Origin of the sequence: Streptomyces sp. UG1, assembly GCF_049974585.1 — a bacterium.
Classification (GTDB): Bacteria; Actinomycetota; Actinomycetes; order Streptomycetales; family Streptomycetaceae; genus Streptomyces.
Window position 1 is genome coordinate 225,965 of sequence record NZ_JBNGGG010000003.1, and the last position, 57,025, is coordinate 282,989.

Annotated in this window: 50 protein-coding genes, 1 other RNA gene and 1 pseudogene (2 of these 52 cut by a window edge); 8 read left to right on the top strand and 44 right to left on the bottom strand. The window is 70.8% G+C overall.

Annotated features, from left to right (window positions below; genetic code table 11):
• On the bottom strand, positions 1-931 hold the 5' portion of the coding sequence (locus ACP4J3_RS04955) for an MFS transporter (RefSeq protein ID WP_426530757.1). Its footprint begins 524 nt before the window's first position; the window shows 931 of its 1,455 coding nt (coding positions 1-931); it begins with the start codon at positions 929-931; its stop codon lies beyond the left edge, outside the window.
• A 218-nt stretch (positions 932-1,149) separates the two neighbouring features.
• Between ACP4J3_RS04955 and ACP4J3_RS04960 the strand changes: the two genes are divergently transcribed.
• Entirely contained in the window at positions 1,150-2,415 is a 1,266-nt protein-coding gene (locus ACP4J3_RS04960; RefSeq protein WP_426530759.1) for a hypothetical protein, read from the top strand.
• A 13-nt stretch (positions 2,416-2,428) separates the two neighbouring features.
• Here ACP4J3_RS04960 and ACP4J3_RS04965 read toward each other — a convergent pair whose 3' ends face one another.
• From ACP4J3_RS04965 to ACP4J3_RS05020, 12 genes and pseudogenes are all read right to left on the bottom strand, one after another.
• On the bottom strand, positions 2,429-2,992 hold the full coding sequence (locus tag ACP4J3_RS04965; RefSeq protein WP_426530761.1) for a GNAT family N-acetyltransferase: 564 nt from the start codon (positions 2,990-2,992) through the stop codon (positions 2,429-2,431).
• Positions 2,989-4,185: an SUKH-4 family immunity protein gene (locus ACP4J3_RS04970; RefSeq protein WP_426530763.1), complete on the bottom strand. Its 1,197-nt coding sequence runs from the start codon at positions 4,183-4,185 to the stop codon at positions 2,989-2,991. Before ACP4J3_RS04970 ends, ACP4J3_RS04965 begins: the two co-directional genes overlap by 4 nt.
• Positions 4,186-4,357: 172 nt before the next feature.
• Positions 4,358-4,723: pseudogene (locus ACP4J3_RS04975) on the bottom strand (phosphotransferase); the annotation flags it as partial.
• 103 nt (positions 4,724-4,826) lie between these two features.
• A complete protein-coding gene (locus ACP4J3_RS04980) occupies positions 4,827-7,136 on the bottom strand; it encodes a xanthine dehydrogenase family protein molybdopterin-binding subunit (protein WP_426530765.1) in 2,310 nt (769 codons plus the stop codon).
• Positions 7,133-9,055, bottom strand: coding sequence for a 2Fe-2S iron-sulfur cluster-binding protein (locus tag ACP4J3_RS04985; protein ID WP_426530767.1), 1,923 nt, complete (start codon positions 9,053-9,055; stop codon positions 7,133-7,135). The genes ACP4J3_RS04980 and ACP4J3_RS04985 overlap by 4 nt, the downstream gene beginning before the upstream one ends.
• A complete protein-coding gene (locus tag ACP4J3_RS04990; RefSeq protein WP_426530769.1) occupies positions 9,052-9,945 on the bottom strand; it encodes an FAD binding domain-containing protein in 894 nt (297 codons plus the stop codon). Before ACP4J3_RS04990 ends, ACP4J3_RS04985 begins: the two co-directional genes overlap by 4 nt.
• Positions 9,946-10,182: 237 nt before the next feature.
• Positions 10,183-11,808 carry a beta-N-acetylhexosaminidase gene (locus ACP4J3_RS04995; RefSeq protein WP_426530771.1) on the bottom strand — a complete coding sequence of 542 codons (1,626 nt, stop codon included), beginning with the start codon at positions 11,806-11,808 and terminating at the stop codon, positions 10,183-10,185.
• Between the two features lie 15 nt (positions 11,809-11,823).
• The gene (locus ACP4J3_RS05000; protein WP_426530773.1) at positions 11,824-12,666 is read right to left on the bottom strand and encodes a carbohydrate ABC transporter permease; all 843 of its coding nucleotides are present in this window, start codon (positions 12,664-12,666) and stop codon (positions 11,824-11,826) included.
• The gene (locus ACP4J3_RS05005; protein ID WP_426530925.1) at positions 12,663-13,607 is read right to left on the bottom strand and encodes a carbohydrate ABC transporter permease; all 945 of its coding nucleotides are present in this window, start codon (positions 13,605-13,607) and stop codon (positions 12,663-12,665) included. The genes ACP4J3_RS05000 and ACP4J3_RS05005 overlap by 4 nt, the downstream gene beginning before the upstream one ends.
• Positions 13,608-13,648: 41 nt before the next feature.
• Positions 13,649-14,941 carry an extracellular solute-binding protein gene (locus tag ACP4J3_RS05010; protein ID WP_426530775.1) on the bottom strand — a complete coding sequence of 431 codons (1,293 nt, stop codon included), beginning with the start codon at positions 14,939-14,941 and terminating at the stop codon, positions 13,649-13,651.
• Between the two features lie 206 nt (positions 14,942-15,147).
• Positions 15,148-15,435 carry a DUF3039 domain-containing protein gene (locus ACP4J3_RS05015; RefSeq protein ID WP_031478284.1) on the bottom strand — a complete coding sequence of 96 codons (288 nt, stop codon included), beginning with the start codon at positions 15,433-15,435 and terminating at the stop codon, positions 15,148-15,150.
• Positions 15,436-15,465: 30 nt separating this feature from the next.
• Positions 15,466-16,038, bottom strand: coding sequence for a YqgE/AlgH family protein (locus ACP4J3_RS05020; RefSeq protein WP_426530777.1), 573 nt, complete (start codon positions 16,036-16,038; stop codon positions 15,466-15,468).
• 253 nt (positions 16,039-16,291) lie between these two features.
• On the opposite strand from ACP4J3_RS05020, the gene murA reads away from it, so the two are divergent.
• Positions 16,292-17,632 carry a UDP-N-acetylglucosamine 1-carboxyvinyltransferase gene (gene murA, locus ACP4J3_RS05025; protein WP_426530779.1) on the top strand — a complete coding sequence of 447 codons (1,341 nt, stop codon included), beginning with the start codon at positions 16,292-16,294 and terminating at the stop codon, positions 17,630-17,632.
• 267 nt (positions 17,633-17,899) lie between these two features.
• On the opposite strand, the gene ACP4J3_RS05030 is transcribed toward murA, so the two are convergent.
• The 13 genes from ACP4J3_RS05030 to ACP4J3_RS05090 all read right to left on the bottom strand — a co-directional run bounded on the left by ACP4J3_RS05030 (position 17,900) and on the right by ACP4J3_RS05090 (position 34,983).
• A complete protein-coding gene (locus tag ACP4J3_RS05030; RefSeq protein ID WP_426530781.1) occupies positions 17,900-18,181 on the bottom strand; it encodes an HU family DNA-binding protein in 282 nt (93 codons plus the stop codon).
• A 367-nt stretch (positions 18,182-18,548) separates the two neighbouring features.
• Positions 18,549-19,973 (bottom strand): NAD-dependent malic enzyme, encoded by a 1,425-nt coding sequence (locus tag ACP4J3_RS05035; RefSeq protein WP_426530783.1) that lies wholly within the window; start codon positions 19,971-19,973, stop codon positions 18,549-18,551.
• 326 nt (positions 19,974-20,299) lie between these two features.
• Positions 20,300-22,723: a HelD family protein gene (locus ACP4J3_RS05040; RefSeq protein ID WP_426530785.1), complete on the bottom strand. Its 2,424-nt coding sequence runs from the start codon at positions 22,721-22,723 to the stop codon at positions 20,300-20,302.
• 71 nt (positions 22,724-22,794) lie between these two features.
• Positions 22,795-23,577, bottom strand: a complete 783-nt coding sequence (locus ACP4J3_RS05045; RefSeq protein ID WP_426530787.1) for an anti-sigma factor family protein — start codon at positions 23,575-23,577, stop codon at positions 22,795-22,797.
• A 59-nt stretch (positions 23,578-23,636) separates the two neighbouring features.
• Complete coding sequence (locus ACP4J3_RS05050; protein WP_010039908.1) at positions 23,637-24,158, bottom strand: sigma-70 family RNA polymerase sigma factor; 522 nt, start codon at positions 24,156-24,158, stop codon at positions 23,637-23,639.
• Between the two features lie 319 nt (positions 24,159-24,477).
• The gene (locus ACP4J3_RS05055) at positions 24,478-25,134 is read right to left on the bottom strand and encodes a CGNR zinc finger domain-containing protein (RefSeq protein ID WP_426530789.1); all 657 of its coding nucleotides are present in this window, start codon (positions 25,132-25,134) and stop codon (positions 24,478-24,480) included.
• A 147-nt stretch (positions 25,135-25,281) separates the two neighbouring features.
• The gene (locus tag ACP4J3_RS05060) at positions 25,282-26,433 is read right to left on the bottom strand and encodes a uroporphyrinogen-III synthase (protein ID WP_426530791.1); all 1,152 of its coding nucleotides are present in this window, start codon (positions 26,431-26,433) and stop codon (positions 25,282-25,284) included.
• 167 nt (positions 26,434-26,600) lie between these two features.
• Positions 26,601-27,989 (bottom strand): nitrate/nitrite transporter, encoded by a 1,389-nt coding sequence (locus ACP4J3_RS05065; protein ID WP_426530793.1) that lies wholly within the window; start codon positions 27,987-27,989, stop codon positions 26,601-26,603.
• Positions 27,990-28,182: 193 nt separating this feature from the next.
• Positions 28,183-29,193, bottom strand: a complete 1,011-nt coding sequence (locus ACP4J3_RS05070) for a hypothetical protein (RefSeq protein WP_426530795.1) — start codon at positions 29,191-29,193, stop codon at positions 28,183-28,185.
• A gap of 106 nt (positions 29,194-29,299) precedes the next feature.
• Positions 29,300-30,496, bottom strand: a complete 1,197-nt coding sequence (locus tag ACP4J3_RS05075) for an acyltransferase family protein (protein ID WP_426530797.1) — start codon at positions 30,494-30,496, stop codon at positions 29,300-29,302.
• Positions 30,493-32,691: a bifunctional polysaccharide deacetylase/glycosyltransferase family 2 protein gene (locus ACP4J3_RS05080; protein ID WP_426530799.1), complete on the bottom strand. Its 2,199-nt coding sequence runs from the start codon at positions 32,689-32,691 to the stop codon at positions 30,493-30,495. The genes ACP4J3_RS05075 and ACP4J3_RS05080 overlap by 4 nt, the downstream gene beginning before the upstream one ends.
• On the bottom strand, positions 32,691-33,788 hold the full coding sequence (locus ACP4J3_RS05085; protein WP_426530801.1) for a hypothetical protein: 1,098 nt from the start codon (positions 33,786-33,788) through the stop codon (positions 32,691-32,693). Before ACP4J3_RS05085 ends, ACP4J3_RS05080 begins: the two co-directional genes overlap by 1 nt.
• Positions 33,789-34,014: 226 nt before the next feature.
• Positions 34,015-34,983, bottom strand: coding sequence for a LysR family transcriptional regulator (locus ACP4J3_RS05090; protein WP_426530803.1), 969 nt, complete (start codon positions 34,981-34,983; stop codon positions 34,015-34,017).
• 119 nt (positions 34,984-35,102) lie between these two features.
• Between ACP4J3_RS05090 and ACP4J3_RS05095 the strand changes: the two genes are divergently transcribed.
• The gene (locus ACP4J3_RS05095) at positions 35,103-36,392 is read left to right on the top strand and encodes an MFS transporter (protein ID WP_426530805.1); all 1,290 of its coding nucleotides are present in this window, start codon (positions 35,103-35,105) and stop codon (positions 36,390-36,392) included.
• 340 nt (positions 36,393-36,732) lie between these two features.
• Here the strand turns inward: ACP4J3_RS05095 and ACP4J3_RS05100 are convergent, their stop codons facing one another.
• Positions 36,733-37,041 carry a hypothetical protein gene (locus ACP4J3_RS05100; RefSeq protein WP_426530807.1) on the bottom strand — a complete coding sequence of 103 codons (309 nt, stop codon included), beginning with the start codon at positions 37,039-37,041 and terminating at the stop codon, positions 36,733-36,735.
• Positions 37,042-37,146: 105 nt separating this feature from the next.
• On the opposite strand from ACP4J3_RS05100, the gene yicI reads away from it, so the two are divergent.
• Positions 37,147-39,399 carry an alpha-xylosidase gene (yicI, locus tag ACP4J3_RS05105; protein ID WP_426530809.1) on the top strand — a complete coding sequence of 751 codons (2,253 nt, stop codon included), beginning with the start codon at positions 37,147-37,149 and terminating at the stop codon, positions 39,397-39,399.
• Positions 39,399-40,409 carry a LacI family DNA-binding transcriptional regulator gene (locus ACP4J3_RS05110; protein WP_426530811.1) on the top strand — a complete coding sequence of 337 codons (1,011 nt, stop codon included), beginning with the start codon at positions 39,399-39,401 and terminating at the stop codon, positions 40,407-40,409. The genes yicI and ACP4J3_RS05110 overlap by 1 nt, the downstream gene beginning before the upstream one ends.
• A 572-nt stretch (positions 40,410-40,981) precedes the next feature.
• Here the strand turns inward: ACP4J3_RS05110 and dacB are convergent.
• The 10 genes from dacB to ftsE all read right to left on the bottom strand — a co-directional run bounded on the left by dacB (position 40,982) and on the right by ftsE (position 49,422).
• The gene (gene dacB, locus ACP4J3_RS05115; protein ID WP_426530813.1) at positions 40,982-42,583 is read right to left on the bottom strand and encodes a D-alanyl-D-alanine carboxypeptidase/D-alanyl-D-alanine endopeptidase; all 1,602 of its coding nucleotides are present in this window, start codon (positions 42,581-42,583) and stop codon (positions 40,982-40,984) included.
• A gap of 49 nt (positions 42,584-42,632) precedes the next feature.
• Entirely contained in the window at positions 42,633-42,845 is a 213-nt protein-coding gene (locus tag ACP4J3_RS05120; RefSeq protein ID WP_426530815.1) for a hypothetical protein, read from the bottom strand.
• Positions 42,842-43,615 (bottom strand): extracellular catalytic domain type 1 short-chain-length polyhydroxyalkanoate depolymerase, encoded by a 774-nt coding sequence (locus ACP4J3_RS05125; protein WP_426530817.1) that lies wholly within the window; start codon positions 43,613-43,615, stop codon positions 42,842-42,844. Before ACP4J3_RS05125 ends, ACP4J3_RS05120 begins: the two co-directional genes overlap by 4 nt.
• Before the next feature lie 94 nt (positions 43,616-43,709).
• On the bottom strand, positions 43,710-44,276 hold the full coding sequence (locus ACP4J3_RS05130; protein WP_426530819.1) for a hypothetical protein: 567 nt from the start codon (positions 44,274-44,276) through the stop codon (positions 43,710-43,712).
• Complete coding sequence (locus ACP4J3_RS05135; RefSeq protein WP_426530821.1) at positions 44,273-45,286, bottom strand: DUF4232 domain-containing protein; 1,014 nt, start codon at positions 45,284-45,286, stop codon at positions 44,273-44,275. Before ACP4J3_RS05135 ends, ACP4J3_RS05130 begins: the two co-directional genes overlap by 4 nt.
• Positions 45,287-45,440: 154 nt before the next feature.
• Positions 45,441-45,809, bottom strand: a transfer-messenger RNA (tmRNA) gene (ssrA, locus tag ACP4J3_RS05140).
• Between the two features lie 98 nt (positions 45,810-45,907).
• Positions 45,908-46,447 (bottom strand): SsrA-binding protein SmpB, encoded by a 540-nt coding sequence (gene smpB / locus ACP4J3_RS05145; RefSeq protein WP_426530927.1) that lies wholly within the window; start codon positions 46,445-46,447, stop codon positions 45,908-45,910.
• An 80-nt stretch (positions 46,448-46,527) separates the two neighbouring features.
• Entirely contained in the window at positions 46,528-47,694 is a 1,167-nt protein-coding gene (locus tag ACP4J3_RS05150; protein WP_426530823.1) for a S41 family peptidase, read from the bottom strand.
• A gap of 68 nt (positions 47,695-47,762) precedes the next feature.
• On the bottom strand, positions 47,763-48,695 hold the full coding sequence (gene ftsX / locus ACP4J3_RS05155) for a permease-like cell division protein FtsX (RefSeq protein WP_426530825.1): 933 nt from the start codon (positions 48,693-48,695) through the stop codon (positions 47,763-47,765).
• Positions 48,696-48,732: 37 nt separating this feature from the next.
• Positions 48,733-49,422, bottom strand: a complete 690-nt coding sequence (gene ftsE / locus ACP4J3_RS05160) for a cell division ATP-binding protein FtsE (RefSeq protein WP_426530827.1) — start codon at positions 49,420-49,422, stop codon at positions 48,733-48,735.
• A gap of 236 nt (positions 49,423-49,658) precedes the next feature.
• Between ftsE and ACP4J3_RS05165 the strand changes: the two genes are divergently transcribed.
• Positions 49,659-49,850: a hypothetical protein gene (locus ACP4J3_RS05165; RefSeq protein ID WP_426530829.1), complete on the top strand. Its 192-nt coding sequence runs from the start codon at positions 49,659-49,661 to the stop codon at positions 49,848-49,850.
• Between the two features lie 146 nt (positions 49,851-49,996).
• Here the strand turns inward: ACP4J3_RS05165 and ACP4J3_RS05170 are convergent, their stop codons facing one another.
• The 4 genes from ACP4J3_RS05170 to ACP4J3_RS05185 all read right to left on the bottom strand — a co-directional run bounded on the left by ACP4J3_RS05170 (position 49,997) and on the right by ACP4J3_RS05185 (position 53,104).
• The gene (locus tag ACP4J3_RS05170) at positions 49,997-50,641 is read right to left on the bottom strand and encodes a hypothetical protein (RefSeq protein ID WP_426530831.1); all 645 of its coding nucleotides are present in this window, start codon (positions 50,639-50,641) and stop codon (positions 49,997-49,999) included.
• 290 nt (positions 50,642-50,931) lie between these two features.
• A complete protein-coding gene (gene prfB, locus ACP4J3_RS05175) occupies positions 50,932-52,038 on the bottom strand; it encodes a peptide chain release factor 2 (protein ID WP_426530833.1) in 1,107 nt (368 codons plus the stop codon).
• Positions 52,039-52,077: 39 nt separating this feature from the next.
• Positions 52,078-52,200 carry a DUF397 domain-containing protein gene (locus ACP4J3_RS05180; RefSeq protein ID WP_426530929.1) on the bottom strand — a complete coding sequence of 41 codons (123 nt, stop codon included), beginning with the start codon at positions 52,198-52,200 and terminating at the stop codon, positions 52,078-52,080.
• Positions 52,142-53,104, bottom strand: a complete 963-nt coding sequence (locus ACP4J3_RS05185; RefSeq protein ID WP_426530835.1) for a helix-turn-helix domain-containing protein — start codon at positions 53,102-53,104, stop codon at positions 52,142-52,144. Before ACP4J3_RS05185 ends, ACP4J3_RS05180 begins: the two co-directional genes overlap by 59 nt.
• Positions 53,105-53,214: 110 nt before the next feature.
• On the opposite strand from ACP4J3_RS05185, the gene ACP4J3_RS05190 reads away from it, so the two are divergent.
• The gene (locus ACP4J3_RS05190) at positions 53,215-53,436 is read left to right on the top strand and encodes a hypothetical protein (protein ID WP_426530837.1); all 222 of its coding nucleotides are present in this window, start codon (positions 53,215-53,217) and stop codon (positions 53,434-53,436) included.
• Position 53,437: 1 nt separating this feature from the next.
• Positions 53,438-53,884, top strand: coding sequence for a hypothetical protein (locus tag ACP4J3_RS05195; protein ID WP_426530839.1), 447 nt, complete (start codon positions 53,438-53,440; stop codon positions 53,882-53,884).
• Positions 53,885-54,310: 426 nt separating this feature from the next.
• Here ACP4J3_RS05195 and ACP4J3_RS05200 read toward each other — a convergent pair whose 3' ends face one another.
• The 3 genes from ACP4J3_RS05200 to ACP4J3_RS05210 form a co-directional block, all read right to left on the bottom strand.
• Positions 54,311-55,060: a hypothetical protein gene (locus ACP4J3_RS05200; RefSeq protein WP_426530841.1), complete on the bottom strand. Its 750-nt coding sequence runs from the start codon at positions 55,058-55,060 to the stop codon at positions 54,311-54,313.
• A 432-nt stretch (positions 55,061-55,492) separates the two neighbouring features.
• The gene (locus ACP4J3_RS05205) at positions 55,493-56,737 is read right to left on the bottom strand and encodes a serine/threonine-protein kinase (protein WP_426530843.1); all 1,245 of its coding nucleotides are present in this window, start codon (positions 56,735-56,737) and stop codon (positions 55,493-55,495) included.
• A gap of 116 nt (positions 56,738-56,853) precedes the next feature.
• Positions 56,854-57,025, bottom strand: the 3' portion of a protein-coding gene (locus ACP4J3_RS05210) for a serine/threonine-protein kinase (RefSeq protein WP_426530845.1). 1,529 nt of this gene lie beyond the right edge of the window; the window shows 172 of its 1,701 coding nt (coding positions 1,530-1,701); its start codon lies beyond the right edge, outside the window — the gene reads right to left on this strand; the stop codon is at positions 56,854-56,856.

The window sequence follows — 57,025 nt, forward strand, 5'->3', positions numbered from 1 at the left end:
TGACCAGCATCAGCGGCACGAAGGACTCGGCCGCGATGAACGACCCCGCGGCGATACCGCGCAGCAGCACCACGGACGGCAGCCCGCGCGCCGCCCGGTACGTCCCGCGCGGGAGCAGCCCGAGCACGGCCGGTACGAGCAGCGCGGCGCCGACGACGCCGGGGACGAGGGAGAACCACCGCAGGTCCTGGGCGGCGTACTGAAGGAGCCCCGCGCCGAGGGAGATACCGAGGGCGAGCCGGATACGCCGCCGGTCGAAGGACGCGCTCCGGGCCGAGTCGTCCACCGGCCCACCCGACAGGCGCCGTATCTGCGGCAGCGCGAGCGCGAGCGGGAAGACGACCAGCACCGGAATCCCGACGAACACCCAGCGCCAGCCCAGGTGTTCGGTCACCGCCCCGGAGGCCAGCGGCCCCACGATCGACGGCACGACCCAGCTCGCCGAGAACGCCGCCATGATCGCCGGACGCAACGGCTCCGGATAGGCCCGCCCCACGACGACGTACAGCGCGACGATCACCAGCCCGCCGCCGAGCCCCTGCACGGCCCGCCCAAGAATGAACACCCACATGGCCCCCGCGGTCCCGGCCAGCAACAGCCCGGCCCCGAAGGCCGCGATCCCCGCCGTCAGCGCGCCGAGCGGCCCCCGCCGGTCCGACCACTGCCCCGAGAGCACCATCCCGAACAGGCTGGTGGTGAAGTACCCCGAGAACGCGAACGCGTACAGCGACACCCCCTCCAGCTCCCGCGCCGCAACAGGCATTGCCGTCCCTACGGCGGTCGCCTCGAAGGCGATGAGCAGCACGACGGAGACGATCCCGATGCTGAGCGCCCGATACGACCGCCCCAGCACGCCCTCCTCGGCCGCGGGGACGGAGGGCACACCGGATGTCTTCGCGACATCGGCGTCGCGCGGCTCGAGGGCAGTCATGGTCGCCAGCGTAAGGGCCACAACAGGCTTTGGCCCCTGTCGGGAGACGGCTGTGCGATGGGACCTTGGCCCTACGACGGTCTCTCCTTCTCCTCCCCTCCTCCCCCTCTTCTCCTCAAACAGCGGCGCAACCCCGAACATCCCCCAGGTGTCCAGGACATGACTGGACGGCAACGCTCCGGTCGCCGTGCTTCCTGTTTCGACGAGGAGACCTATCCGTGCGTCAGCGCATCCGCCCCTCGCACCTCCGTAAGCCGGCAGCCTTCCCGGCCGCCTTAGCGATCATCGCGGCCGTTCCCGCGGTCGCCGCATCCCCTGCGTATGCCGAGGAGGGCGAGCACTCCCTGGTGATCTCGAGCCTGCCGAGTGCGTCTCCCGAGCCCGGCGAGGTGTACGACGAGAACGTCGTCGTCACCAACGAGGGCACCGCGGCCGCGGACGGCGTCACCTTCCGGGTCCGGCTGACCCGGGGGCTCGACTTCCCCGAGACCGTCGAGGGCTGCACCTACTCGACCGTCGGGGACCAGGTCAGGCAGGCCCTCTGCGAACTCGACACCGTCGTCGAACCCGGCGCCTCCGTCAAGACGCCGGTCCGGTTCAAGGCGCTGCCCCACGCACTGATGGAGGCCGTCGAGTACGGCACCGGCCCCACCGGCGAGGCTCCGGGCGAGGGGTTCGGCGACAGCTACCGGCGTCTGGCCCTGACCGCCGACAGCTCGGCCGACCTCGTCGCCGTCGGTGCGGACACCGAAGCGCTCGCGGGCGAGAGGCGGTCCGTGACGGTGCGGCTCCGCAACGACGGCCCCGGCTGGATCCAGAACCAGGAGAGCGACGACCAGCCGGCGCTCATGGTGCGGATCCCGCCGGGCACGGTCGCCGCCGAAGTGCCGAAGGAGTGCGCGCCGTTCGGCATCGACGGCCCGTCCGAGCCCGGGGGTACGCCGGGCAAGTCCACATACGTCTGCTGGCCCGCCGACCACACCATCGACGTCGGTGAGTCGCTGTCCTTCACCTTCGTGCTGGACATCGACGACGACGCGAAGACCACCACGGGTGAGGTGAAGGCGACCTCCGTGTACGACATCCGCCCCGCCTTCGACAAGAACCCCGCCAACGACAAGGCCCAGCTCCGCATCACCATCCCCACCGACGACGAAGCCGACCCCACCCCCTCCGGCGACGGGAACGACCCCGTGGGGCAGTCCGCGGGCGGGACGGCTGCGACCGGCGGCACGGGCGGCACGGGCGGCACCGGGGACGCGGGCAGCTCGGGCTCGGGTGGCACGGGTGGCAGGGGTGATACAGGTGGCACGGGTGGTACTGGCAGCACCGGTTCCACCACCGGCTCCGTCACCGGCAACCTCGCCGGCACCGGCTCCGACGGCGCCCCGCTGGCCGCCGGTGCCGCAGCCGCCACGGCGGCCCTCGGTGGTGGCCTGGTCCTGGCCGTACGTCGGCGCCGCGCCACCGCCAAGTCCTCCTGACGGCCCCTGTCCCTCAGGGGTACGGCGTCGTCCTCGCGACGTGCGCCTGAAGGAGGCGCGGCGAGTTCTCGAACCCGCGGCGAGCATAGGCGGGTATCGCGCGAGGTGAGGAATGGACGGTGACCCGCTCCAGCCCGAGTTCCCTCGCCCTGGCCAGGGTCTCGGTGATCAGCCGTCCGCCCAGCCCCGCGTCACGCGCCTCGGGGACGACGTACACGCACTGGAGGTCACCTGAGGCCCGGTGCAGCGCGTGCGGTGTCGGCACGCGGTGGACGACCGCCAGCCACGCCATGCCGAGGATCCTTACGCCGCTGTCGGCGAGGACCATGCAGCGGTGCGAGGCGGCGTTGTGCTCGGCCCAGGTGACGAAGTGGCGTATGAAGTCCTCCCGGTCGACGGCCGGCGGTGCGGCGCCGTCGTTCTCCAGGATCCACCGCCAGCGCAGTGCCGCGACGGCGGCCAGCTCCCCCGGTTCGGCCGGACGGACGGTGACGTCGTCGTCCGTACCGGTGTCGTCGATCTCCCGCTCCACACCCACCAGTTGGTTCACCGCCCCCACGCCCACCGGTTGCTTCACCGCGCCCCGCCCACCGACTCCAGAACCCCGCACGCCTCGTCCTGGAACACCTCCGTCCAGTAGTGCCGGCCGTCCGCGCCCGCCAGGATTCCCGTCGGGTCGACCGTCGACAGGACCTGGAGCATCGTCATGGCCAGCTGGTCGTAGGCGTCGGCCGTCAGCGCGTGGCCCGACTCCTCGTCGATCGTCTGCTCCCGGTGCAGCAGCCAGAGCGTGAAGGCGAGGGTCGAGATGTCGGTGTTCAGCGGGAACAGCCGCGCCTCGGACTCGCTCCAGTTCAGGACCGCGCCCGTCGCCCCGTCGACGACCAGGCTGTGGTCCTCGACGAGATGGCCCAGGCGGATCAAGTGATCGGCGCGGGCGGGGAGTTCGGCCGAGGGGTCGGCGTCGGCGTAGTACTCGGCCAGCGTCGGCAGCGACATCTCGCTGTCGAGGCAGAACAGGAAGCCGTCCTCCGGCAGACCCACCTCGCGCAGGAAGCGGCGGGTCGGCTCGTGCCTGAGTGTGCCGGGGAAGTCGACGTCCTCGAAGCGCACCATCCTGCGCCGGCCGAACTCCTCGTCCAGGAGGCGCGGCGGCAGATCCAGGGCCAGTCCCGACACCCCGGCCCGGCCCGCGACGAGCGCCAGCGGCCGGATCAGCGCCGCCATTCGCCAGAACGGCGCCGGCCGGCCCGCCGTGCCCTCCTCGAACACCGCCAGCAGATGCCGCGACGCCTCCGCGACCGCCTTGGGGCCGTAACGGCCGACGTACGAGGCGAACTGGCCGCGCAGGCCCGCCAGTTCGTCCGTGGCCTCGGCGAAGCGGACCAGTGTGTGCAGGGACGGCGCCAGGGGGCGGCGGTCCATCAGGTCGGGGCGGTCGTGCAGGAAGTGCGTCGTCGAGATCTCGCCCGTGGCACCGTCCAGCAGGACCGACTCCGTCGCCAGGCCGCCGGGACCCAGCAGTCCGCCTATCACGAGCTGGTCCCGCAGCTCCGCCGCCAGGCGGTCGTCCGGATCGCCCGTCGAGTCCGCCACCGTCCGCAGCCCCTCCCGGCACAGCCCGGCGAAGCTCAGCACACCGCTGTCGCCGGGCAGTCCGGGCCCCGTCAGCCAGCGGCGCGTCGACGTGTGCGTGACGTACGGACCCAGGTCCGACTCGGTCAGGACGATCGCCGTGTCACCGGCGTGGGTCGTGGTCATCGTGCTCATGGCTCCCCCGCATGCGCTTTCTCACCGCCCCCGGGCACGACACGGCCGATCGACCCGCCGAACCCGGCTGCCGTCCCCACTGCCCAGAACACTACGCGCCACCACTGACAACGCCCCGGACCAGCACGTCCACGGCAGCACGGCACTGACAGCGCTTCACATCACCAGACGCTCAGCCCACCCTCGCGCGTTCCCTCCCCGCGAGAATCGCCCGCACGGTCTCCGCGACGGACTGCTCCGAGGAGTCCACCCACAGCCCGATCCGCGGCGTCCGCTCCCGCAGCGCCCCGTCCAACTCCCCGACCGTCCAGGCCCCGTAGCCCGTCCTGGCCCGCCCTGCCTCCCGCGCCGCCACGGCCGCGGCGCTCGGCGCCAGGACGACCACATGCAGCGGGCGGGTACGCACCAGCCGTACGTACTCCGCCAGGTCCGCACCCAGCACCACGTCCTGCACGACCGCGGTGAACCCGGCGTCGGCGTAGGCGTCGGCCGTCGCCGCGGACAGCCGGTACCGCAGGCGGAGTTGGGCCTCGCCCTCTCCCCCGTCCCTGCCCTCGTACTTCACGCGCCAGCGGCCATGACACCGGTGATCAGGACCACGCCGTCCACGCCCGGCCCTCAGAACAGCCGGGACGTGCCGCTCACTGGTTGGTCACCACGGCCGCCTGCGGGCGGATCGGCAGGCGGTTGACCGGGCGACCCGTCGCGGCACGCACCGCCGAGGCGACGGCCGCGGGTGAGGTCACCACCGGCACCGCGCTGACCGCCTTGGCGCCGAAGGGCGCGACCACGTCCCGCTCCTCGACCAGCTTCACGATCCGGATGTCCGGGGCGTCCAGGGCCGTCGGCAGGGAGTAGCCCGTCAGGTCCGGGTGGCGGATCACGCCGCGGGCCGAGCGCAGGTTCTCCGTGAGCGCTATGCCCACGCCCTGCGTCACGCCCGCCTCGATGCGCGCGTTGAGCTGCGCCGGGTTCAGCACCCGGCCGACGTCCTGGGCGAGGGCCAGCTCGACCACGCGCACCGAGCCCAGTTCGATGTCGATGTCGACCACCGCGCGGATCGCGCAGAAGGACATGCCCACGAAGGCGTCGCCCTGACCGGCCTCGTTCAGCGGCTCGGTCGGGTGCGGGCGGCACTGGGCCGTCGCCCACAGTTCCTTGCCGTCCATCGCCTCGGTGACGGTGGTCGACAGGACGCCGTCGTACGACGTGATCTTGCCGTCCGTGATCTGCAGGAGCTCCGTGGACATGCCGAACTTGTGCGCCAGGGGCTGCAGCAGTTGCGTGCGGACCATCTTGGCCGCCCGCTCCACCGCGCCGCCCGACACCCAGGTGTGGCGGCCGCGGCAGCCCGCGCCGGCCGGGGGCTGGTCGGTGTCGACGGGCGCCACGTGCACCTCGTCGATGCCCAGCGTCTCCTGGACGATCTGCCGGGCCAGCGTGGTGAAGCCCTGGCCGGTCTCGACGGCCGCGCACAGCACGGTCGCGACACCGTCGTGGACCTTCACGGTGGCCGTGGAGACCTCGTCCGCGCCCTCGGCGCCGAGCATGTGCACCATGCCGAGGCCATAGCCCACGCCCCGGCGCACCGCGCCCGGTTCGCCCGCGCCCTCGGGGCCGCCGGGCAGCAGCCACTCGTCCTCGGGCGTGTCCTTGGGCAGCGGCGGAAGCGGGTAGTCCCGTACGGCCTGCAGCAGCTCCGCCACCGGGGCCGGGCACGTCACCGTCTGGCCCGTCGGGAGTACGTCGCCGGTGGCCATCGCGTTGCGCAGGCGCAGCTCCGCCGGGTCCACGCCGAGCTTCTTGGAGAGCTTGTCCATCTGCGCCTCGTAGGCGGCGCACACCTGCATGGCGCCCTCGCCGCGGACATGGCCGGAGGGCGGGTTGTTGGTGCGTACGGCCCAGCCCTCGATGAAGGCGTTCGGGACGACGTACGGGCCGCAGGCGAAGCCGACCGCGGCGGCCAGGGCGTCGGAGGAGGTGTCGGCGTACGCGCCCGCGTCCAGCAGGATCTGCGCCTCGACCTTGACCAGCTTGCCCTGGGCGTCCGCGTGGTGGCGGTAGCGCAGGAGGGTGGGGTGCCGGTGGGTGTGGCCGAGGAAGGACTCCTCGCGCGTGGCCGTCAGCTTCACCGGGCAGCCGGTCTTGAGCGCCAGCAGGCCGAGCGGGAGCTGGAAGCCCTGGTCCTCGCGGTCGGCGGTGGCGCCGGGGACGCCGGTGACGACGACCTTGACGCGATCGGGTTCCAGGCCGTAGCAGGCGGCGGCCCGGTCGCGGTCGGTGTGCGGGTCGGTCGAGGCCAGGTAGAGCTCCACGCCGCCGTCGGGGCGCGGCACGGCGAGGCCCGCCTCGGCGCCGATGGGGGCGGGGTCCTGGCGGCCGATGCGGTACAGGCCCTCCACGACGATGTCGCCGGCCGCGTCCGGATCGCCGTGCCGGAGGGGGATGTGGCGGATCAGGTTGCCGTCGGGGTGCAGCGGCTCGGCCTCGAAGGCCTGCTCGGGGTCGGTGACCGGGTCGAGTACTTCGTACTCGACGATGACGGCCGCGGCGGCCAGGCGCGCGGTGTCCGGGTGGTCGGCGGCGACGGCGGCGATGGGCTCGCCGTGGTGGCGTACGACCTCGGAGGCGAAGACCGGGCGGTCGGCCTTGCCACGGCCGAACAGCGGGCTGCCGGGGACGTCCTCGTGCGTGACGACAGCACGGACTCCGGGCATCTCGCGCGCGTGGGAGGTGTCGATGGACTTGATGCGCGCGTGCGGGTGCGGCGAGCGCAGGACGGCCGCCCACAGCAGGCCCTCGGCCCACAGGTCGGCCGCGTACGGGAAGGTGCCCTCGGTCTTGGCGCGGGCGTCGGCGGCCGGCAGGGCGGCGCCGAGGCCGTGCGGGATCGGCTCGGGGGCAGGTGCTGCCTCCGCGGCTGTGGTCGCGGTGGCGGCTTCGTTGCTCACGCCTGGCCTCCGTCCTGTCCGTACGCCTGGTCATGCGGGCGCGGCGAGCCGTGTGCCTCGAACAGCGACGGGTTGACGCCGCCGGCCCCGGGGCCCGCCTGGTGAGGAATACGCGGCTCGGCCTCGTCCTGTTCGCCGTCGTCGGCCGTAGCGTGCGTGTCGCGTTCGGCGACGACCTCCTTGACGGCCTGGACGACGCCCCGGTAGCCGGAGCAGCGGCACAGGTTGCCGCACAGCGCCTGGCGGGTCTCCAGCTCGGTCGGCGCCGGGTTGCCCTCCAGCAGGTCGTGCACGGTCATCGCCATGCCCGGCACGCAGAAGCCGCACTGCACGGCGCCGCAGCGCGCGAGCGCCCGCTGCACGTCGGAGGGCTGTCCGTCCTCGGCCAGGCCCTCGACGGTGCGCACCTCGCTGCCGGCGGCGGTCACGGCCGGCACCAGGCAGGACGCCACGAGCCGTCCGTCGACCTGCACGTTGCAGGCCCCGCACTCGCCCTGTGAGCAGCCGTCCTTGGCGCCCGCGAGGCCGAGGCGCTCGCGCAGCACGTAGAGCAGCGACTCGCCGATCCAGGCGTCCGGGACGGGCCGGTCGACACCGTTGACGCGCAGGACGTAGGAGGCGAGGGGGTGTTCCTCACCCGGGAGCGACGGCGCGCCGTCGGAGGCGGCGGCCGGTACGGGCTCCTCGGCGGCGTCGGGGCCCTCGGGGGCCTCGGTGGCGGAGTCGTCGCCCTCGGCCGGGGCTGAGGGCGCGGCGGGAGCGTCCACCGGGCCCTGTGCGGCCTCTGTGGCGCCCTGGGCGTCCGTGGCTGGCTCACCGGCTCCCTGGGCGACCTGGGCGTGATTGGCGGGCTCACCGGGTCCCTGGGCGACCTGGGCTGCCTCACCGGCTCCTGGGGTGGCCTGTGAGGCCTCCGAAGCGCCCTCGGGGGAGCCCTCGGCGGCGAACGCCTCCGGCTCCTCTGCCGCGCCGGGCGCCGTGGCGGCCCGGTTCCCGTCCGCACGGGAGCCGGCCGACGCGGCCACGGCTCCGCCGGGCTGGTCAGCAGGGCCTACGTCGTGCTGGTCGCCGGGGCCTGCGCCGGGCCGCTCACCAGGGCCACCGCCGGGCCGCTCACCAGGGCCACCGCCGTGCCGGTCACCCGGGCTCACGCCGTGCTGGTCGCCGGCATGCGTCCCAGGCTGCCCAGGCTGCCCAGGCTGCCCCGGCTGCCCCGGCTGCCCCGGCTGTCCGGGAACGTGCCCGGTGTCGGTGGGCCGCCCCGGCGTCGCGGGCGCGGTTCCCAGGGCCTCGCCGGTCGCCGCCGCGGCCTCCGCCTGCCGGCCCCAGGGCTCTCCGGCGGCCTGCGTCGCCCACGGTGCGGGTGCGCCGCCCGGCAGCGTGGCCGGAGGGGTGCCGCCGCCCCACTGCTCGACGAGCGACGACGTGGTGAACTCGCCCGACTCATCCGGAAGGTCACCGTCGGCGACGGGGATGGACCACTGCCCGGTGACGTCCTGCCCGGACCCGGTGACATCCTGCCCGGACGCGGCGGGATCCTGGCCGGCCGCGGTCTCCGAGAAGTTCCACTGCTGGGTGGTCCCGGGGTTGTACGCGAACTGGCCGCTGCCGGTGTCCTGCGCGGCGGCGTTCGGGTCCGGCCACTGGGCGCCCTCGGCGGGCGCGCCCGGGGCCGGCCAGCCGCCGGGTGCCGCCGGGTCGGTGCCGGTGTCCGAGCCCGGTGCGACCGTTATCTGCGGCGGGACGTATCCGTGCCCGGGCGCGGCGAGCGGGCTGTCGGAGGAGGCCAGGAGGGCGTCGACGCCCCCTTCGGGGAGCTTGACGAAGGCGGTCGCGCCGTCGTCGTAGTCGCCCTGGGGCAGCGGGTCCCAGCGGCCCGCACCCCGGGGTGTGCCCTCTTCATGCTGGTCGTCGGTCATGACAGCGCCCTCCCCAGTGCTCGTCGGGCCAGCGCGGCGACGGTGCGCCGCAGGTGCAGTACGGCGGGCGGATGCTGCGCCACGGAGCCGTCCTCGGCCGGGGCCGGGTCGGGGATGCAGGCGGCGGCGACGTACTCGCCGAAGGCGTTCAGCGCCTCGGGGACGATCGCGCGGCCGTTGTCCCAGTCGATCAGCTGGGCGACCCAGTGCTCGGCCTCCAGGGGCCGCAGCGGCATGGGCGCTATGGCGCCGACGGCGCACCTGACTCCGCGCCGGGCGGGGTCCAGCACGACCGCGACGGACGCCATCGCGCGCCCCGGGCCGGTGCGGCCGGTGGCCTTGAGGAAGACCTGCGGGGCGTGCAGCAGCGGCACGCGCACATAGCCGATGAGTTCGCCGGCGCGCAGCATCTCCATGCCCGCCAGCAGGTGCGACACCGGGATCTCGCGGCGGGCCCCGCCCGGGCCCGCGACGATCAGGGTCGCTTCGAGGGCGGCGAGGACCGGCAGCGCGTCACCGGTCGGGGACGCCGAGGCGATGTTGCCGCCGAGGGTGCCCGCGTTGCGGATCTGCGGCGGGCCCGCGGCGCGTGCGGCGGCGGCGAGCGCCGGGATCAGGGCCGCGAAGTCGGGGCGACCCATGCGCGCGTGCGTGAGGCCGGCGCCGAGCAGCGCGTGGCCGTCCTGGTACTGCCAGCCGCGGATCTCGCTGATCTTGCCGAGGCCGACCAGGGCGGCGGGCCTGAGCTGCCCGGAGTTGACGGCGGCCATGAGGTCGGTGCCGCCCGCGACGGGCACTGCGGCGGGCATGGCGGCCAGTGCCGCCACCGCCTCGTCCAGCGTCGTGGGCAGCGTGACGGCCTGCGCCGCCTGCGGTGCGTGCGTGGTCAAACCGGCTGCCCCTTCCCGCTGCCCCACCTGGTCCCACCTGTGTTGCCGTACGGTACGTGCTGACAGGGCGGACGTGGCAACTCTGGCACATCTTCGCCGGGCACGAGGACAGGGGTCCGCTAGGAGGCTTTCGCCCCCCTGATCAGGGAGATAGTCCGTTTTCGTACGGCATCACCGGTGCGCACCGATTGACACTCTTCGGTGACACCTTGCCGGTTTTTTCCATTACCTGTTCCATTATCTGTTCGGGGGCGGTCCGTCGATCGGTCGGCCGAGCACCCCGGGCCGCCGCTGCCACGGCCGCGGTCCCGTGGGTGGCCGGTACGCGACCCCCAGGGCGTCAAGCCGCGCGTAGTGGGCGGCCATTCGGCGCTCGAAGCCGGCGAAGTCCCGTTCGCCCGGAGCGGGCAGGCCGCTCCAGGCCACCTCGGCGAAGGCGGCCAGGCGCGGGAACGTCTGGTAGTCCACGCGCGCGTGGTCCTCCATCACCTCGGTCCACACGTTGGCCTGCGTGCCGAGCACATGCCGGGCCTCGTCCGGCGTCAACTCCGGGGGAACGGGCTCGAACCGATAGACGTCCTCCAGGGTGCGGACGTAGCCGATGGGGACCGGCTCGTCCGCGCCCTCGTCCTGACGGTGGTCCAGATACACCTGCTGCTCGGGGCACATGACGACGTCGTGACCCGCGCGGGCGGCCGCGATGCCGCCGGCGTATCCGCGCCAGGACGACACCGCCGCGCCCTTGGCGAGGCCGCCCTCCAGAATCTCGTCCCAGCCGATGAGCCGGCGCCCGCGCGCGCGGAGCCAGTCGTCGAAGTGGCCGATGAACCAGGCCTGGAGTTCGTCCTCGTCGTTCAGCCCGAGTTCCCGGATGCGTTCCTGTGCGGTGGCCGACTGCCGCCACTGGTCCTTGAGGCATTCGTCACCGCCGACGTGAATGAACTCCGAGGGGAACAGTTCCAGGACTTCCTCGAAGACCCCCTCGTAGAAGCGCAGGGTGTTGTCAGTGGGGGCGAGTACGTTCGGACTGACGCCCCAGGTGTCCCAGACGGAGAGGGTGGTGCCCCCTGCAATGGATGCAGCGATGACGTCGGTGTTGCCGAGTTCCGGGTACGCGGCGATGGCGGCCTGCGAGTGTCCCGGTACGTCGATTTCGGGGACGACGGTGATATGCCGCTCGGCGGCGTACGCGACGATCTCGCGGATGTCGTCCTGGGTGTAGTGACCACCGTGTGGCTTCTCCTCCCACAGCGGGGAGGCGCGATGGCCGATTTTCGTACGCGCCCGCCAGGAGCCGACCTCCGTCAACCGGGGGTACTTCCTGATCTCGATGCGCCAGCCCTGGTCGTCCGTCAGATGGAAGTGGAAGACGTTGAGTTTGTGGGCGGCCATCAGGTCCAGGTAGCGCAGAACGCCCTCTTTGGGCATGAAGTGCCGGGCGACGTCGAGCATGAGGCCGCGCCAGCGGAATCGGGGGGAGTCCCGGATCTCCGTCAGGGGCAGCCGCCACGTACGGCCGGGAAGGGGAGCCCGCCGGAAGGCGTCGGGGCCGAGCAGCTGGCGCAGCGTCTGGGCGCCCCAGAAGACACCGGCGGGCGAGCCGCCCTGGATGTGGACGCCGTGGGGGGCGATGACAAGGCGGTAGGCCTCGGCGTCGAGTCCGGGCCGGACGGACAGATGGAGGACGTCGTACTCGCCCCCCTTCCTGGGCGGCAGCGCGAGCCCGGTCGCCGCGCCGAGCGTCGCGCGCAGCCATCGCGCGGTGCCCTCGGTGCCCGGCCCGGTCTCGATCCCGAAGCCGTCGCCGAGTTCGTAGCAGCCCGTCGCCCGCTCCATCCGGCGAGGTGCCGGAATGAGATCCATGAATGATCAGACCCTTCAGTCCTTGACCGCGCCGCCGAGCCCGGACACCAGGCGCCGCTGTACGAGTACGAAGAACACCAGCACCGGAATCGTCATCACCGTGGACGCCGCCATCACCCCGCCCCAGTCCGGCTCGTCCGGCTTGTAGAACACCAGCAGGGCCATCGGCAGGGTGGACTGCGAAGTGTCGCTGATGATGAAGGACTTGGCGAACAGGAAGTCGTTCCAGGCGGAGATGAAGGAAAACACGCTGGTGGCCACGAGCCCCGGGAAGACCAGCGGGAAAAGGATCTGCCACAGGAATCGCGAGCGGCTCGCGCCGTCGATGTACGCGGCCTCCTCCAGAGCCTGCGGAACGGCCTTCACAAACCCCCGCAGCATCCAGATCGCGAAGGGCAGCGAGAAGGCGATGTGCGGCAGGATCAGTGAGCCCAGCGTGTTCAGTTGGCCGAAGTCCCGCATGAGGAAGAACAGGGGGATCGTCAGGGCCTCCACCGGCACCATCTGGGCCACCAGAAACATGATCATCAAGGTGGTCCGGAAGCGGAACCGGAATCGGGTCACCGCGGTCGCCGCGAGAAAGGCGATCAGCGCCGAGACGATCACCACGGTGCACGCGACGACAAGGCTGTTGAGGAAGTAACGGCCGAATTCGTTCTGCTCGAAGACCCGCCGGAAGGAATCCAGCGAAGGGTCCAGCGTCCACGGCCGCGGCTCGCTCGACTCGATCTCCCCGGCCGGTTTGAAGGCGCCGAGCACCATCCAGTACAGCGGAAACGCCACCACCACGGCGATCAGCAGCGCGGACGCCTCCGCGAGCAGCCGCCAGGGACGTCGTACGAAGGTCTCCGGCCTCACAGTTGCTCCCCCTGTCTGCGCAGCAGCCGCAGATACCCGAGCGTCACCGCCAGCAGGATCAGCAGCATCACCACGCCGATCGCCGAACCCAGGCTGTACTGGGAGGACGCGAACGCCTTCTGGTAGGCGTACACGTTCAGCACCAGGTTCTGGCCCGCGATGCCGCCGCCGCCCGTCATGACGTAGATCTGGGTGAAGACCTTGAAGTCCCAGATGACCGACTGGATGGTGACGACCACCAGGATCGGCCGCAGCATCGGCGCCAGCACCGACCGCCAGATCCGCCACTGCGAGGCGCCGTCCAGCGCGGCGGCCTCCAGCACCTCGGCCGGGACGGCGCGGATTCCGGCGTACACCGTCACCATCACGAACGGGAAGGAGCACCACACCACTTCGAGCAGGACGAGGAAGAAGGCGCTGAACCGTCCGTACGTCCACGAGTGGTCCCCGAGCCCCAGCACCCGGTTCACCGGGCCGAAGTCCGGGTCGAACAGGAACAGCCACACCGTCGAGCCGGTGATGGCGGGGGTCGCCCACGCCCCCAGCGCGGCCAGCATCAACGCCAGCCGTGGCACGGCACGCACGCGCGTGAGCAGCACGGCGAGCGCACAGCCGACGGCGAGGGTGGACACGACGCAGGCCGCCGCGAAGACGACCGTGGCGAGCAGCACCTGCCAGAACTGCGGGTCCCCGAAGAGCTCCGCGTAGTTCCCGAGGCCCTGGAAGGTCGTCGGTTCACCGCCGCTGACCTGGGCCTGGGTGTACTGGAAGAAGGAGATCAGGCCGAGCTGGTAGATCGGGTAGACGAGCAGCCCGCCGAGGACGACGAGGGCGGGGGCGAGGTAGAGCCAAGGAGCACTCCAACCCCCCAAGGGGCGCGGGGCTGTGTTGAATGTGCGGCTACCGCCGCGTGGGCGCGACAAGCCACGGACAGCCCGCAGCCGCCAACGATCCGCACCCCCCGAGCTACTGGGCACCGGCGTCACCCGGCGGAGCCGAACGCGTCGTTCATCTTCTTCGCCGCGTCCGCCGAGGCCGCCGCCACGTCCTTCTTACCGCTGATGACCTCCTGGAACATCGTCGGCAGCACGAGGGAGGAGTCGATCTCGGACCACGCGGGCGACGCGGGCACGAACTTCGTCCCCGCGGCCAGGGTCCGCACGAAGGGCTTCACGAACGGCTCTTCCTTCGCCGCCTTCTCCCGTACGTCCCCGAACGTCGGCAGGAACCCCATCGCCTCGAACATCGAGGCCTGGGTCTGCTTCGAGGCGAGCCGCTCCATCAGCTCCACGGCCAGCGTCCGATGCGATGTGCTCTTCAGCACCCCGATGTTGTTGCCGCCCGCGAAGGCGGGCGCGATGGATCCGGCCTTCGTCCCCGGCAAGGGCACCACCGCGTACTTGCCCTTGACCTTCCCGGCCTCCACCGCCGCGTGGCTGAAGTCGCCGCCGATCGCCATGCCCGCCTTGCCGGCCGCGAACGCGGTGATCGTGTCGTTGCCGCCCATGCCCGCGCACTTGGCGGCGGGGCAGTTGTCGTCGGAGAAGAGGGAGGTGTACTCCTTGATGCCCTTCCGGGCGGCGGCGCTGTCGATCGCCGAGGTGTACGAGCCGCCCTTGCCGGTGGCGATCTCGCCGCCGCCCGCCCACACGAACGGCATCGCGCCGTAGGTGTACGCCCCGCCCACCACGAGCCCGTACAGCTCGGGCTCGGCGGCGCGGATCTCGCGGGCCGTCGTCGCCAACTCGGCCATGGTCTTCGGCACTTCGAGGCCGAGGTCCTCGAAGACGTCCGTCCGGTAGTACAGGGCGCGCACGCCGACGTAGAAGGGCGCGCCGTAGACCTTGCCGTCCACGGTGACGGACTGCCTGGCGGTCGGGTCGGTGTCCTTCGCCTCGCTCCAGGAGCCGAACTCCTCGGTGACGTCGAGGAGTCCGCCGTCCTTCACATAGCCGGCGGTGTCGGTGTTGCCGTACTCCATGACGTCGGGGGCGGACCGCGGGTCGTTGAAGGCGGCCTTCACGCGCTGGGCGCGGGTCTCGACCGGGATGTACTCGACGTCGACCTTCGTGCCCTCGTGCTCCTTCTCGAAGGCGGCGACCACCGAGTCGACGACCTTCTCCTTCGGCTTGTTGCCGACCTCTTGGAAGAGCCAGACCCGCAGGGTGCCGGTCTTGTCGTCCTTGTCGGAGGAGGTGTTGCCGGAGGTCTGGGGGGCGCAGGCCGTGACGGCCAGGGCCGCGAGCAGAACGGCGAGACGTGGGGACAGCTTCATGGAGTGACCCTCCGAGTACGTTGCAACATATGCAATGAATGTTTCGCACTGCACAACGGAGGCTAGGGACTCCATGAACATGCCGACAAGACCCCGGCAAGAGGTCTCAACCACTTCGTGACACAGCGCTCATGCCACGACAGAGGCCCCCGGGCGCGCTGGAACGCGCCCCGGGGGCCTCGAAAGACCTCAGGCCGAAGGCAGGACTACTTCTTGTCGCCGCCCTTGCCCTTGTCGTCGCCGCCGGCGCCCATGGACTCGTAGATCTCCTTGCACATGGGGCACACGGGGTACTTCTTCGGATCGCGGCCGGGCACCCAGACCTTGCCGCAGAGCGCCACGACGGGGGTGCCGTCGAGGGCGCTCGCCATGATCTTGTCCTTCTGGACGTAGTGGGCGAAGCGCTCGTGGTCGCCGTCGCCGTGGGACACCTGTGGCGTCGGCTCTACGAGGGTCCCCGTACCAGTCCCGCGCTCGGGCTCGAGAGTGCTCATAAACGCCAAGGGTACTGAAGGTCACACGGATCAGTTGAGCGAAGGGTCGTCCGGATACGTCGCCACCATCGCCAGCTCGCTGCGCTGGCGGCGCAGCACCGAGCGCCACAGCCGCTCCGGCGACGGCGACGAGACGTCCCCGGGCTCCGACTCGACGACGTACCAGGCGCCCTCCACCAGCTCGTCCTCGAGCTGGCCGGGGCCCCAGCCGGCGTACCCGGCGAAGATTCTCAGGGAACCGACGGCCGAGGCGAGCAGCTCCGGCGGGGCCTCCAGGTCCACAAGGCCGATCGCGCCGTGCACCCGGCGCCAGCCCAGCGGGGCGCTCTCGCCGGCCGCGTCGCCGGGGATGACGGCGACGCCGAGTGCCGAGTCCAGGGACACCGGGCCGCCCTGGAAGACGACGCCGGGCTCACCGGCGAGGTCCGCCCAGCCCTCCAGGATGTCGCCCACGTCCACGGGGGTCGGACGGTTGAGGACGACACCGAGGGAGCCCTCCTCGTCGTGGTCGAGAAGGAGCACCACCGCGCGGTCGAAGTTCGGATCCGCCAGGGCGGGCGTTGCCACGAGCAACCGCCCTGTGAGCGAGGACACCTCGGTCATGCCAGACATGATCCCGCATCTTCCCTTCGTGTGGGGAGCCAATGCCGGTTCGGGAGGGAACGCAGCTCAGGGCGGACGGAAGCGCCGCCCGGCGCACAGCCGCGCCGGTGACCGCTCGTGCCCGACGCAGAACCGTTCGTGTTGTGACAGAGCTATGACGTTCCTCAGCCGCACTTGGGCTTACTGAAGGGGGGTCGGCGGCCATTACCCTTTCCCTTCTGGCCCCTGCCCAACTCATCGGAACGCGAGATACATGACCGTCAACGACGATGTCCTGCTTGTCCACGGCGGAACCCCGCTGGAGGGCGAGATCCGTGTCCGCGGTGCGAAGAACCTCGTACCGAAGGCCATGGTGGCTGCCCTGCTGGGCAGCGCGCCGAGTCGACTGCGCAACGTACCGGACATCCGTGACGTGCGAGTCGTGCGCGGCCTGCTGCAGTTGCACGGGGTCACGGTCCGTCCCGGTGAGGAACCGGGCGAGTTGGTGATGGACCCCTCCCACGTGGAGAGCGCGAACGTCGCTGACATCGATGCCCACGCGGGTTCCAGCCGCATCCCGATCCTCTTCTGCGGCCCGCTTCTCCACCGCCTAGGCCACGCCTTCATCCCCGGCCTCGGCGGCTGCGACATCGGCGGCCGGCCCATCGACTTCCACTTCGAGGTGCTGCGGCAGTTCGGCGCGCGGATCGAGAAGCGGGCGGACGGGCAGTACCTGGAGGCTCCGCACAGGCTGCGCGGCACCAAGATCCGGCTGCCGTATCCGTCGGTGGGCGCGACCGAGCAGGTGCTGCTGACGGCGGTGCTGGCGGAGGGGGTCACCGAGCTCTCGAACGCGGCCGTGGAGCCGGAGATCGAGGACCTCATCTGCGTGCTGCAGAAGATGGGCGCCATCATCGCGATGGACACCGACCGCACCATCCGCATCACCGGTGTCGACAAGCTCGGCGGCTACACCCACCGCGCGCTTCCGGACCGCCTGGAGGCGGCGTCCTGGGCGTCCGCGGCGCTGGCGACCGAGGGCAACATCTACGTCCGTGGCGCCCAGCAGCGCTCGATGATGACGTTCCTCAACACCTACCGGAAGGTGGGCGGCGCCTTCGAGATCGACGACGAGGGCATCCGCTTCTGGCACCCCGGCGGCCAGTTGAAGTCCATCGCCCTCGAGACGGACGTGCACCCGGGCTTCCAGACCGACTGGCAGCAGCCGCTGGTGGTGGCCCTGACGCAGGCGACGGGCCTGTCGATCATCCACGAGACGGTCTACGAGTCCCGCCTCGGCTTCACCTCCGCCCTGAACCAGATGGGCGCCCACATCCAGCTCTACCGCGAGTGCCTCGGCGGCTCCCACTGCCGCTTCGGCCAGCGCAACTTCCTGCACTCCGCGGTCGTGTCGGGCCCCACCAAGCTCCAGGGCGCCGACCTCGTCATCCCCGACCTGCGCGGCGGCTTCTCGTACCTCATCGCAGCCCTGGCCGCCCAGGGCACGTCCCGCGTCCACGGCATCGACCTCATCAACCGCGGCTACGAGAACTTCATGGAGAAGCTGATGGAACTCGGCGCGAAGGTGGAGTTGCCGGGCAAGGCACTCGGCTGACACCAGGCTCTCGGCGCCCGGCCAGGAGCGACGCCCTCCGGCTGGAGGTCCGGGGGTCGGCCCCCGGGTAGACACAGCATGGAGAAGCTGATGCAACTCGGTGCGAAGGTGGAGTTGCCGGGCAAGGCGCTGGGGTAAATCCAGCCCGGCCGGCGTTTGAGGCCGTTTGTAAGCGCAACCACGATGGGGCGGCACCCGAAAGTCCGGGTGCCGCCCCATCGGCGTTCTACGAGCCGTACGCCGTCCCGTGGCATACAGACGGCAAGGTCACTTGCCCTTGGCCGCTTCCTTGAGCTTGGAGCCCGCGGAGACCTTCACGCTGTAGCCGGCCGGGATGTTGATGGGTTCGCCGGTCTGCGGGTTGCGCGCGGTGCGAGCGGCACGGTGGGTGCGCTCGAAGGTCAGGAAGCCGGGGATGGTGACCTTCTCGTCGCCCTTGGCGACAACCTCGCCGACGGTCTCGGCGAAGGCGGCCAGAACGGCGTCGGCGTCCTTGCGGGTCACCTCGGCGCGGTCGGCCAGCGCGGCCACCAGCTCACTGCGGTTCATGTTGTTACTCCCGTGTTCATTTGCCTTGAGGCGTGCCACGCGGCGGGGCCGCATGTCGGGCACAGCGATGTCGATGCTGCCAGGGTCCTCGGTGGGTCCCCGGACCCGGGTCCTTGGTCGGACCCTCGCGCCCAGGGACGCATCCTGCCCCTACCTGCGGCGGGAAAGCCAATCCGGCGCCCGGAGGAGTCGTGAGAACACCCTTGGGAGTCACACGAAGAGAGGGCCTGAGCTTGGCCGTCACGATAAACGGCCTCCCAAGGCCCCAGGTTCCGCGACGCGCCGTCACAAGGGCTTGCCGTGGCGATCCTCACAGCCCACACACACTTTCCGGGGCTGTGAGGCGCCAGGCACCCAGGCCAGGTGACTACTCGGCCGACGTCACCGCGGACCCCGCCTTCGCGGCCTCCCGCACCGCCCCGGCCACCGCACCGGCGACCTTGTCGTTGAAGACGCTCGGGATGATGTAGTTCGGGTTCAGCTCGTCCTCGGTCACCACATCCGCCAGCGCCTTCGCGGCCGCGAGCATCATGTCGGTGTTGACCGTGCGGGACTGCGCGTCCAGCAGACCGCGGAAGACGCCCGGGAAGACCAGCACGTTGTTGATCTGGTTCGGGAAGTCGGAGCGGCCGGTGGCCACAACTGCGGCCGTCTGACGGGCGATTGCCGGGTCGACCTCGGGGTCCGGGTTCGCGAGCGCGAACACGATCGCGTCGTCGGCCATGGCGGCCACGTCGTCGCCGTCCAGCACGTTCGGCGCCGAGACGCCGATGAAGACGTCCGCGCCGCGCACGGCCTCCTTCAGCGTGCCGGTCAGGCCCTCGGGGTTGGTGTTGTCGGCGATCCAGCGCAGCGGCGAGTCGGCCGGAGCGTCCCGCAGGTCCTCGCGGCCGGCGTGCACGACGCCGTGGATGTCGGCGACGACGGCGTTCTTCACGCCCGCCGCGAGCAGCAGCTTGAGGATGGCCGTACCGGCCGCGCCGGCGCCGGACATGACGACGCGGATGTTCTCGATCGCCTTGCCCGCGACGCGAAGTGCGTTGGTGAGGGCGGCGAGCACGACGATCGCCGTGCCGTGCTGGTCGTCGTGGAAGACGGGGATGTCGAGGGCCTCGCGCAGCCGTGCCTCGATCTCGAAGCAGCGGGGGGCGGAGATGTCCTCGAGGTTGATGCCGGCGAACCCGGGGGCGATCGCCTTGACGATCTCGACGATCGCGTCGGTGTCCTGGGTGTCGAGGCAGATCGGCCAGGCGTCGATGCCGGCGAACCGCTTGAAGAGGGCCGCCTTGCCCTCCATGACGGGCAGGGCCGCCTTGGGCCCGATGTTGCCGAGGCCGAGCACGGCCGACCCGTCCGTCACAACCGCAACCGAATTGCGCTTGATCGTCAGACGCCGCGCGTCCTCGGGGTTCTCGGCGATCGCCATGCAGACGCGGGCCACGCCCGGCGTGTAGACCATGGACAGGTCGTCACGGTTGCGAATGGGGTGTTTCGACGCCATCTCGATCTTGCCGCCGAGGTGCATCAGGAACGTACGGTCGGAGACCTTGCCGAGCGTGACGCCCTCGATCAGGCGAAGCTGCTCGACGATCTCGTCGGCGTGCGCGGTGGAGGTGGCGGCGATGGTGACGTCGATCCGGAGCTTCTCGTGCCCGGAGGCGGTGACGTCGAGGCCGGTGACCGAGCCTCCGTGGGACTCCACGGCCGTGGTGAGCTGGGAGACCGCGGTTCCGCTCGCGGGCACCTCCAGCCGGACCGTCATCGAGTAGGAGACGCTGGGCGCCGTTGCCATGGCCGACTTCCTCTGCTTTCACCGTATGTCGCTGGTTCGCCGTCCGATCGTCGCACCTACCGCTGAGTAGGAGTTAGCCGGGCATGGATTGCGAACGTATTGTTCGCCACGCCTGGGCATGAAAAGAGACCCACGTCACGTGCTGACGTGGGTCTCTCCTACGTTCATGACACCGACCCGCCATGCTCGCCTCGCGGCAAGTGGTCGCTCGTAGCGACGAAGGTTGGGCCCGGGGGCTTGGATCGAGCCGGTGCCACACTCAGGCTAACAAACAGATCCCGTAAGGCCATTCCCGTACCGCGGGTTCATCCGGATCAATCTCTGCATCAATCTCTGAGCAGGTCCGGCACCCCGGTGGCGTCCGGCTCGTCGCGCTCCCCCGACACCACCGTCAGCTCCCGGGTGGCCCGGGTCAGCGCGACGTAGAGCACGCGCAGGCCGGCCGGGGACTCGTCCGCGATCTCCGCCGGGGAGACGACGACCGTGGCGTCGTACTCCAGGCCCTTGGCCTCCAGGCTGCCGAGCGCCACCACCCGGTCGCCGAGCCCGGCGAGCCACTTGGCCGCCTCCTCGCGCCGCTGCATGGCGACGACCACTCCGACCGTGCCGTCGACGCGGTCGAGCAGCCGGGCGGCCTCCTCGCGGACGGTGTGCGCGAGCGAGTCCCGTACGACGGTGAAGCGGGGCTCGACTCCGGTGGAGCGGACGGCCGACGGGGACTGCGAGCCCGGCATGGCGAGGGCCAGCACCTTCGACGCCAGCTCGGCGATCTCGGCCGGGTTGCGGTAGTTCACGGTCAGCTGGAAGCGGCGGCCACGAGAGGGGCGGCCCGAAGGGCCTTCCTTGGAAGGGTGGTGGTGGGAGACGGGCGGGCGGGTGCCGAGGGCCTCGTCGCGCGCCTCGGCCGCCTCGTCGACGTCGGACCACGACGACTGGGCGGGGTCGCCGACGATCGTCCACGTCGCGTGCCGCCCCCTGCGCCCGACCATCCGCCACTGCATCGGCGTGAGGTCCTGGGCCTCGTCGACGATCACGTGCGCGTACTCGGTGCGCTCGGCGGCCAGCCGCTCGGCCCGCTCGCGCTGCGACTCCTCGCGCACCGGCATCAGCTCCTCCAGGCCGGTGAGCTGGTCGAGCGGGTCCAGGTCGCGCTTCTTCTTCGGGCGGGCCGGCACGCCGAGGACGGCCTGCAGCTCGTCCAGCATGGCGATGTCGTGCACGGAGAAGCCGTCCCGCCTGAGGGAACGGGCCACCTTGCGGATCTCGCCGGGGTTGAGGATCCGGCGGGCCCAGCGGCCGAGCCGGCGCTCGTCGGCCATCGCCGCGAGCACCGCCTTCGGGGTGAGCTCCGGCCACCAGGCGTCGAGGAAGGCGATGAAGCTGTCCTCCGAGGTCACGTCCTCGTCGAAGGAGGAGCGCAGCTCGGCGGCGAGTTCGGGGTCGGTGTGCCGGGAGGCACCGCCCGACTGCGCCCACAGCGCGTCCAGCAGCAGCTTGCGGGCGCGCGGGCGCAGCAGGTTCACGGGTGCGGTGCCGGCGAGGGCGGTGCGGCGGATACGTTCCAGTTCGTCGGCCTGCAGCTCCAGCCGGCGCCCGAAGGCGACCACGCGCAGCCGGGTGGTGATCTGCGCGGGCGCGTCGTCGTCACCGAAGGCGAGCTGCCCCGTCCGGTTCGCCGTGCCGGCACCGGAGGCGGCGGCCCCGCCCGGCCCCAGCTCCAGCGCGCCCCGCGCCGCCTTCCGCAGCACCTTGAGCATGCGGTACGAGCCCTTGGCGCGGGCGGTGGACGGCGAGTCGTACAGCGTGGCCTCGGCACCGTCGACCAGGGAGCCGATGGCCCGGATGGCGACCTGCCCCTCCTCGCCCAGCGACGGCAGCACGCCCTCGGTGTACGCCACGAGGAGCGGGGTCGGCGAGACGATCAGGATGCCGCCGGAGTAGCGGCGCCGGTCCTGGTAGAGCAGGTAGGCGGCGCGGTGCAGCGCCACGGCCGTCTTGCCCGTCCCGGGCCCGCCCTCGACGTAGGTCACCGAGGCGGCGGGGGCGCGGATGACCAGGTCCTGCTCGGCCTGGATGGACGCGACGATGTCCCGCATGGTGTGGGTGCGGGCCTGGCCGAGCGCGGCCATCAGGGCGCCGTCGCCGATGACGGGCAGCTCGTGCCCGCCGAGGAAGGCCTTCAGCTCGGGGCGCATCAGGTCGTCCTCGACGCCGAGCACCCTGCGGCCCTTGGAGCGGATGACCCGGCGCCGTACGACCCGCCCCGGGTCGACCGGGGTGGAGCGGTAGAAGGGCGCCGCGGCCGGGGCCCGCCAGTCGATGACCAGCGGGGCGTAGTCCTGGTCGAGCACGCCGATGCGCCCGATGTGCAGGGTCTCGGCGATGTCGGCGGTGTTGTCCTCGCGGACCGCGCCCTCGGCGGGCTCGACCGCGGTGTAGGCGCCGTCCGGACCCTTCTTGCCGTCCTTGCCGAGCAGCAGGTCGATCCGGCCGAAGAGGAAGTCCTCGAACTCGTTGTTGAGCCGGTTGAGGTGGATGCCCGCCCGGAAGACCTGCGCGTCCCGCTCGGCGAGCGCGCCGGGTGTGCCGACCTGGCCGCGCTTGGCCGCGTCGTTCATCAGGAACTCGGCCTCGTGGATCTTCTCCTCGAGGCGCCGGTACACCCGGTCCAGGTGTTCCTGTTCGACGCTGATCTCGCGGTCTCTCAGAGAGTCTTCGAGCGCGGTTTCCTGTTGAGCCTGAGCGGCCACCGGGCCCCCTTCTGACGTGCTGGGCAGCCGTCAACCGTACGCGAAGGGGACCCGGAAAAGCTACGGCACGACTACACGTCGACCTCGACGAGCTTGTTCCCGTCGAAGTCCATGACCTCGATGTGATCGACGTCGCCCGGGGCCATGGACACCCCGCCGCTGACGTAGAGCGGGTTCCTGGCCTGCTCGGTCTTGGCGTCCGGGATGCCGTAGCCCCACTTCGGGACGGACCAGGAGGCCGCCGTCTCGCGCTGGCCGTCCTTGCCGACGAAGATCAGGGAGCACTTGAGCGGTCCCTTGACGCCCTTGAGCTCAAGGGCCGTCTCGGTGCCCCAGCCCTTCTCCGACATGGCGACGGTCGCGCTGGCGCCGGTCTTGGAGTCGCTCCCCGAGACCTTGGTCTCGATACCGGTGAACAGTTCCTTGGCGGGGTTGGCCGCGAAGGTCTGACTGGTGCCGTTGCCGCCGCCGCCCGAGTCGCCGCCGTTCGTCGCCACGGCCACGAACGGTCCGCCGACGATCAGCGCGGCCGCCGCGGCCACCATGTAGAAGCTGCGCCGGCGCTTCTGTGCGCGACGCTCGGCGACCTCGTCGACGAGGTTGTTCACGATGCGCGGGCTGGGCTTGGCCGACAGGGACTCGCCGATCGCGGGTGAACCGGAACCGGGCAGGTCCGCGAGCGCGGCCAGCATCGGTTCCATCCCGGCGAGTTCGTCGAGCTGCTGGGCGCACCATTCGCAGGTCGCGAGGTGTGCCTCGAAGGCGGTCGCCTCGGCGTCGTCGAGGATGCCGAGGGCGTAGGCACCGACGGTTTCGTGCTCGCTCGGGCCCGGATGTCCCTGCATGGGGCTCATGGATCCAGACATACCCGAACCGCCCATCCCGAATCCCTGGTTTCCCCCGTAAACACTCATCACGCCGTCACCCCCCGCTCCTCCAGAGCCAGCTTCATCGACCGCAGGGCGTAGAACACCCTGGAGCGCACGGTGCCACTGGGTATGCCCAGCGTCTCGGCCGCCTCATTGACGGTACGCCCCTTGAAGTACGTCTCGACGAGGACCTCCCGGTGGGCGGGGGTCAGGTCGTCGAGCGCGTCCGAAAGCGTCATCAACCACAGCGCCTTGTCGATCTCGTCCTCCGCGGGGATGACCTCCAGCGGCGACGGATCGACCTCCTGCGGCCGGGCCTGCCGACTGCGGTGGCCGTCGATGACGATGCGCCGGGCGACCGTCACCAGCCAGGGGCGTACCGAACCGGTCGCTCGATTGAGCTGTCCGGCGTTCTTCCAGGCACGGATGAGCGTCTCCTGCACAACGTCCTCTGCTCGTTGCCGGTCACCGGCGACCAGACGGAGGACATACGCGAGGAGGGGTCCGGCGTGCTCTCTGTACAGCGCACGCATCAGCTCCTCATCTGGTTCCGAGGGCTGGGACATGCGATGTCGGGCCCTCGATGCACGTTCATTGGCCACGACGGAATCCTTGCGCACGCCCACCTCCGATGTCCGGGGGTTCCCCCAGTCGGTCGCTCGACTACCCGTACGCAAGCGGTGGGTTGAGTGTTCAAAGCAAGACGACAGATTTCTTGGGGGTGACGTGACGAGCGGGACATGGCGGCACATTCCCACCGTGCGATCTTTACATTTCCACCACATTGGCAAGATCGACTCGGTGCTTCCCTACGGGTGCGTAGGTAAACGGCATGTAATCGAAATCACTTCGACGGCCGTTCCACAGAAGCCGCATAACGGACTGTCAGGCGCGTGCGAGCGCCGCGCGGCGACGGTGCCGGGCCACCCTTTCGCGGTTCCCGCAGACCTCGCTGGAGCACCAGCGCCTCCTGCGCCCCCGGGACGTGTCGAGGTAGACGATCGGGCAGTTGTCCCCCTCGCACTCCCTCAGCCCGGCCCGCGCGACCGGGTCGGTGAGCAGTTCCAGGGCGTCCCGCGCGACGGCGCCGAGCAGGGCGGCGCACTCGGGCGGATGGTCCAACCGGCGTACGAGCGCGCCGTCTTCACCCCGCACGGCGCAGGGGGCCGGGGGCGCGGCGCGGGCGAGGTCGTTCACCTGGGCGAGCGCGAGGTCGTACGACGGCCGGGGCTCGGGGGCCAGGGCCTGTGTCGGAAGTGGCGTCGTCCGCCCGGCAGGCGCCACTTCCGACACAGGCCCTAGGCTGCCGCGCACCAACTGATCGACCCGCGCCCGCAGTTCGCGGAACCGGACGAGCCACTCGGCGCCGGCGTGGGTGAGCGGGGTTCCGGGTGGGACGAGTCCGGATCGCGTGATCCAGGTGCACAGCACCTCCACCGAGTCCAACCGTTCGTCCGGGTGCGTGGTCGCGAGGAGATCCAGACAGATCCGCCCGGCGCCGAACCGCAGCTCGTACGCGTCCGTGGCCGTACCCAGTGCCATGTGCCTGTCACCGCCTAGGGGTCGCCCCGGTTAACAGGGGCCGGTGAGGTGCCGTGAGGAGTGCTGGGAAACCGTTTCCCTCTCACAGTGCCTTCCCGGTGACGGGACCGGAACCCCTTGTACCGGCGGTCGACCCCCGGCTACGGCTCAGACATCCGCGTACTTCGTGTCCGCCGCGGGGTCCAGCGCCAGCCGGTACCCCCGCTTGACCACCGTCTGGATCAGCTTCGGCGTCCCAAGAGCCGTACGCAGCCGGGCCATCGCCGTCTCCACCGCGTGCTCGTCCCGCCCGGCCCCCGGCAGGGCCCGCAGCAGGTCGGCACGGGGCACGACCCAGCCCGGCCGGCGCGACAGGGCCCGCAGCAGGGACATCCCCGCGGGCGGCACCGGGCGCAGGGCGCCGTCCACCAGGACCGCGTGCCCCCGGATCTCCACCCGGTGGCCGGCGATCGGCAACGCGCGGGCCCGGCCGGGAAGTTCCTGGCACAGCAGCTGGACCAGCGGGCCGAGGCGGAAGCGTTCGGGCTGGACCGTGTCGACACCGCGCGCCTGGAGCGGCAGCGCGGTGACCGGCCCGACACAGGCCGGAAGGACGTCGTGGGCGAAGGCGGCGAGCAGCTCCGGGAGCAGCCCGCGCTCCTCGGCCCGGGACAGCAGGGACGCGGCGGCCGGTGCGCTGGTGAAGGTCACGGCGTCCACTCCACGGCAGACCGCGGCGTCCAGCAGCCGGTCCACCGGCCCGACGTCCTCCGGCGGCAGCCACCGGTAGACCGGCACCCCCAGCACCTCCGCTCCCCCGGCCCTGAGCGACTCCACGAACCCGGGCAGCGGCTCACCGTGCAGTTGTACGGCGATACGGCGGCCGTCGACGCCCTCCTCCAGCAGCTTGTCCAGCACCTCGGCCATGGACTCGCTGGACGGCGACCAGTCCTCGGTCAGCCCGGCGGCCCGCACCGCGCCCTTGACCTTGGGCCCGCGCGCGAGCAGCTCGGCCTTGTGCAGCCTGGCCAGCAGATCCTCGCCGAGCCCCCATCCGTCGGCGGCCTCGATCCAGCCCCTGAAGCCGATGGCGGTCGTGGCGACCACGACGTCCGGCGTCCGCTGGATGATGTCCTTGGTGGCGGCGAGCAGCTCGCTGTCGTCGGCGAGCTGCACGATCCGCAGGGCAGGGGCGTGCAGGACGGCGGCGCCGCGGCGCTGGAGCAGCGCCCCGAGCTCGTCGGCCCGGCGCGCGGCGGTCACGCCCACGGTGAACCCCGCCAGGGGCCCGTGTTCGGGTTGCTGCAGTTCGTCGTACATAACTCTCGTCCCGCACTCGAGTTGTGGTGCTTGCGTCAGGTGCTTCGCACCCAGGGCGACCGGGAAGCGGCTCCTGATCTCACCCTTGGTGGTTACACCTGCATGCCGATCGAGCCTGTCAACGGTGCGTGACAGGCTCGGTTCGGCTTGATGTCGACGGTGTTACGTCACACCTCGGCGTAGCTGAGCTGCGGCTTCGCCTCGGTCGTCGATGTGGCGTGGGTCTGCGAGGCGGCCGGGCGGCGAAGGTATACGGCCCAGGTGACCCCGAAGCAGACGGCGTAGTAGACGAGGAAGGCGACGAAGGCACCGGTGCCGGAGCCGACGCTGAGGAACGACTGGCGCAGCGACAGGTTGATGCCGAGGCCGCCGAGGGCGCCGACCGCGCCGATCAGGGACATGGAGGCGCCGGACAGCCGCCGGGCGTACACGGCCGCGTCCTCACCGGTCATGCCCTTCGCGGCGGCCTTGGCCCGGAAGATCCCGGGGATCATCTTGTACGTGGAGCCGTTGCCGATGCCGGTGAGGACGAACAGGGCGATGAACCCGGCGATGAACAGCGGCAGCGATTCCTGCACCGACGCGGTGACGACGACCGCGGTGGCGACGGCCATGAGCCCGAAGTTCCACAGCGTGACCTTGGCGCCGCCGATCCGGTCGGCGAGCTGCCCGCCGACGGGCCGGATCAGCGAGCCCAGCAGCGGGCCGATGAAGGTGAGCGAGGCGGCCTGCAGCGGCGTACGGCCGAACTGGTTCGTCAGCACGAGCCCGAAGGCGAAGCTGTAGCCGATGAACGAGCCGAAGGTGCCGATGTAGAGGAAGGACATGATCCAGGTGTGGCCCTCCTTCAGGGCCTCCTTGGCCGCGCCGGTGTCGTTGCGCACCGGACCGAGGTTGTCCATGTATCGCATGCTCAGCACGGTCGCCAGGACGATCAGCGGGATGTAGATCGACAGCAGCACGCGCGGGCTGGCGGCGCCGACGATGCCGATCACGGCGAGACCGAGCAGTTGGACCACGGCGACGCCGATGTTGCCGCCGCCCGCGTTCATGCCGAGCGCCCAGCCCTTGAGGCGCAGCGGGTAGAAGTTGTTGATGTTGGTCATGGAGGAGGCGAAGTTCGCCCCGCCGACGCCGGTGAGGATCGCGACCAGCATGAACGTGCTGTACGAGGTGCCCGGCTCCATCACGATCAGAAGCGCCGTGGTCGGCACCAGCAGCAGGCCCGCGCTGAAGATGGTCCAGTTCCGGCCGCCGAAGCGGGCGACGGCGAAGCCGTAGGGCACCCGCAGGATGGCGCCGACCAGCGAGGCCACGGCGACCAGGAAGAACTTGCCGGCGGGGTCGACCCCGTACTCGGGCCCCATGAACAGGGCCAGCACGGAGAACATGCTCCACACGGAGAACCCGATGTGCTCGGAGATCACCGAGTAGGTCAGGTTCCGCCGGGCGATGTGCTTTCCTTCCGACTCCCAGAAGGTCTCGTCCTCGGGGTCCCACTGCTCGATCCAGCGGGACCCCTTGTGGGGTGCGCGGGTGGTGGTAGGGGCTGTCATCTCACGCCTCCACGGGCTTCGGGGCTCGGTCGCACTACGAGTGGCTGGTCCCGAAGGTAGGTAGGGCTCGTTTCCGCGCTGTGGCACCGAGTGACCGGAAAGGAACTTTGCTCTCACCCAGCGGGGAGGGCGGATGAGAGGTTGTGCCGGTCATCCCTATATAAGGGGCGGGATATAAGGGCGGGATATGGCCTCAGTGCTGCGGGGGCTGCCAGTGGGGGTTCTGCTGGGGGTAGGGGGGCTGAGGGGCCTGGTGGGGGTGGGGGTGGGGGTGAGGCTGGGGGTAGGGCTGCTGCGGGTGGCCGTACGGCTGCTGCGCTTGCTGCGGGGCGGCATACGGGCCTGAGGGCTGGGCCTGGGACTGGGACTGGGGAGCGGCGTAAGGACCGGGGGCTGCGGGCCGGCCGTACCCGGCGGGGGCGGTGCCCGGCGCGGGGGCCGGGGGCTGGTTGCCGTACTGGCCCGGGGCGGCGGGCTGGCCGGCGTACGGTCCCAGGGCGGCGGGCTGGTTGCCGTACGGCCCGGGGAGCTGCTGCCCGTACCCCCCGGCGGGAGGCTGGGTGCCGTAGGGAACATTGCCGCCCCCGAAGGGGTTCCCCTGCCCCGGAAGCTGCCCGCCCGGCGGCAGGTACCGCACCCGCCCGCTCTCGTCCGTCACCGGCATGAACCCGGCGGCCTGGAGCCGGGCCGCGAACTTGGCGTTCCGCTTGCGCGTGACGACGAGGCCGACCCCGAGCACGGCCATGAGCCCGGCCCACCCGAGACCGGCGAAGAGAACGGCATCGGCATCCCCGCCGGCCTGGGCGACGGCGATGACGCATCCGAGGGTGACGCCGCCCGCCCCCCACCACATCCTCTTCTCGGCGTGCCTGCCGCTGAGGTCGAAGTTGATCCGGGCCTTGAGAAGCTCGTGCGCGTCGGGCACGAGGGGCGGTACGGAGACCCCGTCGCCGGCGTTCGGATACCGCGCCCAGTTCTGCGCGGCGCGGGCGCGGGCCTGAGGGCTGGGGTCGGGCGCGATCAGCATGACGAGCGCGCTGTTCCGATAGCCGCCCTGTCGTACGTCCATGTACTCGTACCCGAACTGCTGGGCGATGAAGGCGAGTTCGGCGACCTTGGTCACGGAGGCCATGGGACTGGTGAGCTCGGCGGGCTCCCCACTCGCGATCAACCGCAGCATCTTCTGCACTTGCCGCTTGCTCATCAGCCCTGCTCCCCACCGGCCCCCGTGGCCACCCCGTTCACTTGCGTAACCCGGTCAGTGTTCCACGGGACGCACGGCATCGGCGCCTCCCTGTGACAGGGGTGCCCTACCGGGCGTGGGTACGCCTCCTACGTCCACCGTCCGGCCACAGCTGCGGCTTTCTCTTCGCCGCCAGGTCCTCCGCCCAGCCGAACCAGACGATGCAACTGCAGATGAGGCACCAGGTGAAGGCCAGCACCGGCCATGGGCTCTCCAGCAGCCAGGAGAAGTGCTTCCACATCACGTCGATGGACCACAGCCGGTCCCACATCGTCGCGGCGATGAGGATGCAGATGTTGTGCCACAGGTAGATCGTCACCGCACGGGAGTTGAGCAGCGTGATCACCTTGTCCCAGCGGCGCAGCTTGCGGGGCCACTGCGACCACGACGGGCTGATGTGCAGCAGCAACAGGACCGTGCCGAAGGACCAGAGGGCCTGGGCCAGGGGCATGGTGTCCAGGTCGTGGTCCATGGAGAAGTCGTGGCTCAGGGCGTACCAGAGACCGACCAGGGCGAAGACCGGGGCCACCGAGGGCACGACGTACTGCGGGAGTCGCTTCAGGACGCCCTCCTGGTGGGCCATGCCGAGGATCCAGCAGGCGCCGAAGGTGCTGAAGTCCGTCAGCGCCGACGGAATCCGCTCGCCGGGGAGGATGATCCAGCCCTGTTCGAAGGCCAGCGACAGGGCGAGCGGCGCGAGGATCGTCGCCCACGGCATCGCGCGCAGGGCCTTCAGCAGGAAGGGCGAGAGAAGGACGTACCAGAGGTAGGCGCGGATGTACCAGAGCGGTCCCGCGAGGTCGGCGGCCCAGTTCTCGCCGACGAAGCCGTGGATGCCGGGGAGGCCTTCGGCGTACGGCGGATCGCTCAACGGGACGATCCAGTAGGCCAGGTGGATCCACCACCAGCCGGGATGGCCCTCCGCGTCCGGGCCCCAGCCCTGGATGACCATGCCGGTGACCCCGACCGCTCCCAGGAGCCACAGCGGGGGCAGGAGGCGGCGGACTCGGCCCCTGATGACCTGCACGGCCGGGCGTTTCAGGGAGCGGGCCATGAGGTTGCCGGCGAGGGCGAACATCACGCCCATGGAGGGGAAGACCAGGGGGAGCCAGGCCCAGCCCGTCAGGTGGTAGAGGACCACGCGGAAGAGGGCCAGGGCGCGCAGGAGGTCGAAGTAGCGGTCGCGGGCCGGTGCCGGCCGGGCGGGCTGCTCCTGCCCGGCCGGGTCGGACGGCAGAGTGGCCGCCGTGGCGGGAGGGTTCATCGGACCGGCCTTTCGTCCATGACCGGCCGCCGCTGCGTCGGTACGGTCGGCGGGGCGGACACCCCGCCCTTGCGCCGCAGCTTCTGCCAGCGCAGTCGGCCGCCGGTGAGGGCCGTGATCCAGGACTGGAGCAGGACGACGTACATGAGCTGGCGGTAGAGGATCTGCTGGAGCGGGAGCGAGATGAGTGGGGTGAGGGGCTCGCGGTCCAGGATGAAGGCGTAGGCCGCGCAGGCCGCCTGGATGGCGAGGACGCCGAACCAGGCCAGGATCGTCTTCTGCGTGGGGCCGAAGACCAGGCCGTAGATGAGGAAGACGTCGATCAGGGGGGCCAGGAGCGGGGCCAGGACCATGAAGAGGGAGACGAGGGGCAGGCCGACCCGGCCGAAGCGGCCGGACGGGCCCCGGTCCACCAGGGCGCGGCGGTGCTTCCAGATCGCCTGCATGGTGCCGTACGACCAGCGGTAGCGCTGCGACCAGAGCTGCTGGACGGACTCGGGAGCCTCGGTCCAGGCGCGGGCCTTCTCGGCGTACACCACGCGCCAGCCGTCGCGGTGGATCGCCATCGTGATGTCGGTGTCCTCGGCGAGCGTGTCGTCGCTCATGCCGCCGACCCGCTCCAGCGCCGAGCGGCGGAACGCGCCGACGGCGCCCGGGATGGTCGGCATGCACTGCAGCACGTCGTACATACGGCGGTCCAGGTTGAAGCCCATCACGTACTCGATGTGCTGCCAGGCGCCGATGAGGGTGTCCTTGTTGCCGACCTTGGCGTTGCCCGCGACCGCGCCGACGCGCGGGTCGGCGAAGGGCTGGACGAGTTCGCGGACCGTGGACGGCTCGAAGACCGTGTCGCCGTCCATCATCACGATCAGGTCGTAACGGGCGTTGGCCAGTCCGCGGTTCAGCGCCGCCGGCTTGCCCGCGTTGAGCTGTCTGACCACCCGCACGTTCGGCAGCCCCAGGCCCTCCACCAGACGGGCGGTGCCGTCGCTGGAGCCGTCGTCGATGACGATGACCTCGATGGGGTGTTCGCTGCGCATCAGCGACCGCACGGTGTTCTCGATGCACTTGGCCTCGTTGTACGCCGGGACCAGCACCGACACCGGTTCGGTGACCGGCGCGTGCGGGCCCCAGGTGAAGCCCCGGCGGCGGGTGCGGCGGGTGTGGATGCCGGACAGCAGCAGCATCAGGCCGAAGCGGCCGAAGACGAGGAAGCCGATGGCCGCGAGGCCGACGACCAGGATCGCGGTGATGTTGTCGGAGGCGTCGACCAGGAAGATCCAGGCCTTGCCCTTCCACAGGTCGAGGCCGGTGACCGGGGTGTGCGCGCTGGGGGCGTTCAGGGCCTCGGTGAGGTTCTGGAACTCGTAGCCCTGCCGCTGGAGTTGGGGGATCAGCCGGTCCAGGGCCCGGACCGTCTGGTGCCGGTCGCCGCCGGAGTCGTGCATCAGGACGATCGCGCCCTTGCCGGGCTCGGGGGTGGAGTTGCGGATGATCCGTTCGACGCCCGGCTTGCGCCAGTCCTCGCTGTCGGTGTCGTTGACGATGGTGATGTAGCCGCGTCTGCCGATGTACTCCGTCACCGGCCAGGAGTTGTTGTCCATGTTCGCGGACTTGGACGAGTACGGCGGCCGGAACAGGGAGCTGCGGATGCCGACGGAGCCGGCGAGCGCGAGCTGGTTCTGGGAGAGCTCCCAGTCGATGCGCTTCTTGGACTGGTAGGAGAGGTCGGGGTGGTTGAAGGTGTGCAGACCGATCTCGTGCCCCTCGTCCACCATGCGCTTGACGAGGGCCGGGTAGCGGGAGGCCATCGTGCCGGTGATGAAGAAGACGGCGTGCGCGTCGTTGCGCTTGAGGGTGTCGAGCACCTTCGGCGTCCACTCGGGGTCGGGCCCGTCGTCGAAGGTGAGGACGACGCTGGTGTCCGGCACGCGGAGGGTGTCGGCGCGGCCGCCGCGGGTGTCGATGACCGGGCCGCCCTCGAGGATCTCCTGGGGCACCTTGTCGTTGGCCGCGGCGGGCCGTACGCGGTAGTCGGCCAGGATCTCGCTGTGGACGTAGCCCCGCAGCATCAGCATCGCCATCATCGCGACGAGGACGAGCGAGGGCAACAGCAGGCGCATGGGCACACGGCGGCGCCGGGAGCCGTCGGGGGCTCCGGTCGCGGGCCCGTGACGGCGGGTGCGGGATGCCATCAGAGGATGTACTCCGGGGACGGTGCGGCGGACGAGGAGGCGGCGGGGTCCGGCTCCTGTGCGAAGGGGATGGGGTCGCTCGGGCCGTTCGCGACCGGGCCGACCGCGGGTTCCTCGGTCGTCGCGGGATCGGTCGGCTCCTCGGTGGCGCCGCCGCCCGTCGGGCTCGGGTCGGGGGCGCCGGTGGTGGACTGAGTGGGCGGATCGGGGTCCTGGGCCGGGTCCGTGCGCGGGTCGGCGGCGGGCTTCGTGGAACTCGGCTTCGGGTCGGCCGAGGTGCCCGGGCTCCCGGCGGTGGGCGAGGCACCGGGTGCGGAGGCGGTCGCGCCCGGGGACGGGACCGTGCCGGTGCCCGTGCTCGCCGTCGGCGAGGTATCCGGCGAGGCGCTGCCGGTGGCGGAGGGCTGCGGTGCCGACTCGGCGGGCTGCGGGGAGGTGTCGACCTTGCCGGCCGGCTTCTCCCGCGGGCCCTCGACGGGCAGCCAGGGCGCGTCGGAGTTGCCGGACAGCACGGTGGCGAGGATGACGACGGCGTAGACCGCGCAGGCCAGGCCGACCGCCATGCCGATACGGCGGAAACGGCGGCTGCGGCGGCCCGACTCGTCGACGAACACCGGCCCGTCGGAGCCGTCGCCGCCGCCCGGACCGTCCTTGGCCGCGTGCAGCAGGTTGTCGCGCTGCAGGTCGACGGCGTCGAGCTGGACGGTGACCTCGTGCGGGTCGTGGGTCGTGCCGGATGCGGCCGCCGGGCCGGGCTCCGCGAAGGCCCGGGGCTCCTCGGGCTCCTCCGGTTCGCTCCAGGGGTCGCGGACCGCGGGGGTGCGGCGCGTCTCACCGGGCACCGGCGAGGGCACATCGCTTCTGCGGGCCGACGGACGCTCGAAGGCCGACCAGCCGTCGGCTCTCGCGGCGGGAGCGGGCCGGGGTATGCCCGCCGCGCCGTCGCCGGGCCGCCGTATCCCCGCCGTCCCGCCGACCGCCGGAAGCACCGCGGTCTCGTCGGCGTCCGAGGAGGCGCGCCCACCACCGCGACCGCCACCGCGAAGTACTTCCGTCTCCGCTGCGTCGGACCGGGAGCGACGGCCCTGACCGGGCACGCCGGTCACCTCGGGCCCCGATGCGACATCGGGCCACTCAGGTTGGGCGTCTTCTCGCCACTTCTTCACACGCACGCACATCCCCCCACGGGACCGTTCCGGGTGCGCGTACGACACTGAGCACCCGTCGCCGTACCGAGCCCCCACCCGGCCGAGCGCCCCCCTTTACCACAACGTGCTCAGGCCAAGAATGTAGCGCACGCGGAGGTTTTGTGGTTGCCGCGTGTCAATTACGCGGACGCATGGTGGCTGAATCCATGGCCGGAGTCCAACCCTCCGGGGGTCTGTGCAGCCATCCCTCCTCAGCCGTGAGCTCGACCACAGCCCGTCGAAGGGCGTCGAATGCGGGGTGCACCAGCCCCTTTCTCCACACCAGTGACACGGGTGACAGGGGCACGGGATCGATCAGGGGGCGCACCACGGTCCTGGGCATGGCCGGAAAGTCGATGACGACGAGGACCGGAGTGCGGGTCTTGGCCATGATCCGCTGGAATTCCTCGTCACCCACGGCGAGCGGAGCGGGCGCGGCGACCTCGATGCCGCGCCCCTCGAACAACCGGTGCGCGAGGTCGGTCCACTCCGGTGTACGGGCGTTTCCGGCCCCGGCGTAGACGCTCTCGCCGGCCAGCGCGGCCAGCGGCACCCGCTCCATTTCGGCCAGCGGATGGTCCTCGGGCAGCAGGATCGCCATCGGCTCGAAACGCACCGGCTGATGGTCGAGGCCCGCCCGCAGCGCCGGATCCAGCCCCGCGAACCGCCCGAAGGACGCGTCCAGCCGCCCCGCGATCAGGTCGGCGGCCGCCCCCGTCAGACCGCTCTCGTAGCGGGCCATCAGCTCGTGCTCGGGGGCGAGTTCACGGGCCCGCTCCAGCACCCGGCTCGGGGTGCGCAGCCCCGGGGAGTTGAGGTCCACCAGCAGGGCGCGGGCCTGACCGAACGCGGCGAGCAGGTCGTCCTGCGCCTGGAGGGCCCGGCGGACGTACGGCACCAGCCGCTCACCGTCGGGCGTGAGGGCGACCTGCCGGGTCGTCCGTATGAAGAGTTCGGCGCCCAACTCCCGTTCCAGCCGCCGTACGTCCCGGCTGAGCGCCTGCTGGGCGACGTACAGCCGGGCTGCGGCACGCGTGAAGTGCAGCTCCTCCGCCACGGCGAGGAAGGAGCGCAGGAGTCGGGGGTCGAGGTGGCGGTCCGGCATGCGGGGAATCTACTGGCCCCGTGGAGGGTGCGCCGGTACCCACATTGACAACCCAGGCGCGTGAATCCGCTCCGAACAGGTGTTGGACTCCCGGATCACCTCCCGGCGACGGTTGATCCATGCCACAACAGCCCACCGGCAGAGCCCCCCTGCTCACCGTCACCGCCGACACCCTCATCGCCGCCGACCTCGGCCCCCGGCGGCGAAACCGCCCGCCCGGCCCGTACCGCCGGCTCTTCACCCGCCCCGGCACCCGCGCCTTCACCCTCGCGAACCTGATCGCCCGCCTCCCGATGGGCATGTTCAGCGTGAGCGCGGTCGTGATGATCGCCGGCACCCGGAGTTCGTACGCCCTCGCCGGCGCGGTCACCGCGACCGGCCTCGCGGCGACCGCGCTGGTCGCCCCCTGGACCGCGCGGCTCGTCGACCGGTACGGCCAGGCCCGCGTCGCCGTGCCCGCCACGCTCTTCGCGGCGCTGGGCAGCCTCGCGCTATTGCTGTGCGTGCGCCACGACGCCCCGGCCTGGACCCTGTTCGCCGCGTACGCCGCCACCGCGACCACCCCCAACACCGGCGGCATGTCCCGCGCCCGCTGGGCCCACCTGCTCGACGGCGACGCCGGCTCCCTGCACACCGCCAACTCCTTCGAGCAGGCCGCCGACGAACTGTGCTTCATGCTGGGCCCGGTGCTCGCGGCCTTCCTGTGCGGGACGTTCTTCCCCGAGGCGGGCACGCTGGTCGGGGTCGTCCTGCTGGTGACGGGCGTGCTGGCCTTCGCGGCCCAGCGGTCGACGGAACCGCCGCCCCGGGGCCGTACGGCCCTCGCGGCCGCACCGGCACCGCTGCGCGCCCCCGGCACGCGCCCGCTGCTCGCCGTCTGCCTCGCCATGGGCGCCGTGTTCGGGTCGACGGAGGTCGTCACGCTCGCGTTCGCCGACGCCACGGGGCACCGTACGGCGGCCGGTGCGGTGCTCGCGCTCCAGGCGGCCGGATCGTGCGCGGCGGGCCTGCTGTACGGCCGGCTCAGGCTCACCGGCCGGCCCGAGGACCGCTACCCGTGGTGCATCGCCGCGATGACCGCGCTGCTGACGCTGCCTCTGCTGGCCGCGACCCTCACCGGCTCGCTCGCACTGCTGGCCCCCGCCCTGCTGATCGCCGGGATGGCCACCGCCCCGACCATGATCACCAACATGACCCTGATCCAGCAGCGCACTCCAGAGGGCCGCCTCAACGAGGGCATGACCCTGGCGGTGACGGCGCTGCTCGGGGGGATCGCGGGCGGGAGCGCGGTGGGCGGTTGGGTGGTGGAGCACCTGACGGCGACGGCCGGTTACGGAGTACCGATCACGGCAGCGGCGGCGGCATTACTCATCGCGCTCGCAGCAACGCCGCTAGGGGCGCGGGGCTGAATCAATTTGCGGCTCCGCCGCGCGGGCGCGACCAGCCACAACGGCGCCGCAGACGAAGGACAACCCACCGCCCGCCTCCTAGCGGAGCGCGACAGCACCGACTCCAACACCGACAGATGCTGCCCGATACAGGCCCGCGACCGCCCCGCCTCCGCCTCCGGCGTGAAGCCCGCGGGATCGAAGCGCTCCACATCCGGCCGGGGTGCCGGGCGAGGAGGTGCAGGGCGAAGGCGAGTGCGGTGGCGGTGGTGTCGTGGCCGGCGAGCAGGACGGCAGCCTCGTCGCACAGCGCGAACCGCTCCGGCTGGAGGCGGGCAGCAGGGACCCGGATCGGGGCGCCTCAGGGATCGCTGACGAGTTCGGCGATGTCGCCCGCCGCGGACCCGTCCGACGCCGCACGCCACGCCGCGGCAGGCGCGGTCGCCCCCGTCCCCACCTGGGACGCATGGCCGTTGACCCGGCGCCGGGTGAACAGCGGCTGGATCAGGCGCCGTTGGCGAGCGTAGGGCTCGTCCTGGCTGGTGAGCAGCCCATTGCCCACCGACTGACGCAGTTCCTCGTGGAAGACGTTGTCCTTGCGGAAGTTGGCGGCCCCGGGGTCCGCCGGCACCTGCTGCGCGCCCTCGGCCGCCCCGCCCCATTGACTCACCCCCGGGTCACACATACCTTCGCCCGTCGAAGCGCTTCGACAGGCCAAGCCTCCCCCACACAGGGATCCCCGGATCCCCGACAGGGACCTCCCATAAGGACCCACATGAAGTTCACCGACGGCTATTGGTTGTTGCGCGAGGGCGTCACCGCGGCCCACCCCGCCGAGGTCCTCGACGTCATCGAGCAGGACGGCGCCCTGGAGATCCACGCGCCGACCCGGCCCATCCGCTCACGGGGCGATCTGATGACGGGACCGGTCGTGACGATCAGGGCGCACACGCCGATGCCCGACGTCATCGGCCTGACCCTGACGCACTTCGCGGGAGGTGCTCCCCGCGGCCCCGAGTTCGAGCTGGCCGAGTCGGCGGGGACCGACCCGCGGATCTCGTACGGCGACGAGCACGTGACCCTCACCTCGGGCGCGCTGTCGGTCCGGTTCGCGCGCACCGGCCCCTGGCAGGTCGAGTTCCTCGCCGGCGGCCGCACCCTCACCTCCAGCGGCCCCAAGAGCATGGGCATCATGCGGGACGCGACCGGGGCGCACTATCTGCGCGAGCAACTGGGCCTGCGGGTCGGCACCTCCGTCTACGGCCTCGGCGAGCGCTTCGGCCCCCTGGTCAGAAACGGGCAGGTCGTCGACGTCTGGCAGTCCGACGGCGGCACCTGCAGCGAGCAGGCGTACAAGAACGTGCCGTTCTTCCTGACGGACGCGGGCTACGGCGTCTTCGTCGACCACCCGGGCAAGGTCTCCTTCGAGGTGGCCTCGGAGGTCGTGTCGCGGGCGCAGTTCAGCGCGGAGACCCAGGAGTTGACGTACTACGTCATCCACGGCCCGACCCCGAAGGACATCCTCCGCAAGTACACGGCCCTGACCGGCCGCCCCGCCCTGCCGCCCGCCTGGTCCTTCGGCCTGTGGCTGTCGACGTCCTTCACGACGTCGTACGACGAGGAGACGGTGACGTCCTTCGTGGACGGCATGCGGGAGCGCGAACTCCCTCTCTCCGTCTTCCACTTCGACTGCTTCTGGATGCGCGAGTTCCACTGGTGCGACTTCCTCTGGGACCCGCGGGTGTTCCCCGACCCGGAGGGGATGCTGGCCCGGCTGAAGGCGAAGGACCTGCGGGTGAGCGTCTGGATCAACCCCTACATCGCCCAGCGCTCACCGCTGTTCGCGGAGGGCAGGGCGCTGGGCCATCTGCTGAGACGGCCGGACGGCGGCGTCTGGCAGTGGGACATGTGGCAGCCCGGCATGGCCCTGGTCGACTTCACCTCCCCCGCAGCCCGCGACTGGTACGCGGCCAAGCTGGAGGCGCTGCTCGCCCAGGGCGTCGACTGCTTCAAGACCGACTTCGGCGAGCGGGTGCCGCTCGATGTGACCTGGTCCGACGGCTCCGACCCGGAGCGGATGCACAACTACTACACCTACCTCTACAACCGCACCGTCTTCGACGTCCTGCGCAAGCACCGCGGCGAGCAGGAGGCGGTGGTCTTCGCCCGCTCGGCGACCGCCGGGAGCCAGCGGTTCCCGGTGCACTGGGGCGGCGACTGCGAGGCGACGTACGAGTCGATGGCGGAGTCGCTGCGGGGCGGCCTGTCCCTGGGCCTGTCCGGTTTCGGGTACTGGAGCCATGACATCGGCGGCTTCGAGGGCACCCCGTCGCCGGCGCTCTTCAAACGATGGCTGGCCTTCGGCCTGCTGTCGTCCCACAGCCGGCTGCACGGATCGTCGTCGTACCGCGTCCCCTGGCTGTTCGACGAGGAGTCGGTGGACGTGGCCCGCCACTTCACCAGGCTGAAGCTGCGCCTGATGCCCTACCTGTACGAGGCGGCCCGCACCGCCCACACCGAGGGCCTGCCGATGATGCGGGCGATGGTGCTGGAGTTCCCGGACGACCCCGGGTGCGCGCAGCTGGAGCAGCAGTACATGCTCGGCCCCGACCTGCTGGTGGCGCCGGTCTTCAGCGACGAGGGGGACGTGACCTACTACGTCCCCGAGGGCACCTGGACCCACTACGTGACCGGACGGACGGTGACCGGCCCGCGCTGGGTGCGCGAGCGGCACGGCTTCCTCAGCGTGCCGCTGCTGGTCCGGCCGGGTGCGGTGATCCCGGTGGGCGCGGTGGCCGGCCGGCCCGACTACGACCATGCCGACGGGGTGACCCTGCGGGCGTTCGAGCTGGAGCCGGGCATGCGGCGGGTGGTGCGGGTCGGGGAGGTGGCCTTCACAGTCGTACGCGAAGGCGACACCCTGCGGGCCTCGTGCAGTGACCCGGCCGGGCCCTGGGGGCTGGCGGCGGGTGACCGGGAGGTGCGGGCGGAGGCCGGGACGGGGCTGCTGACATTGGAGCCGGCCTGATGGTGAGGATCACGGATGTCGCGCGGCATGCCGGGGTCTCCCCCAGCACGGTGTCGTACGCGCTGAGCGGCAAGCGCCCGATCTCCGAGGCGACCCGGCGCCGCGTCGAGGAGTCCATCCGCACCCTGGGCTACCGCCCGCACACCGGCGCCCACGCGTCGGCCGGCCGCAGGTCGAACGTGCTGGCGCTGGTGGTGCCGCTGCGGGCCGGCATCGACGTACCGGTGGCGACGCGGTTCGCGCAGTCGGTGGCGACCACCGCACGGCGCTACGACCATGACGTGCTGCTGCTGACCCAGGAGGAGGGCGAGGAGGGGCTGCGGCGGGTCACGCAGACGGGGCCGGCGGACGGGCTGATCGTGATGGACGTGCAGTGGCACGATCCGCGTCTGCCACTGCTGCGCGGCCTGGACCTGCCGTCGGTGCTGATCGGCTTCCCGGCGGATCCAGCCGATCTGACCTGCATCGACCTCGACTTCGAGGCGGCGGGCGAGCGGTGCGTGGAGCATCTGGCGCGGCTCGGGCACCGGGTGGTGGCGCTGGTGGGGTCGCCGCCGGAGGTGTACGTGCGGGGGACCGCTTTCGCGCAGAGGCTGGTGCAGGGGTTCACGGTGGCCGCCGATCGGGGGCGGCTCACCTCCGCCGTACATCCGTGCGAGGCATCACCCGCGGCGGCACGTGCCGTGGCTGAGCAACTGCTGCGGGATCAGCCGGCATTGACGGGGCTCGTGGTCCACAACGAGGCGATCCTGGAGCCCCTGATCGACGCCTTCGAGGAGCTGGGATTACGGGTGCCGGGCGACCTGTCGGTCACCGCGATCTGCCCGGATGAGCTGGCCGAGTCGGTGCGGGTGCCGGTGACGTCCGTCGCGCTGCCGGCCGCGGAGGTGGGTGCGCGGGCGGTGGAACTGCTGGTGAGGAAGCTGGGCGGGGAGGGGGTGCCGGGGGTGACTCTGCTGGCGCCGAGGATGACGGAGCGGGGGAGTACGGGGCAGCGGGCGGGGGCGTGAAGTGTGGGTGATCGTGGTGCCGGGTGAGGGGCTGGTGTGCTGTACTTGGGGCGAGGGCGGGTGCCGTGCTGGGCGCCGTTCGGAGACCCTGCTCCGAGAGGCATGCTTTTTCCCAGGCGGATGCCCAAGCTCAACAGGAGTGTGTCGGATGCCCCCAGGCCATGTGGGGACATACGGCTAGCTGCTGAGCCACCAGAGGAAGTGGGCCCCGCCCGGAGGGTGTACTCCGAGCGAGGCCCCGGCTTACCGGGTGTTTGTCGGATGTCCCCAGACCTTGTGGGGATATCCGACTACCTGGTAAACCACCAGAGCAGCCACCTCCTCGCGTGCTTCGCAGCCCGCTCCGGCAAAAGCCGGATCAGCCGCATGACGAGAGTCGGTTTCCGCTCCTCGTGACGGCACATGCTGGGGCGTCCTCCCTTCGACGTGAGGCGGCCTCTGCAAGGTCCCGGGGCACGCTCTCGTCGGGCCGGGCCCCGAGGGGACGGGACCCGGAGTGAAGGGAGGACGCACCCAGAGGGGTGCGTCACGTCGTCAGATACTACCGGTTCCTGTGCGCTTGCTGTGCGTAATCAGCAGATATCCGGCTTGCGCCAACTGCACTCGATGTCGGCGTCCGACGCCCCACCTCCACCCCCACGCACCGACACCGAACCGGCCCCCTCCGCAGTCGACTTGGCCAGCGTCACCACGATCGCGTCCTCCAACGGCTTCACCGACGAGGCCAGATAGTTGTTGAGGACGATGCCGTAGACGAGTTCACGTCCCCCGGCGTCCGTGACGTACCCGGACAGGGCCGAGGCCCCCGTCAACGACCCGGTCTTCGCACGGGCGTTGAGCGCGGCGGCCGTACCGCACATCCGCGAACGCAGCGTGCCCCCGACGAACCGGTCCGGGTCGCAGGCGACGGGCAGGGAGCGGTGCCAGTCGGCGTACCAGGGCTCGGAGCGCACGGCGAGGAGCAGCTTGACGAGCTGCCCGGCCGGGAAGTTGTCCATCCGGGAGAGCCCGGAGCCGTCGACCTGCCGTACCGTGCCGGTGTCGACGCCGATGCCCTTGAGGTAGCCGCCGATCGCGGCGAGCCCGGCGCCCCAGCTCCCCTCCCCCGAGACCTTGTGGCCCATGGCCTTGGTGAGGATCTCGGCGTGCATGTTGTTCGAAAGCTTCATGAACGGGACGAGCAGGTCCTTGAGGGGAATGGAGTCGTGCGAGGCCAACTGCCGTGCGGTGGCGGGCGTCCGGCCTCCCGGGCGGGTCGGGCCCGCGACCCGCACGCCGTGGTCCGCGAGCGCGTCCCGGAAGACGGCGGCGGCGTAGCCGGTGGGCTCCCACACGGTGGCCCACTCCTTGGCGCCGGCGCCGCCGACGGGGGTCGTACCGCTGACGACGATCGTGTTCGTGCCGTGCTCGCGCTCCACGGTGAGGTCGTTGGCCCCGCCGGCGGCGGCGGTCGTGGCAGTCACGTCGAGATCTACGTAGTCGGTGTCGGGTGTGACGGTCACGACGGGCCGGTCCCCCGCCGACTTCCCCGGGCGCACCGTCACGATCACCGTCCCGGTGTCGTAGTCGGTGTCCGGCGCCACGCTCAGCGCGCTGATCTGCGCGGAGTAGTAGGAGGACTCGTCGTCGGCGGCCCAGGAGCGGCCGAGGCGGCGGTCGTCGAAGCGGGTGTCGTCGGCGATCAGCCGCCCCTGCACGCGCCGGATCCCCGACGCGGCGAGGCGGGCGGCGAGCCGGTCGTAGTCGGCGGCGAGCAGGGTCGGATCCCCGGTGCCCCGCAGATACAGATCGCCGTGGAGCACGGAGCCGTACCGCCGCCCCGTTGCCAGCACATCGGTGCTGAACCGGTGGTCGGGGCCGAGGATCTCCATCGCGGCGGCCGAGGTGGCGAGCTTTGTGTTGGAGGCGGGCATCAGCCGGGTCGTCGGAAGGTGCTGGTAGAGGAGTTCACCGGTGCCGGCGTCCGCGATCACGACGCTCGCCACGCCGCCCTCCATCCGCGCGTCGCCCAGGATGGTGTCCACGGCTTCCGGCAGGCCGGAGGGGTCGGAGTCCGCTCCGGCCTGCGCGCCGGGGCCGAGGACGGCGGCGACGAGCGCCACGGCGACGGGCCAAATCCACAGTCTGCTGCGGGAGTTGAGGGCTCTCCCGGAGTTGCTCACGGGTCTGGTCATGCCTCAGCAGCATCCCGGACAACCTCTCCCGGCGACAGAGCGCCTGGGATCAGCCCAGCCCCCAGGCCCGCCTCATCCGGTACGCGGCGCACAGGTTCACATCGAGGATGTACGCCCCGGCACTCCCGCACTGCTCGCTCCCGCTCCCCGGGTCGACGGGCTGTCCGTGCCCCATGCCGGTGACGCTGTACGTCTCGACGATCACGCGTCCGCCCGCGTCCCGGAAGACCTGGTGCGGATGGCCGGCGACGCTGTCGCTCACGTCGGCCGTCTGGTCGGCGCCGTGCACATCGGTCCACGCCGCATCAGGTCGGTCATGTTGACGGGCTTCACGGTGTGGTCGGCGGTGCCCTGGAAGGCGACGAGCGTGGGCCAGGGGCCGGTGTGGCCGGGCCGGGCGGCGCGCACCCGGTCGCCCCACTGCTGCGGGGTCTGGGTGGCCCCGACGTACATGCACACATACGGCGACCAGGCGGCCTGCGCACACCCGTACGGCAGCCCCGCCACGATCCCGCCGGCGGCGAACTTCTCCGGATACGTCGCCATCATCACGGCCGTCATGCCGCCTCCGGCGGACAGCCCGGTGACATACACCCGCGAGGCGGCACCGGAGACGTCCGCGAGCTGCCGGTCCACCATCTGGGCGACGGACGCGGCCTCGCCCTGGCCCCGCGCGATGTCGCCGCTCTGGAACCAGTTGAAGCAGGACGAGGCGTTGTTGGCGCTCTGCTGCTGCGGGAGCACGACCGAGAAGCCCCAGCGGTCGGCGAGCTGGAGCCAGCCGGTGCCGGTGCCGTAGCCGGAGGCGTTCTGAGTGCAGCCGTGCAGGGCGACGACCACGGGGCGGCCGGCGGGCAGGCCGTCGGGGACGTAGCGGAACATGCGCAGGGCACCGGGGTTGGTCCCGAAGCCGGTGACCTCCTGGAGCGAGGCGGCGGTGGCTCGGCCCGGGGTGAGGAAGGCGGCGAGGAGGGCGACGAGGAGCGTCGCCAGGACGGGGATGCGTCGGCTTGCGGCTCTGGTCGGTGTCATGCGGAGGGACCGTAGAAGCGTGAACGGCCCGTCGATATGGGGTGGGACTACACAACGGCCGGGTCCGTCATGGTGGTTCAGTTCAGTGTTCGATTCAGCGAGGGGGCAGCGACCTCTCCGGACGGAACTGCCGCACGAACGTCCTCGGGTCCCGTACGACCTGCCACAGGCCGAGCGAGAGCAGCAGCACGCTGGTGGCGAAGCAGGCCCAGAACACGAACTGGGCGCCCGTGGCGAGGTGGTGCCTGTCGCCGCTCTCGTAGAGGCAGTACGCCTGCGGGGGAAACGCCTTGGAGACCCCGACCCCGCCGTAGTACATGGAGCACGGGTCCTCGCCGGGGTCCTTGGCGGTGTCGTCGGCCGTGACGACCATCAGCCAGGCCAGGGCCGCCGCCGGGACCGTGGCGAACACGGACATCTTCGTCCACAGCGGCAGGCGAGGGTGGCCGAGGAGCCCGTTCAGCGCGATCAGTACGACCACGAAGACCCCGGCGACGGCAAGGGCGGCGGACGGTTCGTCGAGCACCTCGCTCAGGAGCCAGATCACTCCGGCCACCGGGGGCGCGGTGAGGGTGACGACCTTGATGCCGGGCGCGACGCGCGGATGGACGAGCAGGTACAGCGCGGCGGCGCAGGCGAGGACGACGAGGATCCCGGTCACTGCTGTGGGGTGCCGGTGGCGGGGGCCCGGTAGGTGTCGTCCTTCTCCCACGGGCTGACGCCGAGCTTCCCCGTCGTACCGAGGTCGAGTTCCGGAACCACCATGACGGGGCGGGCACCCGGCTTCGCCCACACGCGGACGTACGGCGCGTTCACCGGGTCGCCGACGCCGAGTTCGGTGGTGTTGCGCCATGCCAGCTCGGCCTCCGCGGCTTCACCCGGACGCAGTACCACCGGTTGCGGGCTGCCGCTCCCGCCGACGCCGGTGCTGATCCGGTCGGTCCCCCGGAGGATCCGTACGTCGTCCACGGTGTCGTGGTCCTCGTCGTGGAGTTCCAGCTTCGGGTAACCGTCCAGCCGGTACGTCGCGGTACCGCAGTTGACCAGGTGCAGACCGACGACCCGCAGCCCCATCGCGGCGTTCCCCTCGTCGGCGTACAGATGCACCCCGGACTCGGGGCACGGCCCCGAGGCGGTGGAGGCCTCGGCGGTGGGAACGCTGCGCACCTCGACCACCTCGACGCTCGACACCTTGGGTGCCTGCACCGTCGTCTCCTTCATGACGACGGTGCTCTTGACGGTCCGTCCCGGCTCGATGGACCCGACGACCCGCTTCCCGTTGATGGCCGGGCCTCCGGCCGCCGAGCGGAAGCCGAGGGTCACCGTGTAAGTGGCGGCCTTGGTCTGCTGGTTGGTGACCTCGAACTCGGCGGTGTAGTCGGCCCCGGCGCAGCCGCTCTCCGGCCCCCAGGCGTACAGCGCGGTGATCTTCACGCCGTCGTCGACCCCGTCGTCGCCGGAGGGCGCGGGCACCGGGCTCGGCGTGCCGGAGGGGCCCGCGGTGGGTTCGGCGGACGGTGCGCCGCCGTACTGCGAGAAGTCCGAGGGGCACGGCTTCTCGGCCCGGACCCGGCCGTCGTCACCGCCCGGCGAGGCGCTCTGGGTACCGCACGCGGCGAGCAGCATCGCGCAGGCGAGGACGGTGGGGGCGGTGCGGGAGGCGGTAGACATTGGCCCACCTCATCAAGGGCCGATCAGGCGAGCTGTGGCGGAACCCACACCTCCGGTCACAGCAGTGTCACAGATCACTCCCGTCCCGACGGACGGTCGCGGCATGACAAAGGCCCCGCCGCCCGAAGGTGACGAGGCCTTGCCCACATGGGATGAGTGGAGATGGCGGGAATCGAACCCGCGTCCAACGGTGCGGAATCAGGGCTTCTCCGTGTGCAGTCCGCTGTGATTTTCTCGGCCCCGGCGATCACGCGAACAAGTCGCCGACGGGCCCAGTCACTGTTTGGTTTCCCTCTTCACCCCGTGACCGGGATCGAGGTTTAGTTCCCTAGCTGATGCCAGGATCCGGGTCGGGAACAGCCCCGGGCTGACACTTCGCAAGTCGCTACTTAGGCAGCGAGGGCGAAGGAATCGCGCTTGGTGTTGGCGATTATTTTTTGCGACATATGGTTTACGAGATCATTGCCGCTTCCTCGACACGCTTCCCCTGCTTCGACAGCCGCTGTCGAAACCGATCATCCCCATGTTCTGTTCTCAATGCTCACACCGGGTTCAACCGGTGTTGGTGCCATCCTACGTGACCAACGCGCGCCGATGCCACCGTATTCCCGCCGCCGGGCCCTAGCCCCGCTGGCGCCTGCGTGCCGCCGCGATCGCCCGGTCCGACTCCCGCCGGTCCTGCTTCTCCCGCAGGGTCTGGCGCTTGTCGTACTCCTTCTTGCCTCGCGCCAGCGCGATCTCCGCCTTGGCCCGACCGTCCTTGAAGTACAGGGCGAGCGGCACGATCGTGTGCCCCGTCTCCTGGGACTTGGCCTGGAGCTTGTCGATCTCCTCGCGGTGCAGCAGGAGCTTGCGCTTGCGGCGCGCGGAGTGGTTGGTCCAGCTCCCCTGGTGATACTCGGGGATGTGGGCGTTGTGCAGCCACGCCTCGCCTCCGTCGATCTGGACGAAGCCGTCGGTCAGCGAGGTCCGCCCCTCACGCAGCGACTTGACCTCGGTGCCCATGAGGACCAGCCCTGCCTCGTAGGTGTCGATGATCGCGTAGTCGTGCCGGGCCTTCTTGTTCTGGGCGACGATCTTGCGCTTGCCGCCCTTCTCGCCGTCCCTGGCCTTCGCGGCCGCCCCGCCCTTCTTGGGCTGGGACTCCTTCGGTACGTACATTCCCTTGCTCATAGTGCCGTCCATTTTCGCACTACGGAGGGGGTGCGCGGAAAGCCGATTAACGCGACCACTGAGTCGGCTTACGACTCCCCGAGCCCGCTGAGCACCGTCTCGGCCCGCTCCAGCACACCCCGGTCGGCGTCCAGGTCGGGGGTGATGCCCCGCCCGTCGACGGTCCGTCCGGAGGGGGTGCGGTAGTGGCCGACGGTCAGCTCGGCGACGGAGCCGTCGGGCAGCCGGCTGGGCATCTGGACCGAGCCCTTGCCGAAGGTGCGGGTGCCCACGACGACCGCGCGGCCGCGGTCCTGGAGGGCGCCGGTGAGCAGCTCGGCGGCGCTCATGGTGCCGCCGTCGACGACCGCGACCAGGGGTCTTCCGGTGTCGCCGCCGGTCTCGGCGTGCAGGGCGCGCTGGTCGCCGTCGACGTCGTAGGTGGCGACGAGGCCGCCGTCGAGGAAGGCGGAGGCGGCGGTGACGGCCTCGGCGACCAGTCCGCCGGCGTTGCCCCGCAGGTCCAGGACGATGCCGCCGGCGGCCGGGGCCCGGCGCACGGCGTCGCGGACCGCGTCGCCGGCGCCCTTGGTGAAGGAGGCGATCCGGATGACGGTGATGCCGCCGGCGAGTTCTCGAACAGTGACCGGGTCGATGGACAGCCGGGCGCGGCGCAGCGTGAGATCGTACGCGCGCGTGCCCCGCTCCAGGCCCAGCCTCACCCGCGTACCGGCGGGCGTGTCCAGCGTGTCGCCCCGTAGTAAGGAGACGACCTCGGTGACCGGGCGCCCGTCGACCTTCGTGCCGTCGACGCTGCGCAGCTTGTCGCCCACGCGGATCCCGGCGTCGGCCGCGGGCGACCCCGGCCGCACCTTCGTCACCTCGACATGGCCGTCCCGCTGGCGCCGCGCCCACAGCCCGACGCCGGTGTACACGCCGTCCAGGGCCTCCTCGAACTCCTCGTACTCGCCCTCGGAGTACACGGCGCCCCAGCGGTCCCCGCTGCGGCTGACCGCTCGTTCGGCGGCCTCCATGGGGGACTGGCCGGTGGCCATGGCCTCGGCGGCCGCGTCGGCGACGTCCTCGTGGTGGCCGGCGGTGGTGGCCGAACGGGCCGTGTCGGCCGCGGTTTTCCGGTCAGGGCCGGGCAGCGAGCCGGTCGCGGCACCGGCGACGAGCACGCTCGCGAAGACCAATGTCAAGGCGGCCCCGCGGCCGAAACGGCGGGGCTGACAGAACAGGTCACGGCCTGACATGCCGGTGAGTCTAGGACAACGCGAAGGGGCCGCACGGTGCCTTGCCCGTACGGCCCCCTTGGCGTTGGTCACACCTTCAGGTACTTGCGCAGCGCGAAGAACGCCGCCAACGCGGGCATCAGAAGGCTCGTGGCGAGGATGAGCGGCAGTTTCGTCAACACCGCGTCCCAGCCGACGAAGTTGATCAGATTCAGCTTCTGCGACAGGGCCAGGCCGTGGTCGATGATGAAGTACCGCGCGGTCACCAGGAAGCCACAGGCGACCGTGCCGCCGATGAGCCCGGCGACCGCGGCCTCCATGATGAACGGCGCCTGGATGTAGAAGCCGGAGGCGCCGACCAGCCGCATGATGCCGGTCTCACGCCGCCGGCTGAACGCGGACACCCGCACCGTGTTGACGATGAGCATCAGCGCGACGACGAGCATCAGCGCCATCACCGCCCGCGCGGCCCAGTTCATGCCGTTCAGCAGTCCGAAGAGGTTGTCCAGAATGCCCTTCTGGTCCTGCACGGACTGCACGCCGTCCCGCCCGTCGAAGGCGGTCGCGATGACCTGGTACTTCTCCGGGTCCTTCAGCTTGATCCGGTACGACTCCTGCATCTGGTCCGGCGTCAGCGAGGCGGCCAGCGGGGAGTCGCCGAACTGCTCCTTGTAGTGCTTGTACGCCTGGTCCTGCGACTCGTACGTGACCTTCTCGACGAGCCGCTCCTTGCCCTCCGACATCTTGTCCAGGTCGGCGAGGATCTGCTTCTTCTGGTCCTCGGTGACCGCGCCCTTGGCGCAGTTGGGGTCGGACTCGGCATCGCTCTTGTTGCAGAGGAAGACGGAGACGTTGACCTTGTCGTACCAGTAGCCCTTCATCGTGTTGACCTGGTCGCTCATCAGGAGCGACCCGCCGAACAGGGCGAGCGACAGGGCGACGGAGACGATGACGGCGAACGTCATCGTCAGGTTGCGGCGGAGACCGACACCGATCTCGGACAGTACGAACTGGGCGCGCATGGCGACTCTTTCAGGCCTTGAAGTGGGTCGGTCCGGGTCAGTGCTGGTAGCCGTAGACGCCGCGTGCCTGGTCGCGGACGAGGCGGCCCTTGTCCAGCTCGATGACGCGCTTGCGCATCTGGTCCACGATGTTCTGATCGTGCGTGGCCATCACGACCGTCGTGCCGGTCCGGTTGATCCGGTCGAGCAGCTTCATGATGCCGACGGAGGTCTGCGGGTCGAGGTTGCCGGTGGGCTCGTCGCAGATGAGCAGCTTGGGCCGGTTGACGAAGGCCCGCGCGATGGCGACGCGCTGCTGCTCACCACCGGACAGCTCACCGGGCATCCGGTCGTCCTTGCCGCCCAGCCCGACGAGGTCGAGCACCTGCGGCACGGACTTGCGGATCTCGCCGCGCGACTTGCCGATGACCTCCTGCGCGAAGGCGACGTTCTCGCCGACCGTCTTGTTCGGCAGCAGCCGGAAGTCCTGGAACACGGTCCCGAGCTGGCGGCGGATCTGCGGCACCTTCCAGTTGGAGATGCGCGCGAGGTCCTTGCCCAGGACGTGCACCTGGCCGTGGCTGCAACGCTCCTCGCGGAGGATCAGCCGCAGGAAGGTGGACTTTCCGGAGCCGGAGGACCCCACGAGGAACACGAACTCGCCCTTCTCCACTTCCAGGGACACATCCCTGAGTGCGGGGCGGGTCTGCTTGGGGTAGACCTTGGAGACGTTGTCGAATCGGATCACGGATGCACCACGGGTCGCCGGGGGTAGATGAGCGTGACCATACGCGAACCGGGGGTGGGGGCGCAGTCGCCGGATGGGGTTGCGTAGAGCTTGTGCGCTTTTGTGCCGGGTCGGGTGCCCCCCGTTCCCGGAGCGCCCGCGCCCTTTCCCCGGGAAGCTGGCACAGTGGAGTGGGGAACGTTTGCAGCCCTGCGAGCGTTGATGACAAGGAACCGGCGGCTTAGGAGGGCGAGCGCATGACGTACGACCGGCTGGTGTGCGCGAACTGTGCCGCGCCCGTGAGTGAGGGCCGCTGCCCCGTGTGCCGGGCGAACCGTGAGCGGCTGCAGCAGGAGAACCCGTTGGCGGGCCTGAACCCGATGACGCTGATCGCCCTGCTGGCGGTGCTGATCGCGGCGGTGGCGCTGCTGGCGCACCAGACCGTATAGAGATCGTATGGGGCACCGCGCCGACCGTACGCGGACATGACGAGGGGCCCGGAGCGAAGCACGCTCCGGGCCCCTCGGCCGTACGACCTACCGCATGTACGACCTACCGCACGAGGCCGGTCACACGGCGTGACGATCGGCTACCGTCAGGCAGCCGCACCGCCGCGGCCGCCCACGAGGCGCGGCAGGATGCGGAAGCCGATACCGCCGGCGATCATCGTGGCGGCGCCGACCAGCAGGAACGTGGTCTCAGCGGCACCCGTCTCGGCCAGCTCGTCGCCGCCGCCCTGGGCGGCGGAGTTGGCGCCGGTACCCGTGCCGGTGCCGCTGCCGACGCTGTCGGTGCTGGTGTCGGCCAGGCCGCTGGAGCCCTGCTCCTGGGTGGAGGTGCCACCGTCGGGGTCGGTGTTGTTGTTGCCGCCGCCGTTGTTGCCGTTGCCGTTCCCGTTACCGTTCCCGTTGCCCGGGTCGGTCGGGTCGGTGGTCGGGTCCTCGGTGGGGTTCGGGTCCTCGGTCGGGATCGGGTCCTCGGTCGGGATCGGGTCCTCGGTCGGGATCGGGTCCTCGGTCGGAATGCCCTCCGTCGGGATCGGGTTCTCCGGCTCCGGGTCGGGCGCCGGCGGGGTGGTCGGGTCAGAGCAGTTACCCAGGATGCCGAGGATGCAGCCTTCGCCCTCGCCCGGCTCCCCGTCCGCGGCAGAAGCGGCACCCGCAGCGGTCAGCGAGGCACCGGCCGCGATCACGGCACCGGCCGCGAGGCGCGCGATACGGATCCGCGTCTTCTTAGTCATGTGGTTGCTACCCCCAGTAGCTGATCGTCAATGAGGCGGCGCTCGGGAGCCGTGATCGACGGGGTTAGCAGAACTCAAGCCCCCCGGTTCACATGCGCCCCAGAGATACGCATGCCACGCTTTACCCTTCCCATTTTTCAAAGACACGTCAAGGCCGTTTGCGACAGCCATGTCCGAATACGGGAACTATGCCGGGAGTTGGACCCTGTGAGTGTGATGTAAAACCCAGACATGCAGGTACAGACAAGGCAACTGCCGCCGGGTTGGCGGCAGTTGCCTTGTCGACAAAGTTACTTCTCTTGCTGCTTGCGCCAGCGAATTCCGGCCTCGAGGAAACCGTCGATCTCACCGTTGAACACGGACTCGGGGTTGCCGACCTCGAACTCGGTCCGCAGATCCTTGACCATCTGGTACGGGTGCAGCACGTACGACCGCATCTGGTTGCCCCAGGAGTTGCCGCCGTCGCCCTTGAGGGCGTCCATCTTGGCCTGCTCCTCCTGGCGACGCCGCTCGAGCAGCTTGGCCTGGAGGACGTTCATCGCGGTGGCCTTGTTCTGGATCTGCGACCGCTCGTTCTGGCAGGAGACGACGATGCCGGTGGGGATGTGGGTGATCCGCACGGCGGAGTCGGTGGTGTTGACGCCCTGCCCGCCGGGCCCGGAGGACCGGTAGACGTCGATGCGCAGATCACTCTCGTCGATCTCGACATGGTCGGACTGCTCGACGACGGGAAGCACTTCCACACCCGCGAAGGAGGTCTGGCGGCGCCCCTGGTTGTCGAAGGGCGAGATCCGCACGAGCCGGTGCGTGCCCTGCTCGACGGAGAGGGTCCCGTAGGCGTACGGCGCCTGCACGGCGAAGGTGGTCGACTTGATGCCGGCCTCTTCGGCGTACGACGTCTCGTAGACCTCGGTCTTGAATCCGCGCTGCTCGGCCCAGCGCAGGTACATCCGCTGGAGCTTCTCGGCGAAGTCGGCGGCGTCGACGCCGCCGGCCTCGGCGCGGATGTTGACGACCGCCTCGCGGGCGTCGTACTCCCCGCTGAGCAGCGTGCGGACCTCCATCTCGTCCAGCGCCTTGCGGACGGCGGCGAGCTCGGACTCGGCCTCGGCGCGGGTGTCCGGGTCGTCCTCCTCCTCGGCCATCTCGAAGAGCACGGCGAGATCGTCGATCCGGCCGCGCAGGGCGTCGGCCTTCCGCACCTCGGCCTGCAGATGGCTCAGCTTGCTGGTGATCTTCTGCGCCTCGTCCGGGTTGTCCCACAGGGACGGCGCGGCCGCCTGCTCCTCGAGCACGGCGATGTCTGCCCTCAGCTTGTCGAGGTCCAGAACGGCCTCGATCGACTCCATGGTCGAGGAGAGGGACTTGAGCTCTTCGGATACATCGACGACTGCCACGCCTCCAGCGTAACGGCTACGGCAAGCGGTGCGGCGCGGTCACTCTCCGTGATGCGACACAAACGCCAGCCAGGCCGACCGACTGACGACGAGCACCGGCCCGTCAGGGTTCTTGCTGTCGCGGACGGGGACGGCGGCGGGGATGGCGGGGGCTATTTCGATGCAGTTGCCGCCGTCGTTGTCGCTGTAGCTGCTTTTGATCCAGATCGCCGCGCTCAGCTCGTGCCTGTTCATGATCGTGGGCGTACCCTTCCATCGTCTCGCCGATCAGAGCGGCAGATTTCGGGGCGGACAGCGCGTCGGCCCTGAGCACATCATAGGTTCGGTTGTGCCGCGCGTAGACCTCCGGATCGTTGTTGAAGTGGGCACGGCTCAGCGACTCCGAGTAGACCCAACGCTCCCCGTCGGGCAACGTGATCAACGACATGGATGACGTGGGGCGGATGATGCCGTAGAGGTCGGCCGGGACAACCTGAACGCGAATGTTGGAGCACTTGCCGACCCTCAGCAAGTGCGCGCACTGGTCGCGCATCACGGCTGGGCTCCCCACCACACGACGCAGGCAACTCTCGTCCAGCACGGCGACATACACGGGACCGTCATCGGCGAGGAAGCGCCCCTGTCGGCTGAGTCGAGCCCGCACCCGCTCCTCGACCTCGTCACCCTTGACGGTCTGGGACAGCAGGGCGCGCGCGTAGTCCGGCGTCTGCAACAAGCCCGGGATGACCATGACTTGGTACTCGTAGAGCTGGACGGCCTTCGCATCCATCTGGGCCCTGCGCTCGAACCAGTCCGGATGCTCCACCTCCGGATACCAGTCGATACGCCCCCACAACCGCAGCAGCACCCCACCCGTCCCCAGCAACTCATCGCACGTCTTCGCGAACGTGTCCTGCGGCACCCGCGTGCCCGCCTCGATACGCGCGACATGGGACCGGTCGCACGGGATCTGGGCCGCCAGCGCTCCCTGCGTGAGACCCGCGGCCTCACGAAAGTGCTTCAGCACCTCGCCGAACACGGCCGCCGTAGTGACCCCGGTGCTCCCTTCGGCATTGCGTCGGCTCATGGCTTCCCCCTGTGACAGTGAATCAGTGACACGCGTTTGCCGTTGTGACCGGCCGTTCCCCTGAGCAACGCTCAATGCACACAGAGTAGTTGGCGATGTGCGGAGCGAGCATGGAAACGACGGCTTTCGAGCCCGGGATGCCGGTCTACGACCCGGCGACGAAAAAGGTCGGGGAGTACCAGGGCAAGGCGGGCCCGTACGCGATGCTGCGCCCGATGGGCGGCGGCCGGGAGTGGGAGGCCGACCCGGCGCTGATCCGCCCGGCCACGCAGGAGGAGCGGATCGGGGCCGGGGTGCGCGCCGCCAACCGCCGTACGAAGCGGAGGGTGTGACGTGCGTCAGGACGACAGCCCCGGTGACTTCGGCCGCCCACCCGCCACCGTCCCCGACTGCGAGACGTGCGCGGAACTCGCCGTGCAACGTGACGAGGCCCGAGCCCGGCACGACGGCAGTGCGGAGACCGACGCGAATGTGCTGCTGCGCCGGCATCAACGGCGTGAGCATGGCACCACCCGAACCCGACGGACCTTCCGCTACGTGCCGTACTCAATCGTGCAGGACGCGACGGCGATGCCGGAGTACGAGGCACGGTGCGTGTCCGGGGACGAGGAGGAGTGCGGAGCAGAGTCGGGCCTGCGGCTCGACCCCACGGAGGTGGAGGAGTGGCAGCGCAGGCACACGCAGGAGACACGGCACCTGCGCTACCGCCGCTCCTTCGGGGACTACGCGGTACTGGAGCCGACCCAGCCTGGCGTCAGACACCCACAACCGCAGCCGTAATTCCGCATACCGGGTCTCCGAAGTTGAGCGGTGGCCCAGTCATGAGCGAGTGGCCGCTTTGGGTCACCGGCAACGCCAGTCCCGCCTGTCCACGGCCGTTGAAGCCGACCCAAACGGGCCAATTGCCGATCCGCGCGAAGGGCGAAGCCCCACGGCTGTCGGCTCGCGCACCGCTCGACTTCGAAGGCTCCGGATACCACAACGCCAAGCGTGCGGAAATCAGCGATCCAGGAGACCAGGACACAACTGCGGCCGTCGACGGTGATGCCGCCATGAACGCGTCCGGCTGCCGATCTGGACCACGTTTCGGGCGTTCCGGATGACGGTCCCGCCTCGAAGGGCTACCCCGCCGAGATCTCCTCCCACACCCCAGTCAGTCACTCCACCCGACTCATCGTGCTGTGACAAGCAAGAGGGCGCTTTCATTCAGCTCCCGGTGCCGCTCCCTCCTTCTCCGTCGTCCGCCAGCGTGTCGATGTCGACGGTGTCCGCGGCTTGCGGGACCGCGATGGTCACCGGCTGGTTGACGCCGAGGAAGGTGGTGGTCAGGTCAAACGGTTCGCCGGGGCTGCCACCCCGTCGGTTGTGGGTCTCTCCTCGCACGCGGAACTGCTTGATGTGGTCGTCGTGGTCGATCCACAGGTCCATGGTGAGTACGTCATCGACGTTGAGCCCCAAGAACTGATCAAGGCTCTCGACCTGACGCTCTTGGGTCGCCTTGTCCGCGGCAGCGTCACGGGCGGCACGCAGGCCGCCACTCGTGACCGTTCCTCTGTAGTGCGTGGTTGGAGTGCCATCGATCGGCTCAGTCCCGATCTTCCGCACTTCCTTGGAGCCGGTCAGGATCGTGGCCTGCACGACCGGGCTTCCCTCGATCTGGCGCGGCAGTATGCCGTAGGAGTTGTTGTCCACCGCACCACGGCCCCACACGGCCGGGGCGGCCCTGACCCGGGAGCCGACATACATCACCCCATCAACGAATCGGATCTCCGTCCGACCGTCTTCGCCCTGGCCGGTCGGGGTCATTTTCATACTCATGGCCAGCGGTTCCGTAGTCATGGATGCTTCGCCCCTCAGCCGGCCCACCTCCGGCACAGTGCCGACGACCCGGTAGCGGAGGGACGTGACGCGCTCCGAGTTCTTCGCCGCCTTCTCCACTGCCGCTGCGGGCAGCATTCTCGACGAGTGCTCCGTCGCCGAATTCACGGCACTACCCACGGGACCCTCGCCACACGCAGCAGCAGAAGACAGAGCCACCATGGCGACCACCGCCATGCGGATTGCCGCCCACTGTTTCCTCACCTATCCCCTCCAAGTGGCAATCACAAAGCGGCCTTGTCAGGCTTCAGGTCATCTCCGGCCTCATCCTCGAAGACGATCCAGGGGCCCCAGGAACTTCGCCACTAGAGCGGAAGCCCACCGCCGCCGCCTTCGGTGCCACCCTCCCGCCACCGCGGACCTCCAGGGCGGCATCCGGTGCCGGCATCGACCCCAGTGTGAACACAACCGCCAGCACGACGCCGAGGACCTCACCCAGGAGGTCTTCGTCCGCGTCTTCTGTCCACGCCGCCAGCGCGGTGGGTACGGCAACGCGGGCGGTCGCCCCCGTTACGGCTGCTCCGCCGGAGCCGAGTTGTTCGTGTCCCCCGGGTTCGCCCCGGCACCGTCCCCCGAAGTCGCCAGCCACGTGCCCACCCCGGCCACGGCCGCCAGCGCCACCGCCGCCACCCCCAGCGCCACCCGTCGCCGCCGAGCCACCGCCCGATGCCGCGCCGACCCCGGCCGCGGCGCGCCCGCCGGCCTCGGCACCCGAGCCGTACCCCGCGCACCCCCGGCCAGCTCATCGGGCCCCGGCACCCTCATCGACGTATGCGTGTCCCGGTTGGAGTCGGCCGGCTTGGCGCCCGGTACGAGCGGTACCGCGCCGCGCCGCCGCACCCGCTCCCCCACCGGCGCCGCCTCCTCGGCGGCCGGAGCCTCGTCCTGCGCCGACTCCGCCTCCGGCTCGTCCACGTCCAGCGGCGGCATCCCGGCGACCAGCGGCAGCAGTTCCCGCAGCCGCGCCCCGAGCTCCGAGGCCCGCAGCCGTGAGGCCGGCGCCTTCGCCAGGCACTGCACGATGAGCTGCCACAGCTCGTCGGGGATACCGGGCAGCGGGGCAACCGTCTCCGTGACGTGACGGCGTAGCACGGCACCGGGGTGCCCGCCGCCGAACGGCGTGAAGCCGGCCAGCAGCTCGTACAGGACCGTCGCCAGGGCGTAGATATCGACCGCCGCCCGAGGGGGCAGGCCCTCCACGATCTCCGGCGCGAGGTAGTCCGGCGTCCCGATGATCTTCGTGGCACGGGTACGGCGCGGTGAGTCGATGAGTTTCGCCACACCGAAGTCCGTCAGGAGGGCCGGGTGCGAGCCGCCCGGGCCCAGCGGGCCCTGCATGTCCAGCAGTACGTTCTCCGGCTTGACGTCCCGGTGCACGACCCCGGCCGCGTGCGCCGCCGCCAGCCCGTCGGCGACGTCCGCGACGATCGCCACCGCCGCCTCGGGCGCGAGCCGCCGGTCGCGGTCCAGGCGGGTGCGCAGGTCCGTGCCCCGGACCAGGTCCATGACGAGCGCGAGGTCGTTGCCGTCGACGACCAGGTCGCGCACGGAGACCACGTTCGGGTGCTCCAGGCCGAGCAGCGCCGTGCGCTCCTGCACGAAGCGTCCGACGAGCTCCTGGTCGGACGCGAGATCCTCGCGCAGCAGCTTGATGGCGACGGGCCCCTCGGGCCCCTCACCCAGCCACACCGTGCCGGCGCTGCCCCGCCCCAGGATCTGGTTGGCGGTGTACCGGCTGCCGATCTTCCGTGCCAAGACTGCTCCCACTGCCGCGTGTTGTCGCTAAAACTACGCGTTCGAGGAGCCAACCTTCACCGTCGAGGCGGAAATCACCCGCCAGGTGTCGACAAATAACCAAACTGGCGCCCGGCTCAGCCGGAGCTTCCGCCCAGGTCCTCGATGAACCCCGTCACGGAGCCGAACCAATCGCTGAGCTGCTGCCAGTAGCTCTTGCCCGTGCCGATCCACTCCTGCAACGGGCTCAGCTCCCAGACCAGCCAGCCCGCGACGAACAGGATGACGATCGTGAAGAGGCAGCCTTTG

What these genes read in the sequence shown, in the direction of transcription:
- ACP4J3_RS04970 (WP_426530763.1), bottom strand. Translation starts at nt 4,185, where the DNA reads ATGAGCACGATGACCACGACCCACGCCGGTGACACGGCGATCGTCCTG.
- ACP4J3_RS04985 (WP_426530767.1), bottom strand. Translation starts at nt 9,055, where the DNA reads ATGACCGACGACCAGCATGAAGAGGGCACACCCCGGGGTGCGGGCCGC.
- ACP4J3_RS04995 (WP_426530771.1), bottom strand. Translation starts at nt 11,808, where the DNA reads ATGGATCTCATTCCGGCACCTCGCCGGATGGAGCGGGCGACGGGCTGC.
- ACP4J3_RS05010 (WP_426530775.1), bottom strand. Translation starts at nt 14,941, where the DNA reads ATGAAGCTGTCCCCACGTCTCGCCGTTCTGCTCGCGGCCCTGGCCGTC.
- ACP4J3_RS05015 (WP_031478284.1), bottom strand. Translation starts at nt 15,435, where the DNA reads ATGAGCACTCTCGAGCCCGAGCGCGGGACTGGTACGGGGACCCTCGTA.
- ACP4J3_RS05020 (WP_426530777.1), bottom strand. Translation starts at nt 16,038, where the DNA reads ATGACCGAGGTGTCCTCGCTCACAGGGCGGTTGCTCGTGGCAACGCCC.
- murA (WP_426530779.1), top strand. Translation starts at nt 16,292, where the DNA reads ATGACCGTCAACGACGATGTCCTGCTTGTCCACGGCGGAACCCCGCTG.
- ACP4J3_RS05030 (WP_426530781.1), bottom strand. Translation starts at nt 18,181, where the DNA reads ATGAACCGCAGTGAGCTGGTGGCCGCGCTGGCCGACCGCGCCGAGGTG.
- ACP4J3_RS05035 (WP_426530783.1), bottom strand. Translation starts at nt 19,973, where the DNA reads ATGGCAACGGCGCCCAGCGTCTCCTACTCGATGACGGTCCGGCTGGAG.
- ACP4J3_RS05045 (WP_426530787.1), bottom strand. Translation starts at nt 23,577, where the DNA reads ATGAGCCCCATGCAGGGACATCCGGGCCCGAGCGAGCACGAAACCGTC.
- ACP4J3_RS05050 (WP_010039908.1), bottom strand. Translation starts at nt 24,158, where the DNA reads ATGTCCCAGCCCTCGGAACCAGATGAGGAGCTGATGCGTGCGCTGTAC.
- ACP4J3_RS05055 (WP_426530789.1), bottom strand. Translation starts at nt 25,134, where the DNA reads ATGGCACTGGGTACGGCCACGGACGCGTACGAGCTGCGGTTCGGCGCC.
- ACP4J3_RS05060 (WP_426530791.1), bottom strand. Translation starts at nt 26,433, where the DNA reads ATGTACGACGAACTGCAGCAACCCGAACACGGGCCCCTGGCGGGGTTC.
- ACP4J3_RS05065 (WP_426530793.1), bottom strand. Translation starts at nt 27,989, where the DNA reads ATGACAGCCCCTACCACCACCCGCGCACCCCACAAGGGGTCCCGCTGG.
- ACP4J3_RS05070 (WP_426530795.1), bottom strand. Translation starts at nt 29,193, where the DNA reads ATGAGCAAGCGGCAAGTGCAGAAGATGCTGCGGTTGATCGCGAGTGGG.
- ACP4J3_RS05075 (WP_426530797.1), bottom strand. Translation starts at nt 30,496, where the DNA reads ATGAACCCTCCCGCCACGGCGGCCACTCTGCCGTCCGACCCGGCCGGG.
- ACP4J3_RS05080 (WP_426530799.1), bottom strand. Translation starts at nt 32,691, where the DNA reads ATGGCATCCCGCACCCGCCGTCACGGGCCCGCGACCGGAGCCCCCGAC.
- ACP4J3_RS05090 (WP_426530803.1), bottom strand. Translation starts at nt 34,983, where the DNA reads ATGCCGGACCGCCACCTCGACCCCCGACTCCTGCGCTCCTTCCTCGCC.
- ACP4J3_RS05095 (WP_426530805.1), top strand. Translation starts at nt 35,103, where the DNA reads ATGCCACAACAGCCCACCGGCAGAGCCCCCCTGCTCACCGTCACCGCC.
- yicI (WP_426530809.1), top strand. Translation starts at nt 37,147, where the DNA reads ATGAAGTTCACCGACGGCTATTGGTTGTTGCGCGAGGGCGTCACCGCG.
- ACP4J3_RS05110 (WP_426530811.1), top strand. Translation starts at nt 39,399, where the DNA reads ATGGTGAGGATCACGGATGTCGCGCGGCATGCCGGGGTCTCCCCCAGC.
- dacB (WP_426530813.1), bottom strand. Translation starts at nt 42,583, where the DNA reads ATGACCAGACCCGTGAGCAACTCCGGGAGAGCCCTCAACTCCCGCAGC.
- ACP4J3_RS05125 (WP_426530817.1), bottom strand. Translation starts at nt 43,615, where the DNA reads ATGACACCGACCAGAGCCGCAAGCCGACGCATCCCCGTCCTGGCGACG.
- ACP4J3_RS05135 (WP_426530821.1), bottom strand. Translation starts at nt 45,286, where the DNA reads ATGTCTACCGCCTCCCGCACCGCCCCCACCGTCCTCGCCTGCGCGATG.
- smpB (WP_426530927.1), bottom strand. Translation starts at nt 46,447, where the DNA reads ATGTACGTACCGAAGGAGTCCCAGCCCAAGAAGGGCGGGGCGGCCGCG.
- ACP4J3_RS05150 (WP_426530823.1), bottom strand. Translation starts at nt 47,694, where the DNA reads ATGTCAGGCCGTGACCTGTTCTGTCAGCCCCGCCGTTTCGGCCGCGGG.
- ftsX (WP_426530825.1), bottom strand. Translation starts at nt 48,695, where the DNA reads ATGCGCGCCCAGTTCGTACTGTCCGAGATCGGTGTCGGTCTCCGCCGC.
- ACP4J3_RS05165 (WP_426530829.1), top strand. Translation starts at nt 49,659, where the DNA reads ATGACGTACGACCGGCTGGTGTGCGCGAACTGTGCCGCGCCCGTGAGT.
- ACP4J3_RS05170 (WP_426530831.1), bottom strand. Translation starts at nt 50,641, where the DNA reads ATGACTAAGAAGACGCGGATCCGTATCGCGCGCCTCGCGGCCGGTGCC.
- ACP4J3_RS05185 (WP_426530835.1), bottom strand. Translation starts at nt 53,104, where the DNA reads ATGAGCCGACGCAATGCCGAAGGGAGCACCGGGGTCACTACGGCGGCC.
- ACP4J3_RS05190 (WP_426530837.1), top strand. Translation starts at nt 53,215, where the DNA reads ATGGAAACGACGGCTTTCGAGCCCGGGATGCCGGTCTACGACCCGGCG.
- ACP4J3_RS05200 (WP_426530841.1), bottom strand. Translation starts at nt 55,060, where the DNA reads ATGCTGCCCGCAGCGGCAGTGGAGAAGGCGGCGAAGAACTCGGAGCGC.